A 56645-nucleotide genomic window follows, 5' to 3' on the forward strand; every position below is an offset into this window, starting at 1 on the left:
CTAGGGAATGCGGAAACAAGAACCGAGACGGTTCTTCTACATTTCCTTGCGCAATACCGAGGATGTCTTGGCAACCAAGCGCTAAGCACAAAGCACCTTCTTCACCACGTGCCCATGCACATCCGTTAACCGGAACTGCCGGCCCTGAAACCGGAAGGTGAAGCGCTCGTGATCAATCCCCATGAGATGCATGAGGGTGGCCTGGAAGTCGTGCACGTGCACCTTGTCCTCCACCGCGTTAAATCCGAACTCATCGCTCGCCCCGTGGCTGATGCCGGGCTTGATGCCGCCGCCTGCCATCCAGAGGGTGAAAGCATAGGGGTGGTGGTCCCGGCCCCATTGTTTGGTGTCGGCGATTTTGCCTTGTAGGAACGGGGTGCGTCCAAACTCTCCGCCCCAGATCACGAGGGTGTCCTCAAGCAGGCCACGTTGTTTGAGATCCTTCACCAGCGCGGCGGATGGCGCATCGGTATCCTGGCACTGGATCTTGAGCTGGCTGTTCAGGTTGCGGTGCTGGTCCCAGCCCGCGTGCATGATTTGAGTGAAGCGGACGCCGCGCTCGGCCAGCCGGCGGGCCATGAGGCAGTTGTAAGCATAGCTGCCCTGGCGGTGCACCTCGGGACCGTACATGTCCAGGATGTGCTGCGGTTCCTTGCTGAAGTCCGTGAGCTCCGGCACGCTGGCCTGCATGCGGTAGGCCATCTCATACTGGGAGATGCGCGTGGCGATTTCTGGATCGCCTTGCTCCCGCAGCTTGATCTCGTTGAGCCTGGCCAGATCATCCAGGACTCCGCGGCGCACGCTGCGGCTCATCCCATCAGGATTGCTGAGGTAGAGCACCGGATCTCCACTCCCCCGGAACTTCACGCCTTGATACTTGGAGGGGAGGAAGCCGCTGCCCCAGTAGAAGTCATAGAAAATCTGCCCGCAGGATGCTTCCTTGTCGCGGGACGTCATCACCACGAAAGAAGGCAGGTCATTGGAATCACTTCCCAGACCGTAGCTCAACCAGGCGCCCATACTGGGGCGACCGGCCTGCTCGCCGCCGGTGAGGAAGTAGGTGATAGCCGGGGCGTGATTCACCGGCTCGGTGTGCATGGACTTGATGAAGCACAAGTCGTCCGCGATGGCGGCGGTGTGCGGCAGGAAGTCACTCACCCAGGCGCCGCTCTGACCGTGTTGGCTGAACTTGGAGATCTCACCCAGCACAGGACGGTCGGTCTGGCCGCCTGTCATAGTGCTGAAGCGTTTTCCGCCCGCCACCTCATCCGGGATCTGCTTGCCGTGCCACTCTCTGAGCTTGGGCTTGTAGTCAAAGAGGTCCACATGGGAGGGAGCCCCGTTTTGCAGCAGGTAGATGATCCGTTTCGCCTTTGGCGCAAAGTGGGGCAGCACTGGAGCCAGTTTGTCCGGCGGCAGGGCCAGCCCATCCCGTGTGAACAGCGATCCCAAGGCCATCGTGCCCAATCCCATGGCCGATTTCCCAAAGAGGGCGCGGCGGGTGAGGTGGAGTGGGTGATCGGTGAAGGGAGGCATTCGGGATAGGGCTTTGTAAAATCGAAGCAGGTCCGCCCCCCGTCGGCAATGGCGGATTGCCTGAGTATCCGGCGACTTGGATGGAGTATCTTCGCGCCCCAGTCGGGCTTGGCGGAGGTGCCACTACTTCACGGATTCGAACGTCAGCAGTACCACTTCGCTTGCCTGGGTTGAGGCACCGCCATCTGCACCTGGAGTGACACGACCCATGATGACCGTTTGTTTGTCCCAGAGGGTGACGCTGGTGGTGATTGCGCCTGAGCCCGGGCTCGCCTCAGACTTGATGTTAACATCGAGGGTGAAATCCTCAGGGCCAACGACTGGACTGACAATCAAGGATGAATGCGTGGTGCCTTTAAAATCGAATGGCAGATCCGTACGGTCCACCTTGGTCGTTTCCACCTGTCGTGACAATCGCTCCACGGCAGCATGTTTTTTGATTTCCTTGACCAGAATCTCTGTCTGCTCTGGCGTCATCACGCCCAACAGCACGAAGTTGTCGGTCTTGGGTGGCAATGTTGTTCCGGCGGATAGGGCGCTGCTTAACGGGACGACTTTCTCGATTCCGGAGGAAACCGGTGGCATGAATAGGTTGAACAGTTCTTGTAGCTTCCTGTTGTCCTCAGGAAGGTTCAACTTGAGGGCGATGCCTGAGACGGTCACGGGCTGGGTTCGAGACGTGTCGGGGTGTTCGTGTCCGGCAGTGCCTTGGCGATTTAGTTCGCGCTCCAAGTCTTCCAACTTGGTGGGGGCTCCAGCCGGTTTCACCAATCGCGAAGTGACGAACAGAAACAGCCGACAGCGGTCTTCGCCTGCGCCGAGATCAACACAGACAGTCTCTCCATCGGCAAGCGCGATATCAGATGAGGTGGTTGATGCAATCACCCGTTCTCCAGCAGGGAGGATGCCGTCCTTAATGATGGCATTGCTCTCAGCGATGCTTCTGCCTGCAAGACGTCGCAATTTTGCAGTCATACTGACTTGGACTTTCTTTCCGTCAGCAGTGCGCACAGGCTCGAACGAATTCTGAATGCCGACAAAATTGTCGTCGTTGAGACCCTTGCCTGCCTCATCAGGACGGCGCACTTCTCGGATGATCTCGACCACTGCCTTCTGGCCCATTCGTGTGGTGACAGAAGGGCTGCTGACCAGATTGACGCCTTTCTGCTGGCTGAAGAGTCGTATGATGTTCTGGTAGTCGGGATCGCTGAGAATCGCTTCATTGGCCCGACCATTCGCAGTGCGTTTTTCCTGAAGCGTCGCCAGGGCGGTGCTGGCTGGGCCTCCTTCTTCAGGTGGGGCGAGCAATTCGATCCAACGGGCTTCCAGTAACACTTGGAGGGGGGCGTGGGCGGAGAGTTGATCGAGCAGCCGGTCCACGTGGTCCAATTCCGCGGTCGTGGACTTAACGATAAGCATTGAGGACTTCGGAATGAAGACGGCGCTGCCTCCTTCTGGGAAGGAAATGCCAAGAAACTCGAGGATCTCTTTAGCCGTCTTGCCTTTGAAGTCCTCTCTGGCGGTCATGAAATCAGGCCGTACCCGGTAGGTGCGAATCTGAAGTTTGGCGTCTCCAGGTTTTGCATCGTTTGGGGTTGTTGACTTCGGTGTCGCCGCGGCTGTTTTTCCTTGCGAAAGAGGTTCCGCAAAACCTATCTGGGCCAGCAGTACCATCAGCCCAGCCGCCACCAGGGAATAGCCACCCATGAACCAGCGGCTGGTGCGCACTGAGACCGGGTGCCCCTTGAGCAAGGCGTGGATCCTGGCGCGCAGGTGCCGTGCTGGGCGGGAAGTCGCCATGGCGGATGATGCCATGGGCAGAGGCGCCGCAACGGATTGCGCCGCCACCGTCAGGAGCAGGTCTGCATAGTCGCTGGCTTCGCCCGGGAATTGAAGAGCTGCGTGATCGCAAATTTCTTCCCTTGCCTGCGCCCATTGAAGAGTGAGAGCGTGAAGGAAAGGATTCCACCAGAAGATGGCCCGTAGCAGTCCCAGGATGGCTGCCATCATCGTGTCGCCTCCCAAGCGGTGTTGCTCCTCGTGCCGCAGTACCCAGTTCCACTGAGCGGCGCTCCAGTCGCGCATGGACCCTTCTGGAATGGCGATGACGGGATGCCACCATCCCGCGACGCAGGGGCTGCCTTTGCCTTTGAAAAGTCGGATCGGGAAGGTGTTCGCACCTTTAGGGAGGGTTTTCCACTCGGCGGCATCAGGCCGCCGAAGCCGTCTTTGCCAAGAGAGGGCTTGCAGGGTGCTCATCAGGTGACCGGCCAAGCCCAATGCTGCTCCGGCTACCCACAGCATGCTCAAGAGTTTCATCCCATCCGCCAGAGTCCAGTTTCGCGAGGGCAAGGTGGTTGGTTGCAGCGGGGGGCTGGAGGAGGGGATGGCCGGTGAAGTTGTTGTTGTTACCTGAATCTTCCAGGTTCCCTGCGAAGATACGGCCGGTGAATCGGCATTCGTCACTGCAGGCTTGGGGAGGGCAATGGGAAGCCGTGGCCCGATCCAGGGCGAAATCATCCCCAGACTGATGGATGCCAGGACTGTCCATGCGCGAAACCGGGCGTCACGGAGAAACCACCGCACGAGTACCCAGCCCATGGCCGTGAAGGCGAGCAGATGGAGGGCGAGATTCCACCAGAGTACCGTGTTCATGGGCGGGCGTCCTTTCCAGCTGGCTTTTTGGCCTGAGCCACCATGTCTTTGAGCTCAGTCAGTTCTTTTTCTGAGATTTCCCCGTTCTCCACCAGGCACCGTACCAGGGCCAGGCTGCTGCCACCAAAGAAGCGCTCCTTCAGTGCGGCCAAGACGCTGCGGCGACCGTGGGACTCGGCGACGGCGGGCACATAGATGTGCGCACGGCTGGAGTCGTCGCGCTTCACCCAGCCTTTGGTCTCCAGGCGGGTGAGTTGGGTTTGTAAGGTGGCCCGGGAGATGGGCTCCTGCCGGTCCGCATTCACGGCCTCCAGCAGATCATTGAGCGAGGTCGGAGCCAGCCGCCAGAGCTGATCCATGATGGCCTGCTCCGAAGAGGAGAGCGCTGCTGGTGCCGATTTTTTGGACATGCGGAGATTCTTGCCGACAAATGTCAGAGTTGGCAAGATTAAAAGTAAGACAAATGTCGGATGTTGTGGCCGCGCTAAGGCAACTTCGGAGACCTTCCCTTGTCACGGGCGAGTGATGCTCTAGGGCTCGACTGTAGTCCGGCCCATGAAGTCGACGCCGGAAACCGGGTGAAGATGCACCTCGTCTCAGCACCTCCTGATCACGTCACTCATAATTCTGCCCGCACCATGAGAACTCGGAGATCATCTCCCAAGTGACTCGGAATATTTCAGCTGGCTCACGATCAAGGTTCTTCGGGTCAGCAGAGGTGAGCGAGCCATCTGAGGCAACACAGACAACTGGTCCTGGCACATAGCTTCGTCCAGTGTCATCCCCCTCGACCCAGCCACCCAGTGCCCCTGTGGTGCCGCACTCGATGTAGGTGCATGGATCGAAATTGTACCAGTATCGTCCGCTGGGAGCGGAGATGCCGAAATACCGCTGTTCATCCTTGAGTTGACCATTCTGGTCCATTTGCTGCAGGTCTTCAATTTGTTGTCCCACCTCAATCTTCCATTTCAGGTAGCCAGCATTTGCGTCGACATCAACAGCGTCGCCGGGACCTTCGAATGCGTCTCGTAACAAGGAAAAGAACTCGCTTAAGGCCAGACTCTCGTTGCTGGCGAATTTTCCGGCACGTCTGATCAAAGCAGAGAGATAGATCTCAAGGGGAGGCATGGTCTTTTCCTGCTTCTCCTTAGTGAGAGCTGCGATGTGTTTGTAAAAGTCCCGGTTCGTGTTCACAGAATGCAAACAGGCAATTTGAAAGTGAAGGTGACGCAGGCGGAACGCCGGGCATCAGGGCTATTTAGCTTCCGTCTTGCGGGCCAAGTGTGCCAGAGCTCCCGCTACCGCCAGTGAAAAGGGGACGAGGAGCATGATGTATCCCAAATAGACGGCTGCTGTTGCGATTCCCCATTTATTTCTACTTTGATGAATGGCGGCATCGATAGCATTCGCGAGGGTGTAGGGAAGCCCGAGTGTGAGCAAGGTCGTGCTGAAGACACGCTGGAATCTTCTTTTGCGCGGAGATGGCCAGGATTGCTTCCGAAAAGTTCGCGCAGCCAAGATGACGCTCAGGCAGAGCGGAGCACCCTGGACAAGACCAGCGAAAGTGCCGGAGATGAGATCTGCAGTCGTCATGGTCGGTTCTTCCGTGAGGTGGCCCAGTTGCTAAATCGCAGGAAATTGTTCGCCAATGAACTTCAACATCTTATCGCAGCGGTATTCTACCAAGTAGTCATGGAGGGAATCTCCACTTTCGTTCGCTTGATTCAAATCTGCACCGTGGTTGACCAGCCACAAGAACAAGTCGTGGTAGCCGAGTTGTGCGACTTCGAACAAAAGGGGCGTTCCAAACTTGTTCGACGCATTTAATGATGCCCCTTGGGCATGCAACCACTCGACGCCGGATAAATGGTCCTCAATCGCAAGAAAGTGCAGGACCGTCTCTCCAATGCCATTGCGCTCCTCCAGAAGATGGGGGTGAGTGCGGAGAAGGGCTGCCGCACTTGAGAAGTCACCTTGGGAGACCATGTTGCGGAGCTGATACCATTCTGGACTGGTCGTGCTCATGCGACAAGATCACTATCTCTTGTTTTTGAGTTGCTCTCTGCCTCCAGGAGTGCGCTGAGCACCGTGACTTGGGAGGTCAGAACGGCCGCTTCTTCGCTCCTCCCGAGTTTTGCGTACTCCCCAGCCGCTTCACTCCGCTCTTGGATCTCCCGCTCAATGAGCTCGGCCACGGCCTTGGAGCTCAGAATCAGACGGGAGACTTCGCCAGCACCAAGACCGCTGACGCTTCCGGCAATGACGGAGCTTGTGTTCGCGAGAGGCGTCGTTGCGGGTGGGGCCTCGGCATTCTCGATGGCAGCCAAAGTCTCGCGGAAGACGGCAATGAGGTGGCGCTGCCGTGACCCAAGCGCCTCCCGAAGTTTGACTCGGAGCAATGCCTTCCATTCTTCGACCGTCTTCATGGGTGCAATCTAGCCGATTTGCGGACGGTGGGTCAAACTGAAGGTTGCGGTGCTTCTATTCCGGAGCATCCACAAACAGTTCCCGATACCACTTGTTGTGCTCGTCAGCGGAGTAGCCAAAGCCCGCAGCCACAAACAGATCCCTCCAATCCCGCTTGGCGAGTTCAAAAATCGGGCCTTCTGCGGTGCCTGGACGGGAGAGCAGCTTCATGATGGCAAAGCGAATGCGGTCCATTCCCGCAGAGTCACTGTTCTCATGAAACGGAATGTTTTCCGATGCCTCGGCGAGCAGGCGATTTTTGACATGGGTGCATCGAGGCTCATCGAAAAGCCGGGCCGCGACTTTCTCACATCGTCTGGACAAGGGGATTGGCATGAAGAGGATCGCGATTTGGCTGGAGAAAGCGCATTAGGTCCGCGTGATTCAGAAGGACTCAAGTGTTCGCGTCAGTGCGTAGGGATACTTTGGTCATTTGGGTTCAGCAGAGGAAGCAAAGAACGGGTAGAGCCGACGTTCCTCGCCAATCTCATCGGTCTTCACTTCGGGCTCCCCGCCACGCCTGCCTGACCAGATGGGGCCGTATGAGGTGAAGCCCCGCAGGCCGACGATGACGGCTGGGGCGTTGGTGTTGAATTGAAGTTCCTTTGCAGCCTGATCGGCGGCTGTCCAGGCTAGCTTTGCCAGCGTTTCGCGCGTCTCTGCATCTTTGTGACTTTTCAGTTTGGGCACCTGGACGATGAAGGCAATCGAGTCTGGATTGTGACGGCAATAGGTGACGAAATCCGCGCTCAAAGCGAAGGACCCACCACTGCTTCCGGTGAAGTGGTCGGCGTGCAGAGTCTTGATGATTGAAGCGAACTTCTCTGCCGCCCGTTTGGCTGGTATCGAATTGCCGTGAGCCACGCCATCAGAACTGGTGGAGATCAGGGAGTTTGGCTCCTGAAATTCCATCTTGCCTGGGTAGTCCTTGCGGTCGCTGACGAAATACCCGACAACCAGGCAAATGGCGAGAAGGGCGGCACCAGAGACGAGTTTCTTGACGAGTATGGAAGCGAGCTTTTTAAGCATGATCGATATCAGGGGAGATGACGTCAGCGGAGGTGTCTGCTATGAAAGTGAAGGGCATTCAGTCTGCTCATGATTTGCTCCTCAAGATCTTCTCCATCGCTTTGCCCTTCGCAAGTTCGTCCACCAGCTTGTCCAGATAGCGGATCTCCCGCATGATCGGCTCTTCGATGTCTTCCACGCGAACGCCGCAAACCACGCCCTTGATCAGGGTGCGTGAGGGGTTCATCCCGGGAGCCTCATTGAAGAACGTTTCGAAGTCCTTCTGGGCTTCCAGCAGTGCATCCACCTCTTGCTGGCTATAGCCGGTCAGCCAAAGAATGATGGCATCAACTTCCTGCTTGGTCCGTCCCTTCTTTTCTGCCTTGGCGATGTAGAGAGGGTAGACACTCGCGAAGCTGGTCGTGTAAATGCGATGCTTGGTGGTCATGCGGAATGGAAGCTGGTGGAGTTGCGCGAAAGCAATTTGCGACACTTCTGGACGGTTCCAGTACTTCGAGGCAGAAGTGAAGGTCTGGAACTAAAATCAGCGACCGTCCCTTCAGGATGTCTGAAGCGCCGTTGGCAGTGGAGCGACTTCCATAGCTTTGATCAAGCCGTTTGCGACGGTGAAACGATGAGCCACCACGTTATCCGCAAGCAACGTCCCAGACAAGTCGAGTACCACCTGATGCACCTGCACTAAAACGCAACCGTCGTCTTCCTCATGAAAGGCGACCGGTTCGACGTGAGGATCAATCTCACTCCACTGTTCTGACCAGTAAGCGCGAACTTCCGCGGGGCCCTGGACAAATCCGCCCTTGAAAGCTTTCGGCCAAGTCACGTCAGGTGTCATGAGGGCGAGCGCGGCGTCAATGTTGCGTGCATTGAATGCCGCATAGGCGGCGCGAAGTACTTCGATTTTCGACGGAGATAGGTCAGGCATGGGGGTGGGGGAAATGAAGGGAAAGGTGTTTTTACACGTGGCAATATACGTTTAGAGAGGAGTAAGTGGACTGGTAGGAGGGGGGCGTGGTACATCCTCAGTCATTTGGATCCCTCTCAGGGGAGTCTGGAGTCAGGTCGAGGTTCAGTGGTAGGTTTCGCTGGACAAGAGCGCGCATGACGGAAACGGGAAGCTCGAACGAGCATGACTGCGGAGGGACCGCAAATTCGCAAAAGATGTCCGCCTGATACTTGGTTGTGAGGCGTTGCCACAGATCCGGGGCTTCAGGCAGCCTGCTCAACATGTACTCGACGCCTTCATGCCAAAGCGAATCGGGAGCTCCCCGGATGACCCACAACCAGGAACCATGCCGGCTGGTCATTTCGGTGCCATCGGGCAGTGTGAGAATTGTATTGGGGGCGTTCGATGAGGTCGGCTCAATCCCAAGCAATTCGGTCAATTCGGTCGGGTGCTCATCGGTGCTGAAGAAGCGCAGCGAAATCTCTGGCGCAGGAGGTGGGTCACCGAAAAACGCCTGCTCGATGAAGGTTCCTAATGTTTGGGAGTCTGTATCAGGCATGGCGGGCTTTGGGGTGAAGTGGAAAGCATGGAAGCACAGATTGTGTAAACATCGCCAGCACCGAATTATTTGACGACGGGACGCCGTGGAATCTGGTCAAGGTGATGAGGTCGCCGGCGTGTTACCTCGGCGGATGCAGACTATCATCATGGCGGAGCATGACGCAATCACCGGGAGAGATGGCGCTATCAAAGTCTTCCACAATGGTTCAGAAGCGGCTGTGCCATCTTGGTCGATGGCAATGAAATCGATGTGGTGAATGTAGGCGGAAAAGCCGAGCGGGACGATTGAGGCTACGATGGCAATACGTGCCAGCAGTTGCGCCTTGCCCAGCCAAGGTCCGGTGCGTGCAACCAGGGAGGCTCCGAAAGCGAGAATGGAGAGAACGGACGCGAGGGCGAAGCAGCTCCAAGCTGTCAGCCACCAAATGGGAGCGACTTCATCAGAGGGGGATGTTGTAGCAAGGAGGTGCACCATCAGTTGAGGGTTGGTTTGAGGGCCGTTCTCCGTGAAGATCTAGGCGGCGGGCATCAAGTGCAGGACTTATCCAATGTGTCACTGTTGGATTGTTCTGCTTCTTGGTACTCGTACCCAGGAGGTGTGAATGCCTGTTTGATTCGGGCGACGATCTCAATCTGTCGACCTCGTGTCCATTCTGGCAAGGTCGCCCATTGCTCACGGGATGGGAAGTAAATCACATGGTGCGCCTTGCCGCAGAGCATCTCTCCATTTATCCAAATGCGCTCCCAGTGTCCTTTGACCATTTCTTCGTAGTACATTTCATCCCTGCCTCGGTGCCCCGCGCGCCATCCGCGTTTCAGATCTTGATGCCGTGAAAAGTAACCGCAAACCAATACAATGCCGAGCAGACCACCGATCGCGGATAGCACCAGTAGAGGGGAGTGGTTCCATGCACACATCACGACGATTGCTGCGATCCAAAGAACAAAGAAGGAAACTGCAACGTATTTGATGATGGCTTTCACGCGATGCGAGGATTCACTGCGGCGATTGTATGGGCGAGTTATCGTGGCTGCAATGGACCTGCCTCGTAAACAAAACGTTTCCCGCGGGATTCAGGATTGTAACCTCCCTGCATCGCGCTTTCAATTGCTTTGGCCAGTCGGCCGTCATTGATTCGGAATCGCTGGTGCTGAGGCATGTCTCCGTGCCGGCAAGGGTCTATATCGAACTCTAACAGCAGTTCTCGGTGGCTTGGTTCGGGATGCTCGATGAGAATCGCCACGCCCAAGAGCGTGGGCGTGTCTTGAGCCCGGCCTCTAGTCCAGGTCGGCTGGCGAAGTACACTCCGGCGAAAGTTTATCTCGCCGACCTTGATGCTGCCTTTATTCATGAAGGATATGATCGGCTAAGGTTGAAAACGAAACGCGGAGTTATACATTGCGTCCACTTCCTTGTCAGACCAACGGCCCATCATGCTTGGCAATTTGATCTGCGGATGCAAACCAGGGAGCATGTTCTGCCCAATAAATATTTGCCTGGGGCCTTATGCCGGGATCAGAATCCAATAGCCCGCTTGGCACGACCCAGAACTGCCGATTGCGGCTCAACTTGGGAACAGGCGAGCCACAGTTCTTGCAAAAGCACCTCGGGAACCCCGGATTCTCACTGGTGTCCACAAACGTTTCGATGAGGTCTTCGCCCTGAGTCCATCGGACTGAACTTTCGGGAAATGCCAGGTTTGCGGCATGTATCGAGCCACTTGATTTTTGGCATGAACGGCAGTGACAATAGAGAAACTTAAGCGGTACTCCTGTAACCTCGAAGGCTACCTTGCCGCAAAGACACGACCCTGTGATGGGAGTCGCTTCTGTGTTGGCCTCTGTTGATTCCTGACGTGTGCTCATCGGATAGCGGTGAATTCTACGGTGTTTAGCAAATCCAAAAGCCTCCGACAAGGATGTATCCGATCGTGGCGGGAAGATCGAGTATGAATGACCAAGCTGTGCCCGCTGCCGCCACACCAAGCGCCCGCGGTCGGTTGGTCAGCTTTCGGTCGTAAAAGATGATCACCAGCAGTAGCCACTCGACCATCCGTATTGGGATGAGACCAAACATGAACGCCAGACTCTGGAAAGAAGAAGTGGCCCAGTTGAAATAGGGGTACCCGAACGCGATCCCAATCAGCGTCCTTGAGAGTCCTATTGGAAACCATAGTGTGGTGGCTTTCCCGTATAGTTTGGAGATCACGAACGCCGCTGTGCAATATCCAGCCAGCTTGATTGCTGCAAAGGCTAGGCCGCCTAGTTCTGGGTTATCGACTCCTGCAGGCATTGGAATGGCTTCGTTTCATGGATTGGCGATAGATAAATTCGATTGGCGGCCCCGGTGGTTGTCTCTGGCGTTTTGTCCCTCACCTAAGGGCTTGTGTGCTGTATTGGAGGAACGATCTTGGCGTAGATCAGAGTCTTTCGGGTCGGCGGGGCATAGATGTTCGAGGCGACCAAGGCCACTGCTGCACCGTCCGCAGTGATTTTTGGAGTGGAGGTGCGCAGTCCTGACTCGTCGAGAGAGAGGTATGCCATCTGAGCTTCCCGGTCTTCTGGTGAAATGACAATCGTCCAATGGCCATCGGCGACGTTGCGAAGGTATGCGACTCCGGAATCATCCGTCTGCACCTCGAAGCGGCTGGGCCGTGCGATGGAGCCAAAAACAACCGTCTGGAAGTACGCTCTGAGGGGTGTGTGAGAGAGTGGCATTTTGGAGCGAGCATCTACAGCGCGTATTGCTACGAGAGTGGTTCCGGAATGCTGGCACGATGACAGACACGATGTCGCTATGAGGGCGATCAGGAGGAAAAACTTTTTGCTCATGGTCCAATGGCGATTGTCTTCTTTTCTTGGGGGGTGCCTTGTCCATTCTTACCGGACCAGTGCTGAAGTTCAGCTGCGACTGGCCAATCTTTGCGACGATCTAAGCTTGGGGATGTTGCCAGCTCTTGTAGACCGCTTCCAGGCTGTAACCGTCCGGATCAAAAACGTTCGCGGCGCAGTAGCGGGGATCGTAGTACAAGCGAGCAGCAGGTTTGCCGTTGTCGGTGGCGCCCGCAGCCATTGCCGCATTGTAGAAGGCGTCTACCTCGGCCTGGCTCTTGGCGACAAAGCCGACGTGCGCAGCCTTGGCGTCTGCCTCTCCCTGCCTGAGCCAGAAGAAGACGCGGCCCTCCCGTCCGAAGCCCTTGAGATCGGGGTGGCCGGGTGGGCCATCCTTGCCGTCGTAGTCGATCACATGCTCGATGCCGAGCGGATTGAGCGCCGCTTCGTAAAAGGCAATGGATCGATCGATATCCCTGACCGTTATGAAGACGTGGTCGAGCATGGGTCCTTGTTTTTGTTGATGGATTGTAAGGCGTTGTGGTGACGTCTGTCGATAGAGGCGTTGCAGATACTCTGGTGCGCATGCCAATGGACGTCGCTTGCATCCCATCCGGGATGCAATTACCCTTTTTGATCATCCGGAGGTGTCAGTCGCTCCGCTCCTTCAACCTCCGGCATCGGAAGGCATGACGGGAGGGCGATCTGATCATCCGAAACAATATTTCTACTTCCCAGTGGAGAGATGCCCCCTCGCACATGCGGTTTGTTGATAGCTTGCCGATCAGACCAGAAACTACACCTTCGCCACCACCAAGCTCGAATCCACGCCGCCAAATCCAAACGAGTTGAGTAGCGCGGCCCGCACTTCTGCCTCGCGCCCATGATTGGGCACGTAGTCCAGGGGGGCGCAGTTGGTCTTTTCGAAATGGAGGGTAGGGGGGAGCCAGCTGTTTTCCATACCCAGGAGGGTGATGGCACACTCCATGGCCCCGGCAGCGCCGAGGGCGTGGCCGGTATAGGGCTTGGTGCCTGAGGTAGGGGGCGCATCGGGGCCAAAAAGGGCGGCGATCTGTGCGGCCTCATTCACATCGTTCTGCGGCGTGCTGCTCGCGTGCGCGCTGACGTAGGCGATGTCGGAAGCGTTGAGCCGTGCGTCATCCAGAGCCATCTGCATGGTGCGGTAAAGCGGCTCACCATCCGGGCGGGGGATGGTCATGTGGTGGGCCTCACTGGTGAGGCTGAAGCCCACCAGCTCGGCGTAGATCCTGGCGCCACGGCGGGTGGCGTGCTCATAGCTCTCGACTACGAAGCAGGCGGCTCCTTCACCCATGACAAAGCCGTCGCGGCCCACATCGAAGGGGCGGCAGGCGTGGGCGATAGGATCGCCCTGCCAGCGGCTCATGGTGTGGATGAGATCAAACGCCGTGAAGGTAAGGGGGCTCAAAGGGGCCTCGGAAGCCCCCGCAATGATGACATCGGCATGGCCTTCACGAATCAGCCGCAGCGCATCGCCCAGAGCCACGTTGCCGCTGGCGCAGCTGTTGGAGTGGGTGGTAGCCGGTCCTTGGAGGCCGAAGTGGATGGAGATGTTGCTGTGTGTGGAGCCCCCGTAGATCTGCAGGGCGAGAGCCCGGGGCACGCTCTTGATGCCTTCTGTGAGAAACTTGGCGTGATGGCGTTCGGCATCGGCGATGCCGCCCAAGGCGCTGCCAAAGCTCACGCCGATGCGGGGATGCCTGGAGCCGGGGGCAAGATCCAGGCCGGCATCTTCAATGGCGAGCTTCGTGCCCACCATGGCGAACTGGGTGCAGCGGTCCCAGCGCTTGGCTTCGTGGGAGGGAAACCACTGGCTGACGTCGAAGTCCGGCATTTCCGCTGCGCACTGCGCCTTGTTGGCGCTGACATCGAAGCATCGGACACGAGCGATGGGGCTCTTCTCTGCCAGCAGGCCCTGCCAGAAGGCGACCTTGCCCGTGCCGATGGGCGTGACGGGGCCGATGCCGGTGATGACAGCGCGGCGTGAGTCGGGGGAGCGGGGAATGTCTCGGCTGACAGGCACAGGTTAGCCTTTGAAGATCACAAACTTGCGCATGGCGTAGTTCACCATGAACGAGGTGAATACGAATGCCAGCTGCGCCACGGCGCTGGGGACTGCATAGCGGCCCACTAGAAAGTCAATGACCCACAGTCCGGGGAAGAAACCGCAGGCCGCCACGCCAAAGAAGAGAGCCATCTCCTTCCACTTGCTGTGGCGACCAGGGGTGAAGACAAACAGGATGTTCGTGAAGTACGCGGCCACCGCGCCAAAGGGGAACGCGAGGATGTTGTTGAGCAGCAGATTGTGCTTTCTCGCTTCCTCGGTCAGGACGGCTCCGTCAACCACCAGACCCTTGAGCGCCGGGAAGATGGTGAAAGAAAGCACGGCGACCAGGCCCTGATGAATGACGGTGGCGATGACACCGCAGGTGGCGTACACCATGAACTGGACGAAGGGGGGCACATCACGGTTCCGTACCCGGGTCAGAATGGTTTTTAGGTCATTCTTGAGCAAGAACGTGAACGTCTCAGAGAGGGCGGAAGTCATGTGGCGGCAGGGGATGTAGCCCAATCCGGCGCGGCAGCAAGGGAATGCGGAGGCGTGAGTCTGAACTTTCACTCACCGAACCGGGATTTCCACTCCACCAGGCGCTCCTGCACGTGCGCCCGGCGCTGACCGGGACTGAGCTCCCAGACCAGGGGGGTGCCCTTGGGAACGAGGGGGAGGAGCGTGTCAAAATCCACCCCGCCGCCGGTGAAGGGAATGCGGTGGTCCCGGGCGGGCCACTCCACATCATGCACATGGCAGCCGAGCAGACGGGGGGCGATTTCCCCCAGAAGCTCCGCGTGGTTCAGTAGACCCAGGTTCGCCTTGCGCTGGACGTGGCCAAAGTCATGCCAGAAGCCGATCCACGGGCAATCCCGGTAGTGGTTCAGCAAGCTCAGCATCTCAGGTTCGTTCGGCACCTGTTCGAAGTGACTGCGGGTCTCGACCCCGAGGACGATCTGGTATTGCTCACACTTGGGCAGCAGTTCATCCAGCGCGGCGCGGGCGAGGTCGAGATAGGGTTGGGAGAGCTTGGTCCGCTTCTCCACGAACTCCAGTTTCAATGCGGTGTACTCCCGGGAATAGATCTTTCCCGCCTGCGTCAGAGCCTCAAGCTTGGTGGTGTAGCTCTTCATGGGCACGCTGCCCAGGTGTAGCACGACCCGCCGTGCCCCGAGCCGGGCCGTCATCTCCAGAGTCGCCTCCGTGAGATTCAGGGCGCGGAAACGCTCCGACTCGCGGTGGGAGGTGAACTCAAACGCATCGGGCGCATCCATCATGACCTCCACCGGTGGCGGGCAGAAGTTATGCACGCTGGAGACCTGGATGACCTTCTGCTCCACCGCCTGGAGCAGGCCGGGCAGGTGGGACACCTTCAGCCCATGGCTGACCTCGATGTGATCGAAGCCCAGCATCCGGGCCTCCATGGCAAGCTGCATGCCCTCCTCATGGCGGTGGCTGTTCCAGCAAGTGGAGAGGGAAAGCATGGGGGAAAGTTAAAAGTTAAGAGTGAGAAGTTAAAAGTTCAGAGAAGCGGGCCTTAGTCAGAGGGCTGTTGAACAGGGGCCTCGTGCTTGGTGGTCATCTCATCACTCATCACATCTAACGCTTAACCACTCGTGCTACTCTTTCACGCGCTCGGTGACAGCACCAAGCATGCTGAGCTTCTCATCCAGGTGCTCGTAACCACGATCAATGTGATAGAGGCGGTGGATTTCGGTGGTGCCTTTGGCGGCGAGGCCGGCGAGCACGAGGGCGGCGGAGGCGCGCAGATCGCTCGCCATGACCGGAGCACCGCTGAGGGTTTCCACGCCCGTGATGCGGGCGGTGTCGCCGTCGAGCTCGATGTTGGCTCCCATGCGCTTCAGCTCAGACACATGCATGAAGCGCTGGGGGAAGATGGTTTCCTTGATGCTGCTGAGGCCGGGGATGAGGCAGGCCAGAGCGCAGAACTGGGCCTGCATGTCCGTGGGGAAGCCGGGGTAGACCCGCGTCGTGAGATGGAAGCCCTTGGGCGAGCCGCTGCCGGGCATGATGGTCACGCTGTCCTTCGTGGAGGTGACCTCGTACCCTGAGGCCAGGAGGGTGTCCGTCACATTCTTCAGGTGGGCGGGCACGACCCGCTTCACCATCACGCCGTCACCAAAGATGGCACCGGCAACGAGGAAAGTACCTGCCTCGATGCGGTCTGGAATGACGGTGTGCTCCGCACCATGCAGCTCTTTGACGCCTTCGACGACGATCCGCGTGGTGCCGGCACCTTCGATCTTGGCCCCCATCTTGATCAGGAAGTTGGCAAGGTCTTCCACCTCGGGTTCTGCAGCAGCCCCTTCGATGATGGTCGTGCCCTTGGTGAGCACGGCGGCCATGAGCACGTTGTCTGTGCCCAGCACCGTGGAGCCGAACTTGCCCAGCAGGTTCATGGTACAACCCTTGAGCGGCTTCTTGGCCTCAATGTGGATGTTGCCCCCGTCCATCTGCACCTTGGCGCCCAGATACTCCAGGCCCTTCAGGTGGAGGTCCACAGGGCGGTCGCCGATGACGCAGCCCCCGGGCATGGAGACGACGGCCTTGCGCAGACGGCCGGTGAGTGGGCCCATCACGCAGATGGAGGCGCGCATTTTCCTCACCAGGTCATAAGGCGTGTCGGGGATGATCTTCTCCGCCTTGACGTTCACCGTGCCGCTGGCGCGCTCCACTTCGGCCCCCAGGGCGCGGAGGATCTGCAGCATGTAGTTCGTATCGCTCAGGTCAGGCACCTGGCGGATCACGCAATCATCCTTGGTCAGCAGCGTGGCCGCCAGGATGGGCAGGGAGGAGTTCTTGGAGCCACTGATGAGAACCTTGCCGCGCAGACGGTTGCCGCCGTGAACGATGAGCTTTTCCATGAGAGAGGAGTTAGGGGAGAGGGGTCAGGAGGGAAGTGAGGGAAGTGAGGGAAGTGAGGGAGAGTCGTCCGCACTGCCTGCGTCATCCGGTGAGGCCGGTGGAGCGGGAGGCAGGGGAGGGCGGCGGGCAAAGACGAACCGGGGAATGCCCGCGAGATCCTCGGCCGACTGGATGGCCTGAAATCCGAGTTTCTGCAAGCGTTCGCTGACGGCAGATGCTTGATCGTAGTGGAGCTCGAGGGCCAGCAGGCCGTTCTCCGTAAGGTGCTCTGGAGCCGTCTCCAGCAGTCGGTCCACGATGACCAGCCCGTCCGGGCCTCCGTCGAGTGCCAGGTTCGGGTCGTGCGCCACTTCACGGCTGATCTCCTTGAGTTCGGCCGTGGGGATGTACGGGAGATTGGCCACGATCAGGTCGAAGGCACCATCGGCGTGCTCCAGCAGGTCGCTGCGTACAAGGCGTACTTTTTGCCCATTGAGACCGAGCCGTCCGGCATTCAGTCGGGCCAGCTCTAAGGCATCTTCTGAGATGTCCACCAGCAGCACTTCGGCGGCAGGCCAGGCCTTGGCGAGGGAAAGGCCGATGCATCCCGATCCGGTGCCGACGTCCAGAAGGCGATGGGGAGGTGCACCTTTAGGAAACCATTTATCCACCAGCAGATGCACGAGATGTTCCGTCTCAGGCCGGGGAATGAGGGCGCGGTGATCGCAGACAAACTCGCTGTCGTGGAACTCCACCGTGCCCAGCAGGTGTTGCAGGGGTTCACCCTCGCCGCGTCGCTTCAGGAGCACACGCAGCGGCTGTAGTTCTGGCTCGGCGAGCGTCTGGTCAAACCGGAGATACAGATCCAGCCGACGGCAGCCCAACACATGGGCCAGGAGGTGCTCCATGTTCAGTCGCGCATCTTCCACCCCGCGTTTGGCGAGGTAGTCCGCGCCAGATTGCAGGGTCTCCAGAAGCAGCTTCATGAACTGCGTTCCGTAGCAGGGAATGCAATTCAGTAAAAAGTAAAAAGTGAAAACTGAAAAGTTTCCAGGGGGGCCTGAGTACTCAGGGCCCGGTCTTTCAACCTCCCTCATCCACGCTGCGGAGGCGGCGGCTCAGGCCGCGCATGACGTGGATGGCGAAGTTTGGCACCTCGTGCACCATGAACTCGAAACGCTTTTCGTTGATGGGGATGAGCACGCAGTCCACGCTGGCCGTGGCGGTGGCGGTGCGGGGGCCGTTCTCGATGATGGCCATCTCGCCGAAGAAGCCATCCGCCTTCACCACTTCTACCAGGCGGCCTTTGACCTTCAGTTCCACCTCACCCTCTTTGACGACATAGAGGGAGTCACCGTCTTCCCCTTCGGAAAAGATGACCGTGCCAGCTGGAAACGGAACAGGCGGGGTGTCGGCTTCGAAAATGTTGGGTAGTCTCATGGAGGTGTCAGGAGGAAGGGCTGGGAGTCGGAGGGGGCCAATGCCTTGACCAGTAAAACAGCGATTTCAAAGGCTGCCAGAACGGGTTGATGGCAAAAATGCTCCCCATCGCTCACCGCAGGAATCGGGCCTTTGTGCGGGGGTCAGTGGGGGTGAGCGGACGTTTTTTCCCCGAGCTGCTTGCCCAGCATGAACTCGATGTGTCTCTCCACGATGTCGCCCATGCTCATGCAGTCGTCGAAGACACCTGTGCCGTGGTACTCCCCGAGCTCTTTTTTCAGCTGCACCACCTTGGCCGGAGGCTCAGCGGGGTAGTGCTTCATGGCGCGGAAGAGGGAGCGGAGACGGGATTTCTCTGAGAGGTACCGTCTGGCGATGAGGCTGCGCTCCTCCTGCTGGTACTGCTGCATGGTGGCGTAGTTCAGGTACTTCGTGCAGAGCTTCACCACGGGGAGGTTCTCCTTGTAGAACTGGGGCAGGTACACGCTCTTGGCGCCCTCGTAGCTTTGCTGGTCGAAGTCGATGGCCCGTACGCGGTACTGGGTCTCCTCAAAGTCCGGCGTCATGTCCACCACGTAGTTGTAGCTGCGCATGTCCCCCAGCAGCCGGATGAAGCAGCGCTCGCTGAACTTCACGAACTCCTTGGCAATACGGACGCGGTTCACGTCCGAGCGCTCGAAGTATTCCCCAATGAAGACATCCCCCGGCACGCCGGCGATGTGCTCCTCGATCAAGGTGTCTTCATGCACCAGGTAGTTGATCCGGTTGGGGGAGAGCAGGTGCTCTAGTTCCAGGCCATACACCCGTGACGCGTCCGCCACCTTAATATAGAAGTGGTCGTAGTTGTCGTTGTACTCGTTGACCACGCGAATGCGGAAGGGCTTGCTGTTGCCAAACCCGCAGAAGTCCACCCGCTCTACATAGAGGTGGGGCACCGCCTTCAGGTCACCCGTTTTCAGCAGGGAGTAGATGCTGGTGAGGCGTGGCCACAGGTCTTTGAGCTGGGATCGCTCATACACCACGGTGTCCCAGAGGGTGCTGCGCCCCTCCTTGTCCATGAGCGGGTAGGCGCTCATGAAGCTCTGGAGGTCCCGGTAGAGCGCAGGAAGCGCGGCGAGGCGTCCGTAATGCCGGAGGTAGGTGCGGAGCTCATCACTGATGGTGATGAACTCTTTGCGACGCGTGATGGTGGGAGCTTCGTCCGGCATGGTAAAATTTTGAGGAGTCTAGCCTTAAAGAGTCTTGTCAGCACGCAGCAAACCTGCCATTAAATGCCGCCGTGAATTTTTGGCAGCTAATTCCGTGCCTCATCTCCGTTTCCAGTCTCGCACTGGCGGCGGATGAATTGCCGTTGCCAGTATTCGGCCCGCTCCCGGAGCGTGCGCCAGAGTCACAGAGCCAGGGGCTCCTCAGCCCCACGGCTGTGATCAAGCCGCCCACCAGTGGTCCGATTCTGGTGACCCCGGACATGTCCCGGCCCACCGTGGTGATTAAGCCCCCGCCTGCCGATGCCCCTGTGGCGGCGGCTGCAGTGAGGGAAGAGAAGGAAGTCCTTCCTCACATCACCGTGGGTGGCGTGTACACCCCTGGGAAGACGCCACGTGAGCTGGCCCAGGCAGAAGTCGAACGTCGCAATCAGGAAAAAGCCATCCGCCAGCAGATTGCGGAAGCGCATGTGAACGGCAGCACCACCCAGCTTCGGCAGGTGATCGTCATGAGCGGTCCCGTGGATACCTCCGTGGGTCGCTCTCCTACGCCCCCCAGTTCCAGTGCCCAGGGGACGAAGGTGACCCTCATCGGCATCGCGGGTAATGACGCGGTGATCAAGAACTTGGAGCCTTTCTTCGGTACGCCCGTTACGCCAGACAGCGAGAAGCGTCTGATCGAAGCCGTGAAGACGGATATCGCAGGCACAGGGATGGATGTCCGCATCGCCGGATGGTGGCCGCAGGAAGGCGTGATGGCCGTGAGTGTGGTACCCAAGGGCAGCTAGCCCGGTGCTTCAGGGCGTGACTCGCAGCCGGACGGTTCACCCGCCCGGCTTTTTTGTGCTCAATCGGAACCGCTTACTATTGGTTGCCGATGGGCCACCATGTTGAATGTTCGGTCAATGATTCGCCCGCTCAACATCGCCGCCATTGGAAACGAGATCGCCATCGCCTGGGAGGACGGCAAAGAGAGCTTCCTTCCCATGGAGAAGCTGCGCGCCGCCTCACCTAGTGCGGAAAACATTGGGGAGAGGGATCTGCTGGGGAAGCAGTATGGGGGCACTGATCAGAAAGAATACCCCGGCGTGACCGTCACCGGGTGGAAGTCGGTGGGCGGCTACGCGCTGCTGTTTGAGTTCAGCGACGGGCATTGCACCGGGATCTACCCGTTTGACTACCTTCGCCGTTTGGCTGACGAGTAGTTGAACCAGGAAGAAGGAGATGCCCATGCCGCAAGCTGTCGATGTGCCCGCTGTGCTGAGCCACCGCCTTGAAGGCAAAGGGCAGGGGGCGGGGCTGGGGTGCTCGCTCATTGCGGCCATTGTGCTGCTGGGGTTGGGTAGCTCCATCCTCTTCTACGGATCCACCGGGGCGGATAAGCGTTGGCTCGCCTGGCTGGTGGGTGGCGGTATGTGCTTTCTGGGCACGCTTTTCATCTGGTCCTGGATCACGCAGTTGCTCGCGGCAGGAACGACTCCAACCGTGGTGGAAGTCTCCGATTTACCTGTGCGAACGGGCGCCCCATTCAAGGTGGCGCTCATCCAGCCTGGACCTGCTGCACTGCGCTCTGTGAAAGTGCGGGTGATTTGCCGGGAGATCACCAGCAAGGTCGTCACCAAGCACATGGGCAAGGGGCGGGCACCTCGTAGACAGCGGTCGGTGGATGAAAAAATCCGCCATGAGCAGCTACTGGCCGACGCTCGGGAACTCCGGGTGGCGACCGGCGATACCTGGCACCAGATCTATGATGTCACCCTGCCAGCAGGGCTGCCCGGCACAGGGCTGGCGCAGACGCCACAGGTCCGGTGGACCGTTGAGTTGACCGGCAAGCTCTACGGGATGGGCCGGTTTTATCGCATCCATGAGCTGGATGTGGCGGAAGGTTGACGCTTTTGGCGACCTTTTCCGGGCGCGGCGGCATGTCTTGTGCTTGGTTGGGACACAAGACCTTGGAAACGAATCCCGCCTCAACACTGATCGAACATGGATTTAAACTCCTTGATGAGGAGTTGTCCTTTCTCATGGAAGCCTTTGCCGCGGCCCTGCGCCGGATTGGCGAGCCCGAACTGGCCGACCGCATGCCCTGGACGGGGCAGCCGCTGCCAGAACAATCCGGGCCCAATCGACCGCTGTGCCAAGCCTACTCCACGGCCTTCCAGCTGCTGAACCTTGTCGAGGAGCGCGTCGCCCTGCAGGTGCGACGGCTCCGCGAAAAGGACCTCGGGCCGCTGGCGGAGCGGGGACTGTGGCCAGACAAGCTGGCCGCCATGCAGGGTCTGAATCTGGACGCCCGGGCCATCGTGGAAATCATGAAATCCGTGCGCGTGGAGCCCGTGCTCACGGCGCACCCGACGGAGGCCAAGCGCGACAGCGTGCGCGAGCGGCATCGCGAAATTTACGACCTGCTGGAGCGTCGGGAGAACCCGGCTTTCACTCCTCGTGAGCAAGAGCGTGTGCGCGGCTTCCTGGAGGCTCAGCTGGAGTCCCTCTGGCGTACCGGGGAAATCCACGTCACCCGGCCCAGCATCGCTGAGGAGCTGGAGAATGCCCTCTTCTTCTTGCGGGAGGTCTTCCCGGAGGCGGTCACTCGTACCCGGACCCATCTGCGCGAAGCTTGGATCGCGGCGGGGCTCGACCCCGTGGCATTGAAGGATCTGCCGCCCTTGATCCGCTTTGGTACCTGGATTGGCGGTGACCGTGACGGGCATCCGTTTGTGACTGCTGAGGTTACCAAGTCCTCCCTGCAATCCCTGCGCAACAACGCGCTCCGTCTCTTTGCCCGCAAGCTGGACCGCCTAGCCTACAATCTCCCGCTGAGCAAACACTTCCAGGAAGTGCCTGCGGTGTTGGAGGAACTCGTGGCCCGTCTGGTGAAAGAGCTGGAAGGGCACGAGGTCGTGGATGTGCCAGCCCTGCTGGATCACCACGATGAGGAGCCCTGGCGTCTGGCCGCCTCCCTTATGCGGGGCAAGCTGCTGCTGACGCGCGATCACCCCGAGGCGACCACGGTCTATGCCGAACCCGGTGCGCTGGATGCGGATCTTCGCCTGCTGGCGGAATGTCTGAGCGCGGTGGGGGCTGAGCACCTGGTGCAGGACTATGTGGACCCCTTGCGCCATCAGTTGGCCGCCTTTGGCTTCCATTCTGCGGTGCTGGACGTGCGGCAGAATTCGGCTTTTCACGAGAAGGCGCTCACCCAGCTTCTGGTAAAGGCGGGCGTGCCCAATGCGGCCACCTTCCCCAGTTGGTCGGAAGGCGAGAAACGGGCGCTGTTGGACCACGAACTGGCCTCACCCCGCCCGTTCCTTTCCCCCGGTCTCTCGGCGGGGCCGGATGCGGATGCGGTGATAGAGTGTTATCGCGTGCTGGCAGAGTATCGTGCCCGCTATGGTGGGGCTGGACTCGGCTCGCTGATTGTTTCCATGACCCGCGGGGTGAATGACCTCCTCACGGTCTATGTGCTGGCACGGGAGGCGGGTTTGATTGAGCTCACCCCGCAGGGCCTGCGCAGCCCGTTGCCGGTGGTGCCTCTGTTTGAGACCATGGACGATCTTGCCCATGCACCTGCCGTGGTGGACGATTTCCTCGCCCATCCGGTCACCCGTATCAGTCTCACGGGGGGTGGCGGCAGCAACACGCCTGACTTCCAGATGATGCTGGGCTACTCAGACTCCAACAAGGACTGCGGCATCTTCGCCAGCCAGTGGGGCCTGCATCGTGCGCAAGAAGCCTTGTTTGAGGTGACGCGCCGTCATGGCGTGCGCCCCGTCTTCTTCCACGGTCGTGGAGGCACAGTGGGCCGCGGCGCTGGTCCTACCCATTGGTTCATGGAGGCACTGCCTCATGGCTCACTCGGTGGCTCCTTCCGCATGACGGAGCAGGGTGAGACCATTTCCCAGAAGTACTCCCATCTCGGCTCTGCCACCTACCAGGTGGAGACGCTTACTGCTTCCGTATCCGCCGCCACGGCCAAGCATCGGCACGCGCCCAAGCCAGCCGATCCCTGCCGTGAGATCCTGGACCGGATCGCGGGCTACAGCATGGAGGCCTACCGTGGCCTCCTGCATGCGCCGGACTTCATCACCTTCTACCGCGAGGCGACACCCATTGATGCGCTGGAGAACTCCCGCATCGGTTCGCGTCCCTCCCGCCGCACCGGACGTGCCAGTTTGGAAGATCTGCGGGCCATTCCGTGGGTCTTCTCCTGGACTCAATCCCGCTTCTATCTGCCCGGCTGGTACGGGGTGGGTGCCGCCTTCGAGCGGCTCAAGGTTGAAGCTCCGGAAGACTATGCTGCTTTGGAAGGCAGCATCTCGGAGTCCAGCTTCCTCCGCTACGTTCTGACCAACATGGACGGCTCCATCGTCAGCGCGAATGAAGAGATCATGCTGGCTTACGGCTCCTTGGTTGCGGATGAAGCCATCCGGACGCGGTTCATGGAACAGATCATCGCTGAGTTTCATCGTACCCGCGATCATCTGGCGAACATTTTGCATGGCGGCGGGTTTGGCTCCCGACGGCCCCGCATGGCCCGCACGCTCCAGGTGCGCGAGGAGCCGCTCAAGGTGCTGCACCACCAGCAGGTGGCGCTGCTGAAAGAGTGGCGTGCGCTCACCGCAGCCGGGGACACCGCCGCTGCGGAGGCCATGATTCCAGATCTGTTGATCTCGATCAATGCCATTGCTTCGGGGTTGAGGACGACGGGATAGGGGATTCGGTGCGTCGGTGCGTCGGTGCGTCGGTGCGTCGGTGCGTCGGTGCGTCGGTGCGTCGGTTGGGGGTTCGAGGTATCTTGAGCCTCCAGCGTGATGCTGGCCTGCAGTGGGTCCTTCTTCGGGGGGGAGCAACACCTGGATGCGGAGCATCTTTGGGTCTGCGGCGAGAATCGCCGCTTTTGGGAGTCCTGTGTGGGGCAAGTAGCCTGTGTGTGCAGCGGAGTTCGTGAGTTTTATCGGGGACCAACAGGTAGGAGTACCTCACAAGGCCCTGCCAAAGCGGTGATTCTCACCGCAGTCCCAAAATCCTGCTTCGCAGGATCAGGCGGAGGATGCAGTGGGTAGTGGGGTGTGTGTTCGGCTTCCCGTTTCGCGGGGTACTGAACCGGCGGGACGCCAGTAGCACGCACCGGCTGGAAGCCGATGCCACTTTTCATTTCACTTGCACTCCGTCTCTTCAGCCGTATCCAGTGGCCAGTTCATCTCCTGAATGTCTCCCGTCGTCACACGCCCTAAATGGCAACACCGCTGGCTTTGGCTGCTCAAGCCAAAGGGCGCGGTGGTCAAGTGACGCGCTGGATGACTGAAACGTAAGCCATTAAGTGGCGCGATTTTCCCGGATCCAGCAGCAGGCTAGGTGCCTGCCAGGCTTCTCTCTTCTCTACCCGCCCGACGCTCCCAGCCTCGGGCGTTTTTGTTTTCATGCCCCAGTTTCGCATTGCTTTCCCTTGTCCCATTGACCCATGTCCCGCAGTTTCAAATCCTCGCTTCTAACCTTTCTGATCGTCGCTGGCAGTTCGCTGTTCTTCTGCTCTAAAGCCGTGTTCGTGAAGCTGGCCTACCGCTATGGGCTGGATGCCGTCACGACACTGGCGCTGCGCATGGCCATGGCCTTTCCGTTTTTTCTGATCGGTGGCATCTGGGCTTCGTCTGGCAAGCATGTGAAGCCGCTCACGGGTCGCGACTGGGCTCGACTGGCCTTAGTTGGATTTTGCGGATGGTACTTCTCCTCCGTCATCAACTTCATGGGCCTGGAGCACGTGAGCGTGGGCTTGGAGCGGATGATCTTGTACACCTATCCGTCCATTGTCCTGCTGGGTTCTGTGTTGATCTTGCGCAAGCCGTTGAAGTGGGGCGTAGCGGGAGCCATGTTGCTCTCCTACCTCGGCATCTTGATCGGCTACTATGCGGAGGCCAGTGCCAAAGCAGGTGGGGAGACTTGGCTGGGAGCGCTGCTGGTGTTCGGCAGTGCGATCTCGTATGCTATCTTCGTCCTGCTCAGTGGGGAAATGATCTCGCGAATCGGTCCCATCCGCTTCACCTCCTGCGTGGTGGGTTTCTCCTGCCTCTATGTCCTCATTCACTTTGTGCTCACGCATCCACCGGGGGCCATCTTAAAACTGCCTCCAGGTGCCTATGGCTGCGGGGTGGCTCTGGCCATTGCGGGGACGGTTATACCCTCTTACCTGTTCGGCATCGGGCTCAAGCGCGCCGGTGCCCAGGCCTTTGCGGTGATTGGGATGATCGGCCCCCTCGGCACCGTCGGCCTCGCCTGGATGCTCCTGGGAGAGGCCATCAATCCCGTGCAGGTGCTGGGACTGGCGCTGACCCTGGCGGGCGGAGTCATCGTGGCGATGAAGAAGTGAGGCAAGAGTGAGGAGTTAGAAGTTATGGGTTATGAGTGAAGAGCGCTGATTCGGCAGTTTCAGCGCCTCTTGCACTTAACCCTTAACTTCTAACGCTTAACCTTCACTTCACACCCCAATCTGCTCCTGAATCGCCGCTGCGATCTTGCCAGCCTGATCCTCGATGTACTCGGGATCGCGACCTTCGATGAGCAGGCGGATGAGAGGCTCGGTACCGGAGTAGCGCAGCAGCACGCGGCCGAGGCGGCCGAGCTTCTTCTCGGTTTGAATGATAAGAGCATTGGCGGCTTCCAGTTCCTGAATGGCCGGCTTGGATTTCACACGCAGGTTGCGCTTGGCCTGGGGGAAGGGGGAGAGCACTTTGCGGAGTTCGCTCAGCGGCTCGCCCGTCTCGGCCATGATCTTCAGGATCTGGAGGGCGGCGATGAGGCCATCCCCGGTGGAAGCGTGATCGCGGAAGACGATGTGACCGCTTTCCTCGGCACCAAAGTTGAGGTCCTGTTTCCGCATGGCGGCGATCACGTAGCGGTCGCCCACGTCGGTGCGGATCACCTTGCCACCCATGCCCGTGACGAGATCGTCCAGGCCGTAATTGCTCATGGTGGTGACCACGGCAGTGCTCTCGCGGAGGGTGCCTTTGCGCAGCATGGAGACCACGGCGATGGCGATCAGTTCATCACCGCTGAGGCGCTGGCCCAGTTCATCACACAGGGCCACGCGGTCGGCATCCCCATCGTGGGATACGCCGACCTGGGCTCCCGTTTGGGCGACGAGGGCCTCAATGATCTCCGGGTGGGTGCACCCGCAATGAAGGTTGATATTGGCTCCGTCCGGGGAGGAATGGAAGGGGATCACCTCGGCACCGAGGCGCTTCAGCGTCTCCGTGCTCGTGAAAGAGGCGGCCCCGTTCGCGTTATCGAGGGCGATCTTCATGCCGTTGAGCCGGCGGCTCTGCATGGAAGCCATGGCGTGGGCGATGTAACGCTCGGCGGATCCTTGCAGCACGTGGGTGCGGCCGATGGCGGTCTCGTGCGGTCGGTTGGCCAGCAGAGCCTCATTTGACATGGCGGCCTCGATGAGCAGTTCCTCGTCATCCGTCAGCTTGTAGCCGTCACCGCCCACGAACTTGATGCCGTTGTCGTAGAAAGGGTTGTGGGAGGCGGAAACGACCGCGCCAAAGCTGGCTCCCTCCTGTTGGGTGATCAGCGCCACTGCCGGAGTGGGGACCAGTCCACACAGGTGCACATCCACCCCCATGGAGTTGAGACCTGCCACGAGGGCCGCCTCCAGCATGTCTCCGGAGAGGCGGGAATCACGGCCCACGATGCAGCAGGGGCGGGCACCTCTGCGGGATGCCCCCTGGCCAAGCACCTTGGCAGCCGCCTGACCCAGGCGCATGACGAATTCCGGCGTCATGGGGTGTTTGTTGGCCACTCCTCGCACACCGTCGGTACCAAAGTATTGTCGCTTCGCTGACATGGGAGGGCGGTTGTACCTCAAATGCCCGGCGAAGTCAAAAGCGAGCTGGGGTGGTATTTGGCGCACTTTTGCCAGGGAACCCCTGCCCGCTGATGGCGGGGCAGGGGAGCGGGATGAAATCAACGGTGGGTCCTGATGGCAAAGCGCCGCGGATTCAGCGAACGCTCGCGGCGCGTGCTTGGATCTCCTCGGACGTCAACAGTCGGTCGTAGATCGCGACCTCGGCCATTTTGCCAGCGAAGGGCCGCTGGAGCTGCCCCGGAGCTCGTCCTTCATTGTACCGGAGGCACCCGAACTGGATGGTGCAGGGAATCTCCGGGGCGAAGGGATCGGCTTCAGCTTTCCCCACCAGATGGCCATTCAGGTACAGCTCCATCTTCCCGTTCGTCTGTTGGGCTACCAGGTGGTGCCACTGATAGGGAAGAAACTTGGGCTCAGTGTAAATGTTGATCCCGCCGCCGCTGCCAGCGGGCCAGCGGGTGAGGTAGCGGACAATTCCTGGGCGTGGGCTCCGGCCGGGCTGGCGCACGGCCAGTTCCAGCAGTTCCAGGTGATCGTTCGGGGCTTTGCCAGTCGTCAGGGCGAAGAGGCTCATTTGTTCGGTGGTGGTACTGGCAAACCACATCTCCACCGCATGGGCAGCACCTGGTGCCAGCCAGGGCTCAACGGCGGACATGGCCCCTGGGTTCGTCTTGCCCCCCAAATGGCCGACGGTTCGCGCGGTGGGAGATTCGGGCGAAGCGGGTTCGAGACGGACGCCGCCCACGAGGCGCAGTGCAGGGGCACCAGTGACTTCGTTCGGGATCAATCCCTGCTCCAGGCGGTCCATCCGCCAGTAGTGAACCGGGCGGGAGGCGATGATCTTTTCCTCGTACCCCGCGGCAAGTTGCAGCGGGGGAACGTGAAGCTCCGTGGCAGGCAGAAATCCGGCAGGATCCGGCGTTGTGGTGAGGATCTCGCCCGTGGAGGGGATCAACTTGGCGGACTGTTGAGCGGTGAGGAGTTCCGTGCGTACGCCTTCCTGACCTGGGATGCGGAGGGAGGCCTCGGCTTCGCCTTCAAACACGGCCACCTGGGTGTTGCCGTCTTTCCCGACGGAGACCCCCAGCTCTGTGCCCAGATCCGTCACGGCCCCGCCGGGGGTTTCAATGCAGAACCCTTCAGCACCTTTGGGCACTCGCAGCCGCACGCGACCATCGTGGCAGAGGACGCGATCCGCGGTGAGAAGGTCGAGTTTGGCTGGTCCTTCCACATGCAGCACGACCCCGCTGGCGAACATGAGGCTCAACCGGCCTGACTTCAGCACCAGAGGACCGGCCGTGAGGTTCATGCCGCTGGCTGGCGGCTGTGATCCCCAAGTGCCGCCCCCTTGGGCAGCCTCCACCTGCACCAGAACGGCCAAGGGAGGAGACTTGCGCAGGTCTCCTTCCGGACCGGTCGGACGCATGGTCATGTAGAACGTCAGAAATCCGGCCACAGCGATCGTGGCGGCAAGCCCCAGCCAAGGCCACTTCGCTGCCCCTTGGACTGGTTGAAGCGAGGGTTCATCATGAAGGGCGGCGCGCAAAGTAGCGTCAAACTCCTCGTCTTCATTGGAGTTGCCTGAGCCTGCGTTTTCGATGCCAAGGACCTCGCTCAATTCAAGCCAGCGGGGTTCCGGGGCTTGAGAAAGCCGGGCCTGAGTCAAGGTCCAGACTTGCTGGGCCAGCGCTGTGCGGAAGGGCTCGTCATCACGCACTCGTTGCAGAAGCTCGGCAGTCCGCTCCTCGTTGAGTCCGTGAGAGCCCTCCTGCCAGGCGATGAGGGCGTCTTGGAGGTCTTTTTCAAATGTTGATTCAGGATTCACTGGCAACCTCCTTTTCCACGCATTCGCGCAGCAGTTTCAGAGCTCGATATTGCAGTTGGTACACGGCACCGACGGTGGTTTGCATCTCCTCAGCGAGCGCGGTCGACTTCCCACCATCCATCCAGCCCCGCACGACCTGGCGCATGCGTTCAGGCAGCTTGTGAATGCAACCGAGCATGGCCTGAAGCTGTGCCGCCCCGGTGCGTCCCGCCTCTTCGTCCAGGTCTTTGGCCAGGAAGGTGGAGGCGTCTTTACGAAACTTTTCCAGGGCATCGTGCCGGCGGCCCGATTTCTCAAAGTACTTGAGCAGCTTGTTGCGGGCGATGCCGCGAAGCCAGGCTCCAAGATCTTGGTCGCGCCGAAACTTGGGGAGCCCGCGATAGGCGGCGATGAAAGTCTCCTGGGCCACATCATCCACGTCATCCAGATGGTACATCTGGCTTGCCAGATAGGCCCGCAGGGAGGGGCGGTAGGCATGAACGATGGTGAGAAACGCATCGGCATTGCCGTTCAGGACGGCCTGGATGGTTTCATTCAGCGTGGTTGGCGGGACCTCAGCCATTGCCCTAGTATTTCAGGGGCTGATGCCATTCTCACGAGAATTCCGGCGATTTCTTCCTAGTTCAGGGGCTGGGCTGCGGAAGGACAATTTTTTGTGAGATATGTCCCATGGTCAGAAAGTTTGGGGAGTAATCACCATGTTGATCCGCACTCTCCCATCTCCTGGTCGTCGTCACCTTCCTGCCATGCTGGTGGGTGCGGTGATGGCCATGTTGGCCCTTCCTGGACTGCACTTGGCTGGCGCGGCGGAGCCGTCGGGCAAGGTACGGTTCAATGAGCAGATCCGCCCCATCCTTTCTGACATGTGCTTTCACTGTCACGGGCCAGATGACAAGACCCGCGACGCGGATCTCCGGCTGGACACTCGCGAGGGAGCTCTGGAAAATCGCGCCATCGTTCCCGGCAAGCCTGATGAAAGCGAGGTGATGGTGCGTCTGCTCTCGCATGATCGATCAGAGATGATGCCTCCGCCGAAGGCCAAGAAGCCGCCTCTCACCGAGGCACAGGTGGCCACGATCCGCCGCTGGATCGAGCAGGGGGCCGAATACGAAGGGCATTGGGCCTTCTTGCCGCTGCGGCAGACTCCGCCTCCAGCCCCTAAGAACGAGGCTTGGTCTCGCAATGGAGTGGACCGGTTCATTTTGTCCCGACTGGAGAAGGAGGGGATTCAACCATCGCCTGAGGCAGACCGGGCCACGCTGATCCGGAGAGTCTCGTTGGATCTGACCGGGCTGCTGCCCACCCCGGCGGAGGTGAGGGCGTTTGAGAAAGACGCCGATCCACTGGCCTACGAGCGACTGGTGGACCGCTTGCTTGAGAGTCCTCATTATGGGGAGCGCTGGGGTCGTCATTGGCTGGACCAAGCCCGCTACGCTGATTCCAATGGGTACACCATCGATGGGGAGCGTGGCATGTGGCCTTACCGGGACTGGGTGATCAAGTCCCTCAATGACGACCTCCCGTTCGACCGCTTCACCATTGAGCAACTGGCAGGAGACCTGTTGCCCAAGCCGACCAGGAACCAGCTCATCGCCACTGCATTCCACCGGAACACGCTGATCAACGAAGAAGGTGGTACCGACCCAGAGCAGTTCCGCGTCGAAGCGGTGATGGATCGCGTGAACACCACCGGGGCGGTCTGGCTGGGGCTCACCGTGGGCTGTGCCCAGTGTCATACCCACAAGTTCGATCCCATAACGCATGAGGACTACTACCGCATGTATGCGTTCTTCAATCAGGGCACGGACGTGAACAACAAAGGGGCCTCCATGGAAGTGGGGAAAGGGGAGGTCTTTGGCAAGCCCGTCAAGGTCAGCCCGCAGCCTGCGCCACTGGCGAAGGACGACAAAGCTCCAGCCAGCTCGCAAGCGCCGGGCCCGGATGTCATTCACACCCGTCTCGCCAGCCTGAAGTGGCAGCCGGTCGAGTATGTGGAATACGACACTACGGCCAATGCCGGCCTCAAGCTGCTGCCGGACAACTCCCTCCTGGCGGACGGTGGTGGATCCTTCAATGACACCTATCGGGTCGTGGTGAAAAGCGCCCTGAAGAAAGTCGCGGCAGTGCGTCTCCGCGTGTTGACTCATGAATCCCTGCCCAAGGGAGGTCCAGGCCTGGCGGGGAATGGCAACTTTGTGCTCACCGACTTTGATGTCAGCCTGGGCGGAAAAGAATTGCCCATCAAGCTGGCTTCTTCGGACCACTTCCAGCCGAACTATCCCGCCCAAGCGGCGGCGGATGGCGACGCCAAAACCGGCTGGGCGATCAATGTGGCAAAAGGCTCGGCCAACGGAGCCAAGATGAATGCGGATCACGACGCAGTGTTCGTCCTGGAGCAGCCGGTGTCTTTGGACGGTCAGCAGCTGGAGGTGAAGCTCCATCACGATCTCAATGAGAAGTATCTCGTGGGGCGTTTTGCCCTGGATGTGGTGGAGGTCGTGCCGGACCTGCCCAAGTCGGTGCCTCAGGTGGCCAAGGTTCCAAACATACCCGCCACTACGGCCAAGAAGGCCAAGCCGGGTGCCACCGGTGACACGGCGGAGCTGATGATCATGAAGGATCTGGACACGCCACGGCAGACCTTCCTCTTCCAGCGGGGGGATTTCCTGCGTCCAGACAACAAGCTCGGACCGCTGGAGCCCGGGGTGATTGCTGCAGTGCAGGCGGTCATGCCGGAATCTCAACGCCAGGCCTCCTTGAAGAACCGTCTGGATCTGGCCCGCTGGTTGGTGAATCCCTCGAACCCGCTGACTCCCCGGGTCACGATGAACCGCCTGTGGATGCACTATTTCGGTCGCGGGATTGTGGAGACTGAGGAGGACTTTGGTTCCCAGGGCTCCACTCCGGTGCATCCGGAGCTGCTGGACTGGCTGGCGGGGGAGTTCATCCGTCAGGGATGGAGCTTCAAGGCCATGCATCGGCTCGTGGTGAACTCCGCGACCTACCGGCAGAGCTCTCGCAGCCGTCCTGATTTGGCGGAAAAGGATCCGCGGAACCTCTTGCTGGCACGACAGGAGCGCGTGCGGGTGGAAGCGGAGATCATTCGTGATGCCGGACTCTGCGCCAGTGGTCTGCTGAACCCGGCGGTGGGCGGGCCGAGCGTGCGGCCGCCTCAGCCGGAGGGCGTGTATTCCTTTACCCAGAACAAGAAGAACTGGGTCACCGCCGTGGGACCGGATCGCTACCGGCGCGGCATGTACACGCTGTTCTATCGCAGCGCCCCGCATCCGCTGTTCACCACCTTTGATGCGCCGGACTTTCAGCAGGTCTGCACCCGGCGGTCACGATCCAACACGCCCCTCCAGGCACTGACGGTGGCTAATGACGAGGCGTTTGTGGAAATGGCGCGTGCCATGGCGGCCCGGCTCTGCAAGGAGCTGCCGGGGCCGGTCTATGCCGGACTCCGTGAGGGGCGGATAGCGCTCGCCTGTCGCCTCGCCTACGGCCGGGGTCCCTCCCTGGAAGAACTGAAGCTGCTGCAGAGGCTCTCTACCGATCTGCTGGGCGAGTATGGAAAAGACCGCGCTGCGGCTGAGGCCACCTGGGGGCCGGCTCCGCTGCCTGACAACGTGGCCCTGGCAGAAGCCGCCGCCCTCGTCGGTGTCACCCGTGCCCTCCTGAATACGGACGCCTTTGTCACCCGGGAGTGATTCCTGAATCTGCCAACCTTTTGATCACCTGCTCATGAATCACTGCACTCCACAACTGCTCGCCGAGACGGAACGCCGCATGGTGCACGACCAGACGCGACGTCATTTCCTCGGTCGCTGTGGCATTGGCCTCGGCTCCCTGGCATTGAATCACCTGCTGCAGCAGGACGGATTCGGAGCCATGGCCCCGGGAAGCTTGAAGATTGATCCCGCCAAGCCGATGTCGCCGCGGGCCGCCCCTCAGGCCGCGACGGCCAAGAATGTGATCTTCCTCTTCATGGCCGGCGGTCCCAGCCAGTTTGAACTGTTTTCCGATAAGCCGCGTCTTCGTGAGTTCAGCGGGCAAGCCCCTCCGGCCAGTTTGATGGCAGGCAAGCGGTTCGCCTTCCTGAAAGGCAACGAGACGTTGCTGGGCTCGAACCGCAAGTTTGCGCAGTACGGGCAGAGCGGCATGACCTTGAGCGAACTGCTCCCTCACCACCAGAAGATCGTGGATGACGTGTGCTGGCTGCGCGGGGTGAGCACGGATGTGTTCAACCACGGCCCGGCCAAGCTCTTCATGAACACGGGATTTCAGGTGCCGGGGCGACCCAGCCTGGGAGCCTGGCTCACTTACGGACTGGGCAGCGAGTCCCAGGATCTGCCCGGCTTTGTGGTGCTGCAGAGCGGACCCCGTGGTCCGCGTGGTGGGAACTCCCTGTGGAGCAGCGGCTTCCTGCCGACCTCTTATCAAGGGGTGCCCTTCCGCAGCAGCGGAGATCCCATCTTAAACCTGCGCAGCCCTCAGGGTATGTCCCCGGGTCGGGAGAGAAAACTCTATGACACGGTGGCGGCGCTGAATCGCAGCCGTCTGGATGAAGTGGGGGACCCGGAGATCATGACGCGCATCAACGCCTATGAAATGGCTGCCCGCATGCAGACCAGTGCCCCGGAACTGATGGACCTCAGCAAGGAGTCTGCCTCCACCCTGGATCTCTACGGGGTGAAGGCGGGGCAGCCCAGCTTTGCCACCAACTGCCTGCTGGCCCGCCGGTTGGTTGAGCGTGGCACGCGGTTCGTGCAGCTCTATCACACAGACTGGGATCATCACGGGGACCAGAAGAACAACCTGAGCGATGCCCTGGAGCAGCGGTGCGATGAAGTGGATCAGGCCGCTGCTGCGCTGGTCATGGACCTGAAACAGCGGGGCATGTTGAAGGACACTCTGGTGATCTGGGGCGGCGAGTTCGGACGCACGCCGATGGGGGAGGTGCGGCAGACGGTCGGCCGGGACCACCACATCGAAGGGTTCACCATGTGGATGGCGGGTGGCGGGGTCAAACCCGGCTGCCTTCACGGTGAAACCGATGAGCTGGGCTTCGGCGTCACCCAGGACCGGGTGCATGTGCACGACCTGAATGCCACCATCCTGCACCTGCTGGGCTTTGATCACGAGCGGCTGACTTACCGCTTCCAGGGGCGGGACTTCCGCCTCACGGATGTGCACGGAGAGGTGGTGAAGGGAATTCTGGGGTAGTCGAAGAAATTGAATTAACCGCAGAGACACAGAGGGCACCGAGGTTTTGGGAATTGGAACTGAGATTCTAAAATCCTGAAATTCTCTGTGCCCTCTGTGTCTCTGTGGCTAATCTAGCGGTCCTTTCCTTCCAGACATGACCTACCTCGATAAGCTCCGCCATCGCATCGCAGTTACCGGATCCGGCCTCTGTGTCGGCTTGGACATCCGCCTGGAGAAGGCAGACGACGCTGCCCGGGCGTTCATCGCGGACGTCATCACTCAGACGGCTCCCTACACGGCGGTGTACAAGCCCAACTCGGCCTACTTTGAGGCGCTGGGCTGGGAGGGGATGAAGCTCCTTCAGGAAACGATCGCCCTCATCCCCAAGGACATCCCGGTGATCCTGGATGCCAAGCGCGGCGATATTGGCGAGACCCAGCGGTACTACGCGAAGGCTTGTTTCGACATCCTCGGCGCTGACGCCGTCACGCTCAATCCGTACATGGGACGGGACACCCTGGAGCCGTTCTTGGATTATCAGGACAAGGGCATCTATCTTCTGGGGGTGACCTCCAATCCGGGAGCAGTCGATATTGAACTGCAAACCTTACTGGGTGGGGGACAGGTGTTTGAGCTCGTGGGCAAGATGACCGCCCAGCATCCCCAAGCCGGTCTGGTGCTGGGGCTGACCAACGCCACGCCGGAAACGCTGGCCCGCATTCCCGATGTGCCTTTGCTCATTCCCGGGTTGGGAGCCCAGGGTGGGGACATCGCCGCGCTTCATGGCGCGGCCCGCACGGCGCCTTCCGTGGTGAATGTCTCACGTGGCATTCTTTATGCCGAGCCGGAGCTGACCTTTGCCCAGAAGGCCGAGAAGTGGGCCCGGGTGATCGCAGGCAAGTGAGGACCGTCACTTCCCCTTGAGGGTAAATTGGGATTTCCCGGACACGGGAACGTCAAATTTTCCCGGCGGACCTTGCGTTCCGCTCCGGCTTCGCTTTGGTGTGGGCTCTCTATGAAGTCTCCCATCACTGTTGCTGTCACCGGAGCGGCTGGCCAGATCGGCTACTCCCTGCTTTTCCGCATCGCCTCCGGTTCCATGTTTGGCCCGGATCAACCGGTGGCCCTCAGGCTGATTGAAATCGAACCCGCTCTTCCGACCCTCGGTGGCGTGGTGATGGAGCTCGATGACTGCGCCTTCCCGCTGGTGCACAGCATCACCCCCACTTCCGACCTCAACGAAGGCTTCCGTGGGGTGAACTGGGCTCTGCTTGTCGGTTCCGTGCCGCGCAAAGCCGGGATGGAGCGCAAGGACCTGCTCAACATCAACGGGAAGATCTTCGTGGGCCAGGGCCAGGCGATCGCCAAGAACGCCGCCTCCGATGTGCGCGTGCTCGTGGTGGGCAACCCATGCAACACCAACTGTCTCATCGCGATGAACAACGCCAAGGAAGTGCCGGCTGAGCGCTGGTTCGCCATGACGCGTTTGGACGAGAACCGCGCCAAGTCCCAGCTCGCTCAGAAGGCTGGCGTGCACACCACGGATGTGACCAATCTGGCCATCTGGGGCAACCACTCCGCGACCCAGTATCCTGACTTCACCAACGCCAAAATCAAAGGCCAGGCTGTGACCGAAGTGATCAGCGATCAGGCCTGGCTCGAAGGCGAATTCATCACCACCGTGCAGCAGCGTGGTGCGGCCATCATCAAGGCCCGTGGATCTTCCTCCGCCGCCTCCGCCGCCAACGCGGTGGTGGACACCGTGAAGTCCCTCGTGACGCCGACCCCGGCGGGCGACTGGACCAGCGTGGCCGTCGTTTCCGATGGCAGCTACGGCGTGGAGAAGGACATCATCACTTCCTTCCCGATCCGCATGGACGGCTCCAAGTGGGAGATCGTGCAGGGCGTACCGGTCAGCGAGTTCAGCCAGGGCAAGATCAACGCCACCATCAACGAGCTCAAGGAAGAGCGCGATGCGGTGAAGGAACTGGGCCTCATCTAAGGGGAGTCCCAACGATCTGATATTTCTGGAAGCGGAACCTGCACGGCGGGTTCCGCTTTTTTGTGCCTACTGACCGAGGAAGATTCTGAGCAACGCGGAGCCATTTTGACGAAAAAGACAGTTTTCGGATCAATTCTCCCTAATTCCCATTGACTGAGTGTGGTATTGGGTTAGAACTAGCATGTGCAGGGCTGACCCAACCAATGGGATGCACCTCCGATGTCATGTAGAGCACTGACCGGTCGTCCGGAGTTACTCGCAGGCATTTGCCGCCACACCACCAATTACGTCGGGATGACTGTTTCCCGGGCCAGGCATGTGGAGTCGAAGCAAGCGCTTCGGCCATAGATGGCCCCATCTCTCGTTTGCCCTGGCTGGTGAGGCTTCCTCGCATCGCATTGCCATTCCCCAGTTACTTCCATGGAGCCCTCATTCCATCCCTCTCTCCTACAAGACTTTATTGGAACTCATGCCGCCTTGCTGCGTCGCACGGTGGGTGCTGTGTCGGTTGTTGCCGGGCTTGCCGCCCCATCTTTGCTGGCCAATCCCGCACCAGATGCTGGACAGGACCAGTCGCTGGAATTCTTCGAGAAGAAGGTTCGTCCCATTCTCGTCAATCATTGCTACACCTGCCACTCTGCGGAGACCAAGCCCGCCGGCGGGTTGAGAGTGGATGATCGCAATGGCCTCATCATGGGCGGCGACGAAGGTCCGGCCGTGGTTCCAGGAAATCCCGACAAGAGTCTGCTCCTGACCCGGGTGCAGCGGAATCATGCCAAGGTCATGCCGAAGGAGGGTGAACTGCTGACCGACACCCAGATTGCCGATCTCTCCCAGTGGATCAAGGATGGCGCAACGTGGCCTCGGGAGCGTATCCCTGCGTCCATCGGTCGCGCCAGTGCAGAGTACGACAAGCTCAAAGCGGAACACTGGGCCTGGCAGCCCTTGAAGGCTCCGGCGGTGCCAGCCGTGAAAGACACGGGGTGGGCACGCGATACCATTGACCAGTTCATCCTGGCCAAGTTGGAGGAAAAGCAGCTCTCCCCGGTGGCCGATGCGGACAAGGTCACCTTGATCCGCCGCGTCACTTATGATCTCACCGGCCTGCCGCCCAAGCCGGAGGACGTGTATGCCTTTTTGAAGGACTCATCGGACAATGCCTTCGCGAAGGTGGTGGATCGCTTGCTGCAGTCCCAGCAGTTTGCTGAGCAATGGGGACGTCACTGGCTGGATGTGGCCCGCTATGGCGAATCCACCGGACCCTCCCGCAACATCCCCTATCCTCATGCGTGGAAGTATCGGGACTACGTGCTGGATGCGGTGAACCGTGACATTCCCTATGATCAGTTCATCCGGGAGCAGATCGCAGGAGATCTCCTGCCAGCGGAGTCATCCACCGAGCGTGACCGCTTGCTGACGGCCACCGGTTTCCTCGCCCTTGGGGTGAAGGACGTGAATCAGCGCTTCAAGGTGCGCTTTACCATGGACAACGTGGACGAGCAGATCGATGCCGTGACCCGTTCGGTCCTGGGGCTCACGGTGAGTTGCGCCCGTTGCCACGATCACAAGTTTGATCCCATTCCGGTGACGGACTACTACGCCCTCGCAGGCATCTTCACGAGCACCGACCACTGCGCCGGTGTCCGCAACAAGATGGGCGGCGGCGGCCTGGACTACTATGATCCAGCCATGCTGGTGAAGCTCGCCTCTGACGCACCTCCGGTGCCGGAAGGGGACGTGGAAAAGCTGAAGGCGCAGGTCGCAGAGGCCAAAGAAGCCTGGGACAAAATCCGCGGCACTCCGGAAGGCCTGGCTCGCGGAGCCAACGGTCAGCCCAAGCAGCGCGCTTTCCGCCTGAAGTTTGACCGCCTTCAGGGCGACTTGCTGGCCCTGACGGATCCTGCCGCCCGCGGTCATGCCGTTCACGGCGTACGTGACGCCAAGACCGTGGCGGATACAGAAGTTCGCATCCGCGGTGAAGCAGAACGTCTGGGGCCAACGGTGCCGCGTGGTTTCCTCAGCGCCTTCCAGGTCCCGGGAACGGAGCCCATCAATCCCCAGCAGAGCGGTCGTCTGGAACTGGCCAAGTGGCTCACCAGCGCGAACAACCCTCTCACGGGGCGTGTCATCGTGAACCGTGTCTGGCAGAGCCTGTTCGGCACCGGCATTGTGAACACGGTGGACAACTTTGGTATCAATGGCGGTCAGCCCTCCCATCCGGAGTTGCTTGACTACCTGACCCAGGAGTTCGTCCGTGATGGCTGGTCGCTCAAGAAGCTCGTGCGCCGCGTGGTCCTGTCCCGCTCCTATCAGCTGGGGGTGGATGCTCCCGATGCCAATCGTGAAGTTGACCCCGCGAACCGGCTGGTCTGGCGTCACTCCCCCCGTCGTCTCACGGCGGAGGAGATTCGGGACACCTTGCTTGTCACTTCCGGTCAGATCCAGCCCAAGCCTGAAGCCTCCGCGGCCAAGGAACTGCGCATGATTGAGATGCGGGACAACGGCGCCGAGGCGGCATCGATTCATCGCGCCGCAGACAAGAGCCTCTCCCGTAGTGTCTATCTGCCGCTGCTCCGCGGCGTGACTCCGGGGAACCTACAGGCCTTTGACCCGGTTGAGCAGACGTTGGTGACCGGCCAGCGCGATGCCACCACGGTGCCCACCCAGGCGTTGTACCTGCTGAACTCACCCTTTGTGAGGAAGGAAGCACTCGCCCTGGCCAGCAAGGCGGCCGGAGATACGGCAAGGACCGCTGGTGATTGGGTGCGTCAGATCTACCTCCTGACTCTGGGGCGCTCCCCCAGCGATGTCGAGGCAGCCCGTGCCGAGCAGTTCCTGGCGGACTATGAGTCCACCTACCAGGCAGAGCTTGGCGATGCTCCAGTGCTCGCCCAGGCGGATGTCCGGGAAAGCTCTGACACCAGCACCACGGACGAGACGGCCGCCAAGCCGCCCGTTGTACCCGAGAACCCTGACAATGTGGACCGCTCCGACCAGGTGGTGGTGGATGAAGCGGTGGTGGCCCCTGACGCAAAAACCGCCGCATGGCTCAACCTGGTGCAGGCCCTCTACGCCTCTGCTGAGTTCCGTTTCGTGAGGTGATGGGGGAGAGGGGTGAGGGTTAGAAGTTATGGGTTATGAGCTGCGAGGCAATTCCCGGGAGCGGTCCCACTTCTAACATCTAACCCTTAACGCCTAACCTTTCTCCTCATCTGAAGTGCCTCCATCCATTTAACAAGCTTCCCCAATTCTAGTTACCATGTTCCGTTCTCCTCAATCTCCCCAGCTGTCCCGCCGCACGGTGCTTCGCTCCAGCGGCGCGGGGTTTGGCTATCTTGCTCTCGCTGGCCTGCTTGGCCAGGATGCGCTGAAGTCCCAGGCATCTGCCGCGGTGGAGCAGCCGCTGCTTCCCAAGGCCCCGGTGCTGCCGACCAAGGCCAAGCGCATCATCTTCATCTTCATGGAAGGGGCCATGTCTCAGCATGACACCTTCGACTACAAGCCAGAGCTGATCCGCAGCAATGGCAAGTCGGGTCCCGGGGGCGGCACGGTGACGGCCTCCAAGTTCCGCTTCAAACAATATGGTGAGACCGGCACCTACTTCTCGGAGTTGCTGCCGAACATCGCCAAGCACGCGGACAAGATGTGCTGGTTGCGCGGACTGCACACGGACACCCCGGCTCACCCGCAGGCGGTGGTGCAGTTGCACACTGGCAGTGCCAATGCCGCACTGACTCGGCCCAGCATGGGATCGTGGTTGCTGTACGGTCTGGGCACTGACAATCAGGATCTGCCTGGCTACGTGACCATCAACCCGCCGCCGAACTTTGGCGGTGCCGTGAACTATGGCAGCGCTTTCTTGCCTGCTCACTATCAGGGCACCCGCATCACGGACCAAGGGTACTTGCCGAATCTCAAAGCCGCCTCCGCCGCGAAGTTGCAGCGCAAGCAGCTCGACCTGATTCAGGGAATGAATCGCGACTTCGCCCGTCAGGCGGGATCCCCGGATCCGGTGGATGGCATCATCGCCTCCTACGAACTGGGCTTCCGCATGCAGGACAAAGTGCCGGAACTGCTCGATATCTCCAAGGAGCCGGAGCACATCCGCGATGCCTACGGCATCAAAGACGGCGCGGCGGGCTCATTTGCGCGCCAGTGCCTCATGGCCCGGCGTCTGAGTGAAGCAGGCGTGCGGTTCGTGGAAATTTGCCAGGGTGGCTGGGACCACCACAACAACCTGCACAAAGGCTTGCTGGATCGCACGGCCTCCATCGACCAGCCGACGGCGGCGTTGTTGTCTGACCTGGAAGCCCGTGGCATGCTGAATGACACCCTGGTGCTCTTTGGCTCCGAATTCGGACGTCTTCCCACGGCGCAGGGCCAGGATGGTCGTGATCACAACATCACCGGCTACTCTATGTTCCTTGCCGGCGCAGGCGTGAAAAAAGGCTTCACCTATGGCGCCACGGATGAACTGGGCATCAAGGCCGTCGATGGTCGCATGCACACGAATGACCTGCACGCCACGCTCCTCGCCCTGATGGGCCTGGATCACGAGCGCTTGACTTACCGCTATGCCGGACGCGACTTCCGCCTCACGGACGTGGCCGGGGAGGTGGTGAAGGATATTTTTGCCTGAACAGAATGATGAATTAGGAATTTTGAATTATGAATTGAGGATCAAACATCCGCAGATGCCTCCAACCTGTGCGGCCCAATTCATAATTCCTCATTCCTAATTCATAATTTAGGGCATTCCTCTCCGCATGTGTCTTCTCAACGCCTGCGGGCTTTGGCCGTAGAGTTTGACGAAGGCCTGGCGCATTCGCTCCGCCTGGCCGAATCCTACGCTAGCGGCGATGTGCTCTAGAGGTTCATCGCCGTCCTCGATTCGGGGGCGGGCGGCTTCGGCTCGAAGCCGTTCCACAGCACGGGCTGGGGTCTGTCCGGTCTCCGCGAGAAAGACGCGCCCAAACTGACGGGTGCTCAGGCCCACCGCAGCGGCCATGGCATCTATGGGGAAGTCTTCTGCGAGGTGTTCCCGGGCGTAAGTCAACGCATCACGGATGCGATGGGATTCAGGTTCAAGATCCAACATGGCGGAGAACTGGGACTGCCCGCCCAGGCGGCGGTGGGACATGACCAGCTCCCGGGCCACGGTTTTGGATACGGTGGCTCCCAGATCTTCCTCGATGAGTGCGAGGGCCAGATCGATGCCGGCGGTGATGCCAGCGGAACTCCAGACCGGGCCGTCTTTGATGAAGATGCGGTCGTCGTCCAGCATCACGTCCGGGTGTTCTGTCCTGAACCTGCCGACATGCCGCCAGTGGGTGGTGGCTTTGCGACCAGTGAGCAGCCCCATGCGGGCCAGCAAAAAGGCTCCGGTGCAAACGCTGGCCACGCGACGTGATTTCTCCGCCGTGCGCTGAAGCCTGGCACATGAGTTCGGGGTGATGCAGCTTTGATGGACACCCCGGCCTCCTACGATGATGAGCGTATCCGGTGCGGCGAGGTCCGCCCGGAGGGAGACCACCTGAAGGCCAGCGGAACTGGGCACCAAGCCCCCAGATTCAGAGACCACCTCGGTCGCATAGCTGCCAGGGCAGGCGCGCTCAGCCAGATCAAACGCCGAGAGCGGACCGCTGAGGTCGAGCAGTTGAAACTGGGGGAAGATGAAGAAGGTCACCTTTCTGCTCATGGCGTAAAATGTGGGATTTATGTCGTTTAGGACAGAAGTCTCTTGGGGCAAAGGTGGGAAGTCAACCATGAACGCCAGCTCTCCCAATCGTCGCAATGCCCGGCTCCTCGCGGTCTGTCAGGCTCTCTACATCTGCGCCATCTCCATCGACCTCACCCTCACGGGGCTGACGGGATACGAGCTGGCGCCGGACAAATCCCTGGCCACGCTGCCCTTCGCCATGATCACCGTGTCAGGGGCCGTGGTGTCGTACTTTGCCGCCTTCCTCCTCCAGCGGCTCGGCAGGCGGTTGGGTTTCACTTTGGGGGCTCTCATCGGAGCCGCCGGTGGTGGGGTGTCCGTCTGGGCAGTGATGGAAGGCCGCTTCTGGCTCTTCTGTGCTGGCACGGCAGGCGTGGGGGTTTACCAAGCGTTCGCTCTGTATTACAGGTTGGCGGCCGCTGACGCTGTGGAGCCTGAGGCCAAGAGTCGGGCTATTTCGACGGTGTTGGCCGGCGGGGTGCTGGCGGCCATCCTCGGGCCTGCGCTCGCGGCCTGGAGCAAGGACCTGATTCCCTCAGCCCTGTTTGCCGGGGCATACCTGATGGTCGCCCTGTTGGGATTGGTGGCCGCAGGGTTGTTGTGGGCGTTCTATCGCGATGGCGATTCGATTGAGTCCGGTGGGGCGCAGGCTGTTAATGGAGGGCCTCCACGTTCGTTGGCGGTCATTGTCCGGCAGCCGGTGTTTGTGGCATCCATGGCCAACAACGTGATCGGCTCGGTCACCATGTTGTTTGTGATGACGGCTGCGCCTCTGGCCGCCGTGTCGTGTCACCATAGCATTGACGATGGGGCCAGCATCATTCAATGGCATCTGGTAGGCATGTACGCTCCGTCGCTCATCACGGGGTGGCTGATCCGCAGGTTCGGACTGCTCACTCTGTTGCTGACTGGGGGAGTTCTGAATGTGGCGTGTGTTGTGGCAGCGGTGTCATCGACGAGTTTGCCTGCATTTTATGCGGCGCTCTTTGCTCTCGGGGTGGGGTGGAACTTCATGTTCGTCGGCGGCAGCACGCTTCAGGCGCAATCGTATCGTCCCTCGGAGAGGGCCAAGACCCAAGGCGTGTCGGAGTTTCTACGCTACGCCACCACGGCGGGGGCCACGCTGGCCGCGGGCCCGGTGCTCCAGCATTATGGATGGAGCACGGTCAACTTCGCCATTCTGCCGCTGTTGTTCGTGGCTACGGCGATGACCCTCTGGTGGGGGAGGCAGGAGCGTGCCGCAAAAAAAGAACCCCTGCCAGCGTGACCTCTGGCAGGGGCGGATTCGAGAAACTAGATGGATGGCCGGAAAGGCCTGTTGCTAGTTTTGCGTGGCTGGGGCCGTGGCCGGAGCGGCAGCGGGATCGGCAGGCTGGCCCTCGGTCAGCAGGTCGATGTCAGGACCACTCGGGGCGACTTTGGCGTTCAGCACGCTGAACTGCCATTCGCCACCTGCGGGCTTGGAAGCCGTGGCGGTGACCACGGCGGCGCGGCCGCTGGTACCTTCCAGGGTGAGGATGATGTTGGCTTCACCCGCACCATTGTTGGTGCTGGCGGAGCCCATCGGGGAGAAGAAGTTCTCCTTGATGGGTGTGCCAATGGCCGCCTGAAGGGCGGGGGAGTTCTGCGCCTTGGACAGAGCGATCTTGTACGCATCGGTCTGCTTGATAGCACCCAGAACGACAAAAACGAAGCCCACGACGCCGGCGATGCCGAGCGCGATCAGGCCGAGGCAACCGCCACAGCCAAAGAGGACCCATTTCTTGCCGCTGCTTTTGGGAGCGGGGTTCTGCTGATATCCGGGAGGTGTCGAGGTCATATGAAGGTATAGATTAACTGTTTTGTGTATCGAGCAACTGACGAAATGGGGATGTATGGACTTCCGCCAATGTGACATAGGATTTACCTGCCCTTGACGTCGGAGTCACGCCTCACGAACGTACCGGCCCGTTTTTTTTGGTGAATCCCTCATGAAACTGCTCCGCCCCTGGCTGGAACTGGCCCGCATCTCCAATCTGCCGACTGCCTGGACAAACGTCCTGGCGGGGTGGCTGCTGGCGGGTGGTGGGCAGAACTATGCTGCGCTCGGCTGGCTTCTGTTGGGGGGATCGTTGTTGTACACCGGCGGCATGATCCTGAATGACGCTGCGGATGTGAAGTTTGACCGGGAGCACCGCAAGGAGCGTCCCATCCCCTCAGGCCGGGTCTCGGCAGGTTTGGTCTGGCTGGTGGGTCTTGGGATGATGTTTGTCGGCGCGGGAGCTTTCATCTTGGGCGCTGGGGCCTGTCCCTGGCTGGTCGGGGGGCTGGTGCTGGCCATTCTGGCTTACGACTTCTATCACAAGCCCTGGGCAGGGTCGGTCTTCGTCATGGGCAGTTGCCGCACCTTGCTGGTGCTCTCTGCCGCCTCAGCCGTGACCGGCGGTCTGGATCCGCGGGCAGACCTTGCGGTCATCTTGCGGGCCGTTGCCTTGGGCGGCTACATTGTCGGGGTGACATTGATCGCGCGACACGAATCCCGCCCCACCCAAGCCGGTGGCTGGCAGCGCATGGTCGGTTACCTCGGCCTGGGCCTGCCGGTCCTGGTCACCGCGGGCATCCTGGCCACCCAGCAGCCTGTGGTCGCCTATTTCCAAAAACCTCAGTGGACGCATGCAGTGGCCCTGGCTGCGATGCTGCCCGTCATCCTCTGCGTAAGGAAGGCCCTGAGGCTCATGCGGACGCCTCCTCCGTCAAACATCGGACGTGCCGTCGGCCTTTTGCTGGCGGGAATCGTATTTGTAGATGGGCTGGCTGTCGGTCTGACGGCTCCCGCGTTTACCCTCCTGTTCGCGCTGTCCTTCCCGCTGTTGCTTCTGTGGCAGAGAAAGATCGCGGCCACGTAAGCGTAGATATCCACCCTTCATCACCCTCCCAGAAAGACACTGTTAGATGTTAGAAAACCGGTTCCACGTGGAGTACACGCAGCGTGTGTTGTTTACACGGCACGTGTTTGACAAGGAGAATCTCACCTTGCGCGAGCTTCTTCAATCCGCCCGGGAGGGAGGACGTCCGACGAAGGCCATCGCCTTTGTGGACAGTCACGTGGCTAACGCCAATCCGACCTTGCTCGCGGACATCGAGAGCTATGCTGCCGCCCATGCTGATGTTTTTGTGCTGGCCGCTCCTGGTGTGATCATCCCTGGTGGCGAACCGTGCAAGAATGACTTCGATCTGGTGCAACAGTGCTGGCAGCAGATCAATGATGCGGGCATCGACCGCCATTCTCAGGTGTTTGTCGTCGGCGGTGGGGCAGCACTGGATCTGGTTTGCTTCGCTGCGGCCACGGCCCATCGGGGCATCCGTCATGTGCGCTTTCCCACCACCACGCTGAGCCAGGGGGACGGCGGAGTGGGGGTGAAGAATGGGGTCAACTTCTTCGGCAAGAAGAATTGGGTGGGGTCCTTCTCCGTGCCCTACGCCATCGTCAATGATTTTGCCTTCTTGGAAACCCTGCCGGAGCGGGAACGGCGTTGCGGATTGATCGAAGCCATCAAGGTGGCCTTGATCCGTGATGCAGGATTCTACCTCTGGCTGGAGAACAACGCTGAGAAGCTGGCTTCCCTGGACCAAGATGTGGTGGAGGAGGCTGTGCGGGCCAGCGCTGCCCAGCATGTGCAACACATCACGACCAACGGCGACCCGTTTGAATACGGCTCGGCGCGGCCGCTCGACTTCGGTCATTGGGTGGCCCACAAGCTGGAGCAGGTGTCGAATTTTCAGATTCATCATGGCGAGGCTGTTGCCATCGGCATGGCGGTGGATCTCCTGTACTCCGTGAAAGCAGGGATTCTGGAGGAAGCTACGGCGCAACGCATCTTGGCCCTTATCGAGCAGGTGGGCTTTGCCACCTTCGCACCCCAGTTGCTGGAGCGCACCGCCAAAGGCGAACTCGTCATTCTGGCGGGGCTGGAGGAGTTCCGCGAGCATCTGGGCGGTGAGCTCACCATTACCCTCGTGCCGGAAATCGGCAGCAAGCTGGAGGTTCATGAAATGGACCGCGCCAAGATCGTGGCCGCCGTGCAGGATCTCAAGGTGCGGGGCAATGTCTTTGGCCGGCAGCTGGTGGAAGCCTGAGCTTGAGTCTTGGGGCGGATCGCAGCTATAGAGTCTCTGACATGTCTCTGACCCATATCAACGAGCAAGGCGAAGCCAGCATGGTGGACATCTCCGGCAAGGCGGTGTCCCGCCGCGAGGCGGTGGCTGCGGGTCGCATCCAGCTGGAGCCTGCCACATTGGCGCTGATCCGGGACAACCAGATTCAAAAAGGGGATGTCCTGGCGGTGGCTCGCATCGCAGGCATCCAGGCGGCAAAGCAGACTCAGCACCTCATCCCGCTTTGTCACCAACTGGCTCTGACCAAGGTGGCGGTGGACTTTGTGCTTACGGATGATGGCGTCACCGTTACCGCCATGGCTCGCACGACGGGCCAGACGGGTGTCGAGATGGAGGCCCTCACGGCGGTGTCTGTGGCGCTGCTGACCATCTATGACATGTGCAAGGCGGTGGACAAGGCCATGCGGATCGACGGTGTGCATCTGGTGAGCAAGACCAAGGAAGCGGTGGGGTAAGGCTCGCGTTCGGTTTGCCAGCTTGAATCAGAGTGGGCTTGGGCGTACATCCGGAGATGGCAGTTCCCATCTCTGTTGGCATCATCACTGTGTCTGACCGCGCCAGTGCCGGCGTGTACGAAGACTTTGGCGGTCCCGCTGTGCGGAAGGCATCCGAGGAATATGGCTGGACGGTGCTGGCCGAGGCGGTGGTGCCGGATGACCAGCCTGCCATCCAACAGGCAATCCGGTCGTTCTCGGCACAAGGCTGCGGGCTGGTGCTCACCACCGGAGGTACCGGCATTGCCGAGCGCGATGTGACTCCGGAGGCGATCCGCGGAATCATGCGTGTGGAAATCCCGGGCTACGGAGAGGTCATGCGGGCGAAGTCGCTGGAAATCACCCCCAATGCGATACTGAGCCGTTGTCTCGCTGCTATCGTGGATCAATCATTGGTCCTCGCTCTGCCGGGCAAACCGCAGGGCGCGGTGGAGTGCCTTAGCTTTGTCGTGGGGGCCATCCCGCACTCGGTGAAGCTCGCTCGGAAAGAGCCCACAAGCTGCTAGGCGTATTCTAACCTTCGGTCCACTATGTCTGCCTTCGTTGACTCGCTTCTGGATCTCCTCACGCCTCTAGGCGAGGTGTCGGCGCGCAAGATGTTCGGCGGCTATGGGGTGTACAAGGAATCGATCATGTTCGGGCTGGTGTCGCAGAATCGGTTCTATATCCGCACTGACGACGAGACCAAAGACCGATTCATTGATCAGGGGTGTGAACCCTTCGTCTTCTGCCTGGACAAGGCTGGGAATCCCGTGGTTTCCAAGTACTACGAGCCCCCGGAGATGGCCTTCTCCAATGCACAGCGCATGAAGCCCTGGGCCACGATGGGGTGGGAGTGTGCCTTGCGTTCGGTCAAGATGAAGGCGGCCAAGAAGAAGCGGGCCAAGAAGAAGCGGGCCAAGCCTGCCGCAGCTGAGGCCATGAAGAAACCGAAGGCAAAGAAGAAGAGCCCATAACCCTGTAGACATCTCCATTCCATGGCGGCCCACGCAGACACCTTCCTCATCAACACCCGTGGCAAGGGGACCTATGAAATCACCAATGCCGTCGAGCTCATTGTCAAGGCGGCGGGCATCAAGACCGGCACCGCTACGGTCTTCGTGCAGCACACCAGCGCCAGCCTCGTCATCTACGAGAATGCTGACCCCTCCGCCCGCAAAGACCTGCACGAGTACTTCGAACGTCTGGTGCCAGAGAATACCCCGTGGTTCGTCCATACCAGCGAGGGCCCGGACGACATGCCCAGCCACCTCCGCATGGTGCTCACCCGGACCAGCGAAGTCATTCCCGTCATCAATGGTCGCCTCGCCCTTGGCACCTGGCAGGGCATCTTCCTCTTCGAGCACCGCCGTGCCCCTCACTCCCGTCGGGTGGTGGTGAGTGTGGTGGGAGAGAAGTAGAGAAATTATGAATTAGGAATGAGGAATTATGAATGAATGACTGGGCGCCTGAGGATCTCTTCGACGCCAGACATCCTCATTTGCGAATCCTGTTAATCTGTTCCCCAATCTTGTAAATCCTGTCTCAGAAAGGCGGCTCTTTACCCACCCGCCACTCTCGCGGCCGTTCTTCGCGTAACTGACTCCGGCCGCCACGGCGGCGGCGCATGCCGTCAAAGGCGGAGTCTGAACCATCCGCCTTCATCTGGTGCACGATCTCGAGCAGCTTGCCGAGCTTGCCTTTCGGAAAGCCTTTCTTGGCAAACCAGCCCAGGTATTCTGCCGGGAGATCGAAGATGGGGATGCCGTAAGGGGGAAAGTGCTGGGGGCCAAACTTGCCGAAAGGCATGTAGGTCTTTTCAATGTCGGCCAGATCAGACGCCATGCGGGCGGCAAGTTCCTCGGGGCTCATAGCAGGGTTTCAGGTGGGTTCGAGGAAGGGGGCAGGACAGAGGGAGGGAGGAATCCGTGCTTCTCCAGCTGGAGCCGCACCAGGATGGCTATGATGGTCTGTAGGGAGTTTCCTTCAAGCCGGTTGTTCACATACACGAAGATCGCTTTTCGCGACGGCTTGGGGGCCGGTTTCAGGTCGTATTCCACCGTGGGGCGGATCAGCGCCGCGGCGGCTTCCCGGGCCCCTTCGTGCGGCTCCTTGATGGCCGTGTAGGGCGAGAACAGTTTCACCGCGTCCTCAAAACTCCGCCCCTGCTTGAGGAGGAACCGGGCGGCGACGAAATCGGCGCAGTCCATGGCACCGGGCATGGCCATCTGCTCGGAGGCATCTGGCATGCGGGCCCACTGGTTGATGGCATGACCCACCCCATGGGACTTGAGCATGGCGAAGTAGTCCGGGTGGAGGAAATTACGATTGCGGATCTCCACCGCGTAGCGCCATCCTTTGGGCAGGGCTCCCAGGAACTGGTCCAGGGCGTCCATGAAATCCCGCCCTCGCTCAAAGTCCCGGGCATGGAAATGGCTGAATTCAAAGATCAATACGCCCACCTTGGACTTGAACGGCGCGAAGGGGGTGAGGAACGCCCGGGTGAAGAGGTCCGCATTGAGGAAGTGCTCGTTGCGTTTGCCCGCCTTGTCCCCATGCCTGGGCAGATTGGGGAAGGTGCGGGCGGTGATGTCATCGGTAACCTTGAAGGTGAACCGGTAGTGATCGGGCGTCTGCTCCATCAATCCTTCCACATACTTGGGGGAGGGGAAGCGGTAGTAGCCTGCGTCCACGCAGACGGACGAGAAGGTCTCCCCATGCTCATACAGGCAGTCCCTTTCAAACCTCGCCTGGGAGAACTTGCCCCGGGTCAGGTAGCGGTCCGGGGAGTAGATGCTGCCCAGCCAGCCTTCATACTTCCAGGAGGAGGTGCCGATGTACACCTCCCGCTCGGCCAGCCAGCGCAACTGCGCCGCCAGCAGGTAGCGGTCGAGGACGGGAACGCTGCTGGCGGCGGAAGGGTTCATGACGGCTCAGATGCCGGGACTGGTGGCATCGTGATCCCACGCGTCATTGAGCTGCACGCCACGGCGCAGGGTGTAGCTGAGGTGTGGGGTGTAGAGCTCCGGCTCCAGGAGGAAGGAATCGTGTCCCTTGTCCGAGTGCACAGTGATATGCATGGAGGACACATCCGCCTGCTCCAGCCAGCGCACGAGCTCCGCCTGTTCTTCGGGGTAGAAGCAGAAGTCGGAGTCGATGCTGAACACCAGCCAGTGGTGACCGGCCCGACGACTGATGGCGAACAGCGCACCATGGTCTTCGACGCCCGCGTCCTTGAGCGGGTCGAAGCGGAGCCACATGTCGCAGATGCGCAGGTAGGTGTTCGCGTCGAAGCGCTTCACGAACTTCTTGCCCTGATGGAGCATGTAGCTTTCCACATTGTGTCCCACGCGGTACCAGGAAAGCTGGTCATCCCGCTGAATGACGTCACCGCGGGCGCGGCGCTCGATCGCATCCAGATGGACGAAGGTCTTGTGGCTGATCATACGAGCCAGGGCCAGTCCGTAAGCGGGAGGGTCGCTGTCGTAGTAGTTGCCCCCTTTGAAGTGCGGATCGTTCTCGATCGCCATTACCTGCTCGAACACCCCCAGTCGGGACAGCACCGTCGTGCGCTGACCGCTGGCAATGGAGACCACCAGCCGGACTCGCTCGGGGAAGAGGGTGGCGAAGTTCAGCGTGAGCAGGCCGCCCACGGAGGCACCCATGACGGCATGGAGCTTGTCGATGCCAAAGTGGTCCACGAGCAGCGCCTGGGAGCGGACGACATCTGCGGTGCTGACCTGGGGAAACTCGGGGCCGTAGGGGCGACCTGTTTTTGGGTTCAACGAGGCCGGGCCGGAGCTGCCGTAACAGCCCCCCAGGTAGTTGGCGCAGATGACAAAGAATTTCTGCGTGTCCAGAGCCTTGCCGGGCCCGATGAAGTGGCTCCACCAGCCTTGCTGACAATCCTCCGTCCACCGGTCGCCTGTGTGAGCCACATGGCGGCAGACGCCTGCAGCGTGCTGGCTGCCTGAAAGCGCGTGGAAGACGAGAATGGCGTTGCTCTTGTCCTCATTGAGCTTGCCATAGGTCTCGTAGGCCAGGGTCAGATCATCCATGACCATGCCTGAAGTGAAGCTGAAAGGCTTCTCAGGCGTGGCAAAACGCAGAAACTGCGTCTGACTCTCAGGGATGGTCTTGTTGGACATGGGAGGATAACCATGACGGGAACCGCGTTTTAGTAAACCAGCAATTTCCAGTAAACCGGAAATTCATGGCGCTATACGCTCCTGTCGTTCTTCAGGGTAACCTCAAAGGTGGAGCCTTGTCCAGGGGTGCTCTGGACGCTGATTTCCCCCCCGTGATTGTCCACAATGGCCTTGGCAATTGCGAGCCCCAACCCTGTGTGTCCAGCCGCGCTGGTGCGGGCTTTGTCCGCCCGGTAGAACCGCTCGAAGATGTGGGGGAGGTGCTCAGTCGGGATGCCGGGTCCGTCATCCTGAATGGCAAAGTACGGCTCTCCGGTGGATCGCATGCCGCTGGAGAGGCGAACGGTGCCTGAGGCACCCTGATGATGCTGAATCGCGTTGTTGACCAAGTTGGCAGCCAACACGGAAAGAGCGCCGGGATCACCCTGGCAGGGGGCGGAATGGAGGTCTGTGTGGAGAGTGATGCCCCGGTCTGCCGCCAGAGGGGCCAGATGAACCCGGGTGTCTTCCAGAACGCCCGCCAGATCACAGGTCTCCGCATGACCATTGAGCCCTTGGGTGGTCTCCTGCCGGGCGAGCATCAGCAGGGCCTCCACCAGATGCCGCATGCGCTGGCCGGTGTGGTTGCAGGTCTGCAGGGTCTCCCGATATTCCTCCGGAGTGCGGTCCCGCTTGAGAACCCGCTGGGTCTCGGATAGCAGGATGGTGATGGGCGTGCGCAGTTCGTGAGAGGCATCGGCAGTGAACTGGCGCTGCCGCTCGAAGGCATCGTGCAGCCGGTCAAAGGTGTTGTTCAGCACCTTGCTGAGCTGGCCGAGTTCGCTGTCTGTATCCGTGATGTCGATCCGGTCCTTCAGATTGCCTTCGGCGATACGCGTGGCGGTCTTGGAAATCGTCTGGATGGGGCGGATGGCCCGGCCGGACAACCACCAACCGCCTCCCAAGCCCAGCACCCACAGGCCGAGGCAGGTGGCAGCCTGGATCCAGGCGAAACGTTTCGCGGCATCGAGATCCTGGGAGATGTCCCGGCCCACCACGATGCGAAATCCACTGGGACTGCTGCGCCGGATTTCACGCCGACGATCAATGGTGCGCGTGTCTTCCAGATGTTCGGACTTGGCTGGAGGCAGGAAGGTCAGGTCCTCGGGGGCGTTGGGAGAGGTGAGGAGCACCTCGTCATGCGAATTCCGAATGCTGAAATAAGCGTAGCCAGGATCATGCCCCTGGAAGAGGGCGGCTACATCAGCAGAAAGCGCGGCGGGCTTTTCCCGGAGATACTCCAGCAGTTGGCCCAGGGAGATCATGGGGCGGTCTCCGTCCCGCGTCTCGGGCGTACCTGGGTACAAGGATCCCTTGGCTGACTCCATGAGCGACCGGAACAGGCGGCGCTCCATCTGGGAGACATCTTTGTCGATACGCTGAAGCTGGTTCTCGAGGGCGATCTGGTAGCCGGGAGCGCAGAAGCCGGCGACAACCAGAAGCAGCAGCAGGCCATGCCAGACCTGAAGCCGCCAGCGGATGGACTGGAAGGGGGAAGTCATTCGATGCAGTAGCCGTGTCCACGGCGGGTGGTGATGACCTCCGGGCCCAGCTTCTTTCGGAGGTTCGAGACGTGAACGTCCAGAAGGTTTGAGAGCGTGCTGTCGTCCTCGTCGAACAGGTGCTCATACAGGGTGGTACGGCTCACCACCTCGCCCTGATGCAGCGCGAGGTACTCCACCAGGGCGTACTCGCGGGCGGTCACGGGGATGTCTTCTCCTTTAAGCAGGACCTTGCGCGAAGCCGTGTCGATGGAGAGATCGCGGATGGTGAGAACCGGCAGGGTCTGTCCGGCCGCTCGGCGGATGAGGGCGCGGATACGGGCGAGGAGTTCTTCGATGTCGAAGGGTTTGGTCAGGTAGTCGTCCGCCCCCTGGTTGAGTCCTTTAACCCGGTCGTGAACCGCATCCCGGGCGGTAAGCATGAGCACGGGGGTGGTGTTGGCGGGGCGCAGTTGCTGGAGAATCTCCCATCCGCTCAGCTCTGGGAGCATCACATCCAGAAGGATGATGTCGTAGGCATTTTGCTTCGCCTTGTCGAGTCCGTCCCCGCCATCTGCGGCAATGTCCACGGCGTAGTTCTCCTCGCGCAGCGTGGCAGCAAGGCTGCGGCGCAGGTCGGGATCATCTTCTACGACGAGGACTCTCATGTCAGGACGGAGGCGCTTCAGACCAGCAGGGGCAACCCGTTATTCATGCCGGAGGGCTTCAATGGGATCCAGCTTGGCCGCGCGGCGGGCGGGGGTAAAGCCGAAGAGGACGCCCACTGCGGCGGAGAAGATGAAGGCGATGACGTTGATCCGGGTGTCAAACTGGAAGGGCACCTGGATTACTTGGGCGAGGAAGTAACAAAGGCCGAGGGCAATGCCGATTCCGACCACGCCACCCACACAAGAAAGGGTGATGGCCTCCACAAGAAATTGCAGCAGAACTTCTCTGGCGCGGGCACCGATGGCCAGGCGGATGCCGATCTCCCGCGTGCGTTCCGTCACGGAGACCAGCATGATGTTCATGATGCCGATGCCGCCCACGAGCAGACTCACACCTGCCACAGCGGCCAGCAGCATGGTCATCATCTTGGTGGAGGAGCTCAGGGTCTCCGCGATCTGGCGAGTGTCGAAGACGGAAAAGTTGTCGTCTTCGTTGGCCGAGAGGTTGCGTCGTTGCCGCATCAGGGAGGTGATCTCACTGATCATGGCGTCGCTGTTCGTGTTGTCTTCAGCGGAGATGTTGATCTGGTTGACGGACCTGGCGGAGGTGCGGCCTGTGAGTCGGCGCTGCAGGGTGGAAAGGGGAACGACGATGGTGTCATCCTGGTCGCCCATGCCGGACTGGCCCTTGGCGGTGAGGAGGCCGATGACCTCGCAGGAGGATTTGCCGATGCGGATCTTGGCCCCGATGGGGTTCTCGGAGCCGAAAAGCTGGCGGCGTACCGTTTCACCGATCACGCAGACGGCCGCTCCCGAACGCAGGTCAAGATCGGTGAACAGTCTGCCTTCGCCAATGGTCCATTTGCCGATCTGGAAGTAGTCAGGGGTGCTGCCGGTGATCTGGGTGGTGCGTGCGGTCTGGAGATAGATGGTGCTGAGGGAAGTCTGGGCCACCGGGGCGACCGCGGCGACTCCAGAGACCTGTTCCATGACGGCCTGAGCATCCTGCGTGGTGAAACGGGGAACACCAGCCGAGGTGGAGCGGGGACCAAACCCTGACCCTGGCCGCAGCACCAGCAGATTGCTGCCCAGACTGGAGATCTGGTTCTTCACCGCCTGAGTTGTGCCCTGGCCAAGGGTTACCATGGTGATGACTGCCGCCACACCAATGATGACCCCCAGCACAGTGAGGAATGCCCGCATGAGGTTCCGGCGAATTTCCCGGAGGGCGATGAGGAGGGCGTTGAAGAACACGGCGGGTGAAAATTAGGAATGATGAATGAGGAATTATGAATGAGGAATTATGAATGAAGGGATGAGGGCGCGGTGAAGGCAGGAAGTTAATTCCTAATTCCTCATTGATAATTCATAATTTGTTGATGAGGTCTGACTCAATGTGCCCGTCCTTGACGCGCACGGTGCGCTTCGCATAGGCGGCCACGTCGTCTTCGTGAGTGACCATGAGGACGGTGATGCCGCGTTCGGCGTTGAGGCGGGTAAGCAGCTCCATGATGTCCTTGGTAGTGCTGGAATCGAGGTTGCCCGTCGGTTCGTCGGCGAAGAGGGTGCTGGGGCTGGTGACGATGGCGCGGGCGATGGCCACACGCTGTTGCTGGCCGCCAGAAAGTTCGGCGGGCGTGTTGCGCATTTTCGTGGGCAGACCGACGGAGGACAGAGCCTCACGGGCCAGGGCATGGCGCTGGCTCATGGGGATGCCGCGGTAGAGCAGGGGAAGCTCCACGTTTTCCAGCGCGCTGGTGCGGGCCAGCAGATTGAATCCCTGGAAAATGAAGCCCAGGGCGTGACGCCGCAATAGAGAGCGCTGGTCGGCATTGAGGCTCTCGACAGGAATGCCCTGGTAGAGATAGCTGCCGGTCGTCGGAGTGTCCAGGCAGCCGAGCAGGTTCATCAGTGTGGATTTCCCCGAACCGCTGGGTCCCATCACGGCGACGAACTCGCCCTGCTGAATGGTGAGGTTGATACCCCGCAGCGCCTGGAAGGCGGCGTCGCCCTTGCCATAGGTCTTGGTCAGGCGGCGCAGCTCAATCAGCGGCGGAGGCGTGGAAGGGGCGACGCTCATGACGTGGGAGGAACGTTGGCCCGGATGATCACCTGAAGGCCTTCCTTGAGACCTTCTCCAGACACTTCCGTGTTGCGGCCATCGGTGAGGCCGACCTTGACATCCAAGGCAACAGGCTGGCCATCCTTGAGAATCCAGATGCGGGCCGTGCCGTCATGGCGCTGGGCTTTCTTTTCATGCCCACCGCCACCGCCCCCGGGGCCGCCGCCTTCACTCGAACGAGGGCGGTTGCTGCTGTATCGACGAGGGCCGGGCATCAGATTCTGAACGAATGACTTCTTTTCCTGCGGGGGACCGCCGGCTGGGGCGGCCGCAGCGGCGGGGTCAAAGCGAAGGGCCGCTGTGGGTACGAGGAACACATCCTTGCTTTCGGCCACATGAATGTCGGCAGTGGCCGTCATGCCGGGACGCAGGCTGAGGTCCTTGTTGGAGACCTCCAGCTCCGTCTGATAGGTTACGACGTTGTCTGTGACCACAGAGCCGAAGGAGACGCGGAGTACATTCGCGCTGAAAGAGCGGTCCGGCCAGGCATCCACGGTAAAGGTGGCTTTTTGGCCTGCCTCGACACGACCGATGTCCGCCTCGGCCACGGCCACGTTGAGCTCCATGAGTTCGAGGTTTTCCGCCAGCACGAACAGCTCAGGTGCGGTGAAGCTCGCAGCCACGGTCTGGCCCGGTTCAAGACTGCGGGTCAGCACAATGCCGTCGATCGGGGACTTGATGACGGCCTTCTCCAGGTCACGTTCGTTGATCTTCACTTGAGCTTCGGCTTCCTTCACAGAAGCCTGAGCGGCCCGCAGATCGGCTTTGTCCCGGTCCGTTGCGGCGACGGCCGCATCCATGTCAGCTTTCGCCGGCATCTTGCCATTGCTGATGCGCTGCAAATCCTGCAGGCGGCTTAGGGTGGCCTCTGACTCCTTCAGCGTGGCTTGTACCTGAGCCACCTTTGCCTCGGCGGAGATGACAGAAGCCCGGCTGCTTTCCGTCTGTTGCTGCAGCTTGCTCGTGTCCAGCTTGGCCAGCGGTTGTCCCTTCTTCACGCGGTCATTGATGTCCACGTACACCTCCAGAGTTGTGCCGGACAACTCGCTGCCGATGGTCACCTCGTTGGTGGGTTCCAGGTTGCCCGTAGCGGTCACGGTCAAGCGGATCTCGCCTTTGCGGATGTCCTCGGTAGTATAGGGCGAGACCTGGTTCAGGGCCTGCTGCTTGAGTTGCCACCAGTACCAGGCACCGGCTCCGGCACCGATCAAAAGCAGTAGGAGAAAGAGGCGGAACACGATGGATTTGCGGGATCCATTGGCCTGGATGGCATCTGCCAGATCCTGTGGCGCGGCGACGGCGGTGGCTTTCATGAAGGAG

General features: G+C 60.4%; 54 protein-coding genes. 18 read left to right on the forward strand and 36 right to left on the reverse strand.

Annotation, left to right across the window (positions count from 1 at the left end):
- Positions 1-81: 81 nt before the first annotated feature.
- From BV106_RS17985 to BV106_RS18105, 23 genes are all read right to left on the reverse strand, one after another.
- Complete coding sequence (locus tag BV106_RS17985; RefSeq protein WP_038167004.1) at positions 82-1536, reverse strand: DUF1501 domain-containing protein; 1455 nt, start codon at positions 1534-1536, stop codon at positions 82-84.
- A gap of 123 nt (positions 1537-1659) precedes the next feature.
- Entirely contained in the window at positions 1660-4191 is a 2532-nt protein-coding gene (locus BV106_RS17990; protein ID WP_038167005.1) for a M56 family metallopeptidase, read from the reverse strand.
- Entirely contained in the window at positions 4188-4601 is a 414-nt protein-coding gene (locus BV106_RS17995; RefSeq protein ID WP_038167006.1) for a BlaI/MecI/CopY family transcriptional regulator, read from the reverse strand. Before BV106_RS17995 ends, BV106_RS17990 begins: the two co-directional genes overlap by 4 nt.
- 205 nt (positions 4602-4806) lie before the next feature.
- The gene (locus BV106_RS18000; protein ID WP_038167008.1) at positions 4807-5385 is read right to left on the reverse strand and encodes a hypothetical protein; all 579 of its coding nucleotides are present in this window, start codon (positions 5383-5385) and stop codon (positions 4807-4809) included.
- Positions 5386-5445: 60 nt separating this feature from the next.
- Positions 5446-5784 carry a hypothetical protein gene (locus BV106_RS18005; RefSeq protein ID WP_038167009.1) on the reverse strand — a complete coding sequence of 113 codons (339 nt, stop codon included), beginning with the start codon at positions 5782-5784 and terminating at the stop codon, positions 5446-5448.
- 30 nt (positions 5785-5814) lie between these two features.
- Positions 5815-6216 (reverse strand): ankyrin repeat domain-containing protein, encoded by a 402-nt coding sequence (locus tag BV106_RS18010; protein WP_038167011.1) that lies wholly within the window; start codon positions 6214-6216, stop codon positions 5815-5817.
- Positions 6213-6617, reverse strand: coding sequence for a hypothetical protein (locus BV106_RS18015; RefSeq protein ID WP_051946015.1), 405 nt, complete (start codon positions 6615-6617; stop codon positions 6213-6215). The genes BV106_RS18010 and BV106_RS18015 overlap by 4 nt, the downstream gene beginning before the upstream one ends.
- Positions 6618-6672: 55 nt before the next feature.
- Positions 6673-6981 carry a hypothetical protein gene (locus BV106_RS18020; RefSeq protein ID WP_265595812.1) on the reverse strand — a complete coding sequence of 103 codons (309 nt, stop codon included), beginning with the start codon at positions 6979-6981 and terminating at the stop codon, positions 6673-6675.
- Positions 6982-7086: 105 nt separating this feature from the next.
- Positions 7087-7686, reverse strand: a complete 600-nt coding sequence (locus BV106_RS18025; RefSeq protein ID WP_038167014.1) for a hypothetical protein — start codon at positions 7684-7686, stop codon at positions 7087-7089.
- A 67-nt stretch (positions 7687-7753) separates the two neighbouring features.
- The gene (locus BV106_RS18030) at positions 7754-8113 is read right to left on the reverse strand and encodes a DUF2200 domain-containing protein (RefSeq protein WP_038167016.1); all 360 of its coding nucleotides are present in this window, start codon (positions 8111-8113) and stop codon (positions 7754-7756) included.
- Positions 8114-8224: 111 nt separating this feature from the next.
- The gene (locus BV106_RS18035) at positions 8225-8608 is read right to left on the reverse strand and encodes a nuclear transport factor 2 family protein (protein WP_038167018.1); all 384 of its coding nucleotides are present in this window, start codon (positions 8606-8608) and stop codon (positions 8225-8227) included.
- Between the two features lie 97 nt (positions 8609-8705).
- Positions 8706-9188, reverse strand: a complete 483-nt coding sequence (locus BV106_RS18040; protein ID WP_038167019.1) for a DUF4279 domain-containing protein — start codon at positions 9186-9188, stop codon at positions 8706-8708.
- A gap of 530 nt (positions 9189-9718) precedes the next feature.
- Positions 9719-10174 carry a hypothetical protein gene (locus tag BV106_RS18050; RefSeq protein WP_265595813.1) on the reverse strand — a complete coding sequence of 152 codons (456 nt, stop codon included), beginning with the start codon at positions 10172-10174 and terminating at the stop codon, positions 9719-9721.
- 907 nt (positions 10175-11081) lie between these two features.
- Positions 11082-11483 carry a hypothetical protein gene (locus tag BV106_RS18060; protein ID WP_038167026.1) on the reverse strand — a complete coding sequence of 134 codons (402 nt, stop codon included), beginning with the start codon at positions 11481-11483 and terminating at the stop codon, positions 11082-11084.
- 83 nt (positions 11484-11566) lie between these two features.
- Positions 11567-11908, reverse strand: coding sequence for a hypothetical protein (locus BV106_RS18065; protein ID WP_038167027.1), 342 nt, complete (start codon positions 11906-11908; stop codon positions 11567-11569).
- 214 nt (positions 11909-12122) lie between these two features.
- Positions 12123-12527, reverse strand: a complete 405-nt coding sequence (locus tag BV106_RS18070; RefSeq protein ID WP_038167028.1) for a VOC family protein — start codon at positions 12525-12527, stop codon at positions 12123-12125.
- A gap of 291 nt (positions 12528-12818) precedes the next feature.
- Positions 12819-14084, reverse strand: coding sequence for a beta-ketoacyl-[acyl-carrier-protein] synthase family protein (locus BV106_RS18075; RefSeq protein ID WP_051946016.1), 1266 nt, complete (start codon positions 14082-14084; stop codon positions 12819-12821).
- A gap of 3 nt (positions 14085-14087) precedes the next feature.
- A complete protein-coding gene (locus BV106_RS18080) occupies positions 14088-14609 on the reverse strand; it encodes a GtrA family protein (protein WP_265595814.1) in 522 nt (173 codons plus the stop codon).
- Between the two features lie 68 nt (positions 14610-14677).
- Positions 14678-15595 carry a TIM barrel protein gene (locus BV106_RS18085; protein ID WP_038167030.1) on the reverse strand — a complete coding sequence of 306 codons (918 nt, stop codon included), beginning with the start codon at positions 15593-15595 and terminating at the stop codon, positions 14678-14680.
- A 135-nt stretch (positions 15596-15730) separates the two neighbouring features.
- Positions 15731-16996 (reverse strand): UDP-N-acetylglucosamine 1-carboxyvinyltransferase, encoded by a 1266-nt coding sequence (gene murA, locus BV106_RS18090; RefSeq protein ID WP_038167032.1) that lies wholly within the window; start codon positions 16994-16996, stop codon positions 15731-15733.
- A 24-nt stretch (positions 16997-17020) separates the two neighbouring features.
- Positions 17021-17962, reverse strand: coding sequence for a peptide chain release factor N(5)-glutamine methyltransferase (prmC, locus tag BV106_RS18095; protein ID WP_038167033.1), 942 nt, complete (start codon positions 17960-17962; stop codon positions 17021-17023).
- A gap of 97 nt (positions 17963-18059) precedes the next feature.
- Positions 18060-18416, reverse strand: a complete 357-nt coding sequence (locus tag BV106_RS18100; RefSeq protein WP_038167034.1) for a cyclic nucleotide-binding domain-containing protein — start codon at positions 18414-18416, stop codon at positions 18060-18062.
- Positions 18417-18559: 143 nt separating this feature from the next.
- The gene (locus BV106_RS18105) at positions 18560-19624 is read right to left on the reverse strand and encodes a hypothetical protein (RefSeq protein ID WP_038167035.1); all 1065 of its coding nucleotides are present in this window, start codon (positions 19622-19624) and stop codon (positions 18560-18562) included.
- A gap of 71 nt (positions 19625-19695) precedes the next feature.
- Here BV106_RS18105 and BV106_RS18110 point away from each other — a divergent pair, with 71 nt between their 5' ends.
- The 5 genes from BV106_RS18110 (at position 19696) to BV106_RS18130 (ending at position 25985) form a co-directional block, all read left to right on the forward strand.
- The gene (locus BV106_RS18110) at positions 19696-20409 is read left to right on the forward strand and encodes a hypothetical protein (RefSeq protein ID WP_265595815.1); all 714 of its coding nucleotides are present in this window, start codon (positions 19696-19698) and stop codon (positions 20407-20409) included.
- 117 nt (positions 20410-20526) lie between these two features.
- Positions 20527-20826 carry a DUF971 domain-containing protein gene (locus BV106_RS18115; protein WP_038167039.1) on the forward strand — a complete coding sequence of 100 codons (300 nt, stop codon included), beginning with the start codon at positions 20527-20529 and terminating at the stop codon, positions 20824-20826.
- Positions 20827-20851: 25 nt separating this feature from the next.
- Positions 20852-21511, forward strand: a complete 660-nt coding sequence (locus tag BV106_RS18120) for a hypothetical protein (protein ID WP_265595816.1) — start codon at positions 20852-20854, stop codon at positions 21509-21511.
- Between the two features lie 134 nt (positions 21512-21645).
- Entirely contained in the window at positions 21646-24333 is a 2688-nt protein-coding gene (locus tag BV106_RS18125) for a phosphoenolpyruvate carboxylase (RefSeq protein WP_038167084.1), read from the forward strand.
- A gap of 749 nt (positions 24334-25082) precedes the next feature.
- Positions 25083-25985, forward strand: a complete 903-nt coding sequence (locus tag BV106_RS18130; protein WP_051946018.1) for a DMT family transporter — start codon at positions 25083-25085, stop codon at positions 25983-25985.
- A gap of 108 nt (positions 25986-26093) precedes the next feature.
- Here the strand turns inward: BV106_RS18130 and glmM are convergent, their stop codons facing one another.
- The 3 genes from glmM to BV106_RS18145 all read right to left on the reverse strand — a co-directional run bounded on the left by glmM (position 26094) and on the right by BV106_RS18145 (position 29872).
- The gene (gene glmM / locus BV106_RS18135) at positions 26094-27464 is read right to left on the reverse strand and encodes a phosphoglucosamine mutase (RefSeq protein WP_038167041.1); all 1371 of its coding nucleotides are present in this window, start codon (positions 27462-27464) and stop codon (positions 26094-26096) included.
- A gap of 154 nt (positions 27465-27618) precedes the next feature.
- On the reverse strand, positions 27619-29310 hold the full coding sequence (locus tag BV106_RS18140; protein WP_038167044.1) for a LamG-like jellyroll fold domain-containing protein: 1692 nt from the start codon (positions 29308-29310) through the stop codon (positions 27619-27621).
- Entirely contained in the window at positions 29300-29872 is a 573-nt protein-coding gene (locus BV106_RS18145) for a sigma-70 family RNA polymerase sigma factor (protein WP_051946019.1), read from the reverse strand. The genes BV106_RS18140 and BV106_RS18145 overlap by 11 nt, the downstream gene beginning before the upstream one ends.
- A gap of 136 nt (positions 29873-30008) precedes the next feature.
- On the opposite strand from BV106_RS18145, the gene BV106_RS18150 reads away from it, so the two are divergent.
- The 6 genes from BV106_RS18150 to BV106_RS18175 all read left to right on the forward strand — a co-directional run bounded on the left by BV106_RS18150 (position 30009) and on the right by BV106_RS18175 (position 41159).
- On the forward strand, positions 30009-33020 hold the full coding sequence (locus BV106_RS18150) for a PSD1 and planctomycete cytochrome C domain-containing protein (protein ID WP_265595817.1): 3012 nt from the start codon (positions 30009-30011) through the stop codon (positions 33018-33020).
- Between the two features lie 79 nt (positions 33021-33099).
- Positions 33100-34536 carry a DUF1501 domain-containing protein gene (locus BV106_RS18155; protein WP_038167088.1) on the forward strand — a complete coding sequence of 479 codons (1437 nt, stop codon included), beginning with the start codon at positions 33100-33102 and terminating at the stop codon, positions 34534-34536.
- A gap of 136 nt (positions 34537-34672) precedes the next feature.
- Positions 34673-35422 carry an orotidine-5'-phosphate decarboxylase gene (pyrF, locus tag BV106_RS18160; RefSeq protein ID WP_038167045.1) on the forward strand — a complete coding sequence of 250 codons (750 nt, stop codon included), beginning with the start codon at positions 34673-34675 and terminating at the stop codon, positions 35420-35422.
- A gap of 111 nt (positions 35423-35533) precedes the next feature.
- On the forward strand, positions 35534-36520 hold the full coding sequence (locus BV106_RS18165) for a malate dehydrogenase (RefSeq protein ID WP_038167046.1): 987 nt from the start codon (positions 35534-35536) through the stop codon (positions 36518-36520).
- A gap of 420 nt (positions 36521-36940) precedes the next feature.
- Positions 36941-39622, forward strand: coding sequence for a PSD1 and planctomycete cytochrome C domain-containing protein (locus BV106_RS18170; RefSeq protein ID WP_038167047.1), 2682 nt, complete (start codon positions 36941-36943; stop codon positions 39620-39622).
- Positions 39623-39779: 157 nt separating this feature from the next.
- Positions 39780-41159 carry a DUF1501 domain-containing protein gene (locus BV106_RS18175; protein WP_038167049.1) on the forward strand — a complete coding sequence of 460 codons (1380 nt, stop codon included), beginning with the start codon at positions 39780-39782 and terminating at the stop codon, positions 41157-41159.
- A 108-nt stretch (positions 41160-41267) separates the two neighbouring features.
- Here BV106_RS18175 and BV106_RS18180 read toward each other — a convergent pair whose 3' ends face one another.
- A complete protein-coding gene (locus tag BV106_RS18180; protein ID WP_038167051.1) occupies positions 41268-42218 on the reverse strand; it encodes a DJ-1/PfpI family protein in 951 nt (316 codons plus the stop codon).
- Between the two features lie 67 nt (positions 42219-42285).
- Here BV106_RS18180 and BV106_RS18185 point away from each other — a divergent pair, with 67 nt between their 5' ends.
- Positions 42286-43506: an MFS transporter gene (locus BV106_RS18185; RefSeq protein WP_038167053.1), complete on the forward strand. Its 1221-nt coding sequence runs from the start codon at positions 42286-42288 to the stop codon at positions 43504-43506.
- A 54-nt stretch (positions 43507-43560) separates the two neighbouring features.
- Here BV106_RS18185 and BV106_RS35835 read toward each other — a convergent pair whose 3' ends face one another.
- Positions 43561-44058: a cytochrome c oxidase assembly factor Coa1 family protein gene (locus BV106_RS35835; protein WP_051946020.1), complete on the reverse strand. Its 498-nt coding sequence runs from the start codon at positions 44056-44058 to the stop codon at positions 43561-43563.
- A gap of 151 nt (positions 44059-44209) precedes the next feature.
- On the opposite strand from BV106_RS35835, the gene BV106_RS35840 reads away from it, so the two are divergent.
- From BV106_RS35840 to BV106_RS18220, 6 genes are read left to right on the forward strand one after another with little or no spacing between them, the layout of a single operon-like run.
- Positions 44210-45124 (forward strand): UbiA family prenyltransferase, encoded by a 915-nt coding sequence (locus tag BV106_RS35840; RefSeq protein WP_051946021.1) that lies wholly within the window; start codon positions 44210-44212, stop codon positions 45122-45124.
- A gap of 46 nt (positions 45125-45170) precedes the next feature.
- The gene (locus tag BV106_RS18200; RefSeq protein WP_038167056.1) at positions 45171-46355 is read left to right on the forward strand and encodes a 3-dehydroquinate synthase; all 1185 of its coding nucleotides are present in this window, start codon (positions 45171-45173) and stop codon (positions 46353-46355) included.
- Between the two features lie 41 nt (positions 46356-46396).
- The gene (gene moaC, locus BV106_RS18205; RefSeq protein WP_038167057.1) at positions 46397-46849 is read left to right on the forward strand and encodes a cyclic pyranopterin monophosphate synthase MoaC; all 453 of its coding nucleotides are present in this window, start codon (positions 46397-46399) and stop codon (positions 46847-46849) included.
- Positions 46850-46905: 56 nt separating this feature from the next.
- Positions 46906-47394: a MogA/MoaB family molybdenum cofactor biosynthesis protein gene (locus BV106_RS18210; RefSeq protein WP_038167058.1), complete on the forward strand. Its 489-nt coding sequence runs from the start codon at positions 46906-46908 to the stop codon at positions 47392-47394.
- Positions 47395-47418: 24 nt separating this feature from the next.
- On the forward strand, positions 47419-47844 hold the full coding sequence (locus BV106_RS18215) for a TfoX/Sxy family protein (protein WP_038167060.1): 426 nt from the start codon (positions 47419-47421) through the stop codon (positions 47842-47844).
- Between the two features lie 21 nt (positions 47845-47865).
- On the forward strand, positions 47866-48288 hold the full coding sequence (locus tag BV106_RS18220; protein ID WP_038167061.1) for a secondary thiamine-phosphate synthase enzyme YjbQ: 423 nt from the start codon (positions 47866-47868) through the stop codon (positions 48286-48288).
- 124 nt (positions 48289-48412) lie between these two features.
- On the opposite strand, the gene BV106_RS18225 is transcribed toward BV106_RS18220, so the two are convergent.
- The 8 genes from BV106_RS18225 to BV106_RS18260 form a co-directional block, all read right to left on the reverse strand.
- Positions 48413-48739, reverse strand: a complete 327-nt coding sequence (locus tag BV106_RS18225) for a DUF3820 family protein (RefSeq protein WP_051946022.1) — start codon at positions 48737-48739, stop codon at positions 48413-48415.
- Positions 48736-49794 carry a DUF72 domain-containing protein gene (locus BV106_RS18230; RefSeq protein ID WP_038167062.1) on the reverse strand — a complete coding sequence of 353 codons (1059 nt, stop codon included), beginning with the start codon at positions 49792-49794 and terminating at the stop codon, positions 48736-48738. The genes BV106_RS18225 and BV106_RS18230 overlap by 4 nt, the downstream gene beginning before the upstream one ends.
- A gap of 6 nt (positions 49795-49800) precedes the next feature.
- The gene (locus tag BV106_RS18235) at positions 49801-51015 is read right to left on the reverse strand and encodes a homoserine O-acetyltransferase (RefSeq protein ID WP_038167063.1); all 1215 of its coding nucleotides are present in this window, start codon (positions 51013-51015) and stop codon (positions 49801-49803) included.
- A gap of 71 nt (positions 51016-51086) precedes the next feature.
- Positions 51087-52556 (reverse strand): ATP-binding protein, encoded by a 1470-nt coding sequence (locus BV106_RS18240; protein WP_038167064.1) that lies wholly within the window; start codon positions 52554-52556, stop codon positions 51087-51089.
- The gene (locus tag BV106_RS18245) at positions 52553-53203 is read right to left on the reverse strand and encodes a response regulator transcription factor (protein WP_038167065.1); all 651 of its coding nucleotides are present in this window, start codon (positions 53201-53203) and stop codon (positions 52553-52555) included. Before BV106_RS18245 ends, BV106_RS18240 begins: the two co-directional genes overlap by 4 nt.
- Positions 53204-53242: 39 nt before the next feature.
- Positions 53243-54457, reverse strand: coding sequence for an ABC transporter permease (locus BV106_RS18250; protein ID WP_038167067.1), 1215 nt, complete (start codon positions 54455-54457; stop codon positions 53243-53245).
- A gap of 112 nt (positions 54458-54569) precedes the next feature.
- Complete coding sequence (locus BV106_RS18255) at positions 54570-55283, reverse strand: ABC transporter ATP-binding protein (RefSeq protein WP_038167069.1); 714 nt, start codon at positions 55281-55283, stop codon at positions 54570-54572.
- The gene (locus BV106_RS18260; RefSeq protein ID WP_038167070.1) at positions 55280-56638 is read right to left on the reverse strand and encodes an efflux RND transporter periplasmic adaptor subunit; all 1359 of its coding nucleotides are present in this window, start codon (positions 56636-56638) and stop codon (positions 55280-55282) included. The genes BV106_RS18255 and BV106_RS18260 overlap by 4 nt, the downstream gene beginning before the upstream one ends.
- Positions 56639-56645: the final 7 nt, after the last annotated feature.

The sequence above is a fragment of the Verrucomicrobium sp. BvORR106 genome (assembly GCF_000739655.1).
Classification (GTDB): Bacteria; Verrucomicrobiota; Verrucomicrobiia; order Verrucomicrobiales; family Verrucomicrobiaceae; genus Verrucomicrobium.

Bases quoted from the DNA above. Each gene is read 5' to 3' on its own strand.
- BV106_RS17985 (WP_038167004.1), bottom strand. From the start codon at position 1,536: ATGCCTCCCTTCACCGATCACCCACTCCACCTCACCCGCCGCGCCCTC.
- BV106_RS17990 (WP_038167005.1), bottom strand. From the start codon at position 4,191: ATGAACACGGTACTCTGGTGGAATCTCGCCCTCCATCTGCTCGCCTTC.
- BV106_RS17995 (WP_038167006.1), bottom strand. From the start codon at position 4,601: ATGTCCAAAAAATCGGCACCAGCAGCGCTCTCCTCTTCGGAGCAGGCC.
- BV106_RS18005 (WP_038167009.1), bottom strand. From the start codon at position 5,784: ATGACGACTGCAGATCTCATCTCCGGCACTTTCGCTGGTCTTGTCCAG.
- BV106_RS18010 (WP_038167011.1), bottom strand. From the start codon at position 6,216: ATGAGCACGACCAGTCCAGAATGGTATCAGCTCCGCAACATGGTCTCC.
- BV106_RS18015 (WP_051946015.1), bottom strand. From the start codon at position 6,617: ATGAAGACGGTCGAAGAATGGAAGGCATTGCTCCGAGTCAAACTTCGG.
- BV106_RS18025 (WP_038167014.1), bottom strand. From the start codon at position 7,686: ATGCTTAAAAAGCTCGCTTCCATACTCGTCAAGAAACTCGTCTCTGGT.
- BV106_RS18030 (WP_038167016.1), bottom strand. From the start codon at position 8,113: ATGACCACCAAGCATCGCATTTACACGACCAGCTTCGCGAGTGTCTAC.
- BV106_RS18035 (WP_038167018.1), bottom strand. From the start codon at position 8,608: ATGCCTGACCTATCTCCGTCGAAAATCGAAGTACTTCGCGCCGCCTAT.
- BV106_RS18040 (WP_038167019.1), bottom strand. From the start codon at position 9,188: ATGCCTGATACAGACTCCCAAACATTAGGAACCTTCATCGAGCAGGCG.
- BV106_RS18060 (WP_038167026.1), bottom strand. From the start codon at position 11,483: ATGCCTGCAGGAGTCGATAACCCAGAACTAGGCGGCCTAGCCTTTGCA.
- BV106_RS18065 (WP_038167027.1), bottom strand. From the start codon at position 11,908: ATGCCACTCTCTCACACACCCCTCAGAGCGTACTTCCAGACGGTTGTT.
- BV106_RS18070 (WP_038167028.1), bottom strand. From the start codon at position 12,527: ATGCTCGACCACGTCTTCATAACGGTCAGGGATATCGATCGATCCATT.
- BV106_RS18080 (WP_265595814.1), bottom strand. From the start codon at position 14,609: ATGACTTCCGCCCTCTCTGAGACGTTCACGTTCTTGCTCAAGAATGAC.
- BV106_RS18085 (WP_038167030.1), bottom strand. From the start codon at position 15,595: ATGCTTTCCCTCTCCACTTGCTGGAACAGCCACCGCCATGAGGAGGGC.
- murA (WP_038167032.1), bottom strand. From the start codon at position 16,996: ATGGAAAAGCTCATCGTTCACGGCGGCAACCGTCTGCGCGGCAAGGTT.
- prmC (WP_038167033.1), bottom strand. From the start codon at position 17,962: ATGAAGCTGCTTCTGGAGACCCTGCAATCTGGCGCGGACTACCTCGCC.
- BV106_RS18100 (WP_038167034.1), bottom strand. From the start codon at position 18,416: ATGAGACTACCCAACATTTTCGAAGCCGACACCCCGCCTGTTCCGTTT.
- BV106_RS18105 (WP_038167035.1), bottom strand. From the start codon at position 19,624: ATGCCGGACGAAGCTCCCACCATCACGCGTCGCAAAGAGTTCATCACC.
- BV106_RS18115 (WP_038167039.1), top strand. From the start codon at position 20,527: ATGATTCGCCCGCTCAACATCGCCGCCATTGGAAACGAGATCGCCATC.
- BV106_RS18120 (WP_265595816.1), top strand. From the start codon at position 20,852: ATGCCGCAAGCTGTCGATGTGCCCGCTGTGCTGAGCCACCGCCTTGAA.
- BV106_RS18125 (WP_038167084.1), top strand. From the start codon at position 21,646: ATGGAAGCCTTTGCCGCGGCCCTGCGCCGGATTGGCGAGCCCGAACTG.
- BV106_RS18130 (WP_051946018.1), top strand. From the start codon at position 25,083: ATGTCCCGCAGTTTCAAATCCTCGCTTCTAACCTTTCTGATCGTCGCT.
- glmM (WP_038167041.1), bottom strand. From the start codon at position 27,464: ATGTCAGCGAAGCGACAATACTTTGGTACCGACGGTGTGCGAGGAGTG.
- BV106_RS18145 (WP_051946019.1), bottom strand. From the start codon at position 29,872: ATGGCTGAGGTCCCGCCAACCACGCTGAATGAAACCATCCAGGCCGTC.
- BV106_RS18150 (WP_265595817.1), top strand. From the start codon at position 30,009: ATGTTGATCCGCACTCTCCCATCTCCTGGTCGTCGTCACCTTCCTGCC.
- BV106_RS18155 (WP_038167088.1), top strand. From the start codon at position 33,100: ATGGTGCACGACCAGACGCGACGTCATTTCCTCGGTCGCTGTGGCATT.
- pyrF (WP_038167045.1), top strand. From the start codon at position 34,673: ATGACCTACCTCGATAAGCTCCGCCATCGCATCGCAGTTACCGGATCC.
- BV106_RS18165 (WP_038167046.1), top strand. From the start codon at position 35,534: ATGAAGTCTCCCATCACTGTTGCTGTCACCGGAGCGGCTGGCCAGATC.
- BV106_RS18170 (WP_038167047.1), top strand. From the start codon at position 36,941: ATGGAGCCCTCATTCCATCCCTCTCTCCTACAAGACTTTATTGGAACT.
- BV106_RS18175 (WP_038167049.1), top strand. From the start codon at position 39,780: ATGTTCCGTTCTCCTCAATCTCCCCAGCTGTCCCGCCGCACGGTGCTT.
- BV106_RS18180 (WP_038167051.1), bottom strand. From the start codon at position 42,218: ATGAGCAGAAAGGTGACCTTCTTCATCTTCCCCCAGTTTCAACTGCTC.
- BV106_RS18185 (WP_038167053.1), top strand. From the start codon at position 42,286: ATGAACGCCAGCTCTCCCAATCGTCGCAATGCCCGGCTCCTCGCGGTC.
- BV106_RS35835 (WP_051946020.1), bottom strand. From the start codon at position 44,058: ATGACCTCGACACCTCCCGGATATCAGCAGAACCCCGCTCCCAAAAGC.
- BV106_RS35840 (WP_051946021.1), top strand. From the start codon at position 44,210: ATGAAACTGCTCCGCCCCTGGCTGGAACTGGCCCGCATCTCCAATCTG.
- BV106_RS18200 (WP_038167056.1), top strand. From the start codon at position 45,171: ATGTTAGAAAACCGGTTCCACGTGGAGTACACGCAGCGTGTGTTGTTT.
- moaC (WP_038167057.1), top strand. From the start codon at position 46,397: ATGTCTCTGACCCATATCAACGAGCAAGGCGAAGCCAGCATGGTGGAC.
- BV106_RS18210 (WP_038167058.1), top strand. From the start codon at position 46,906: ATGGCAGTTCCCATCTCTGTTGGCATCATCACTGTGTCTGACCGCGCC.
- BV106_RS18215 (WP_038167060.1), top strand. From the start codon at position 47,419: ATGTCTGCCTTCGTTGACTCGCTTCTGGATCTCCTCACGCCTCTAGGC.
- BV106_RS18220 (WP_038167061.1), top strand. From the start codon at position 47,866: ATGGCGGCCCACGCAGACACCTTCCTCATCAACACCCGTGGCAAGGGG.
- BV106_RS18225 (WP_051946022.1), bottom strand. From the start codon at position 48,739: ATGAGCCCCGAGGAACTTGCCGCCCGCATGGCGTCTGATCTGGCCGAC.
- BV106_RS18230 (WP_038167062.1), bottom strand. From the start codon at position 49,794: ATGAACCCTTCCGCCGCCAGCAGCGTTCCCGTCCTCGACCGCTACCTG.
- BV106_RS18235 (WP_038167063.1), bottom strand. From the start codon at position 51,015: ATGTCCAACAAGACCATCCCTGAGAGTCAGACGCAGTTTCTGCGTTTT.
- BV106_RS18240 (WP_038167064.1), bottom strand. From the start codon at position 52,556: ATGACTTCCCCCTTCCAGTCCATCCGCTGGCGGCTTCAGGTCTGGCAT.
- BV106_RS18245 (WP_038167065.1), bottom strand. From the start codon at position 53,203: ATGAGAGTCCTCGTCGTAGAAGATGATCCCGACCTGCGCCGCAGCCTT.
- BV106_RS18255 (WP_038167069.1), bottom strand. From the start codon at position 55,283: ATGAGCGTCGCCCCTTCCACGCCTCCGCCGCTGATTGAGCTGCGCCGC.
- BV106_RS18260 (WP_038167070.1), bottom strand. From the start codon at position 56,638: ATGAAAGCCACCGCCGTCGCCGCGCCACAGGATCTGGCAGATGCCATC.